Consider the following 51,254-nt stretch of genomic DNA (forward strand, 5'->3'; position numbering starts at 1 on the left):
CCAATGACCAATGACCAATGACCAATGACCAATGACCAATGACTAATGACTAATGACTAATGACTAATGACTAATGACTAATGACTAATGACTAATGACGCTAGAATAGGTCTTAAAGTGAAAATTCATTAATTCTAAATGTTTACCATTGACTTAAGCATCAGAAATACTGCTTTCCCCATATCAGTACAACGTAAGTCTACTGAAGATGCCGAGGCTGTTTACCAGCTAATTTTGGCGGCAATGCGTTCTGGAAATCCTGATATTGTGGAACTCAAGTGCGAAGGCAAAACAGAGAAAAAAATTGCTGTCCGTGCTAGTGAAATTTCGGGAGTCCAGATTATCCAAAAAGATAGTGCGGCTACTAGCAGTGGTAAACCACCTGGCTTTGCTGCTTTTACTGCTGAATAACACAAGGTATAAACATGACAGCAGTAGGCATTGAAGTTAATGATTTAAACTTCTTTTGGCCTAATGGGGAGCAAGTGATCAAATCTTGCTCTCTTCAAGTACCTAAAGGTGAGTTTTGGATGCTTCTGGGGACAAATGGCAGTGGTAAATCTACGCTTCTGAGATTAATAGCGGGTTTATTAGCTCCTCAATCTGGGGAAGTTAATATCTCACCTGCTGTTGGTTTTGTATTCCAAAATCCTGATCATCAATTGGTAATGCCAACGGTTGGTGCTGATGTGGCTTTTGGGTTGGTGGCAGAAAAGTTACAACCTGCAATGGTGAAGGCTAGGGTTGAGGAAGCTTTGGGGGCGGTAAATTTATTGTCTTTACAGCGACGACCTATTTACGCGCTTTCTGGTGGACAAAAACAACGGGTAGCTATTGCTGGAGCGATCGCTCGTCATTGTGATGTTTTATTATTAGATGAACCTACTGCTTTACTAGATCCAGATAGTCAACTCGATTTAGTGGCTAGTGTCCGTAATCTCGTTAAGAGTCGTGGCATTACGGCATTATGGGTAACTCATCGCTTAGAAGAGTTAAATTACTGTGATGGTGCTTTTTTATTGGAAAAGGGTTGTTTAGTTGATTCCGGTGAAGCGGAACGTCTCAAACAGCGATTAATTCAAGTACATCAATAGTCAGGAGGTAGGGGCGCAGGGCCTGCGCCCAGTCAGGAGTTCAGGATGAAGAAGGAATAAGTAATGGGACGGAATTAATTATACTAAACACGGTTGAGACATGGACTTTAGCACTGCTCATTGGTGTCAACTTAACGTAAAACCCATAGCCCGCCTGGGAATGAATTCCCAGTCTAATAGCAAAAGTTGTCTTTTGATGACTAAAAATCCCCAGTTTACTTTAGTAAACTTTACTTATTAGCCCGGAAATTCATTTCTGGGTGGGTGTGGAAGCCAACAAATAAGCCATCTGTAGCCTAAGTTGACACCAATGAAGCTCTTGCTTTACCCCTACGTTTAGAATCAAATTATTAAGCCGTGTTGAGTATACACAATTGATTTTTCTGTTCCCTGTTCCCTGTTCCCTCTCTCAACGAGTGAATTTAATTTTGTCCGACTATTTATTTAATTAATTAATTAATTATGAATGAAGCTTTATTTAGTATTGAAAATCTCCGTGTAGCTTATCCTCGACGTGGTGAAGAGGTGGAAAGCTGGGCGGTTGATGATGTATCTTTTATTCTTCAGCCTGGAGAAAAAATGGGATTGGTGGGAGAGTCCGGTTGTGGAAAATCTACCATTGGACGGGCAATAATGCGTTTATTGCCTAATTTCAGTCGCACGGAAGGATTAGTTAAATTCCAGGGGCAATCTGTATTAGATTTAACACCAGCCCAAATGCAAAAATTTCGTGGTGAAGCAGTGGCTTTGATTTTTCAAGATCCCATGACTCGCCTTGACCCGTTGATGACAATTGGCAATCATTGTATTGAAACTTTACAAGCTCATGCACCGGAGTTATCCAAACAGCAAGCGAAAGAAAAGGCTTTAGCGACTTTGGAAAAGGTGAAAATTCCTGCTAGTCGTTGGAGTCAATATCCCCATGAGTTTAGTGGGGGAATGCGTCAACGGGTAGCTATTGCTTTGGCTTTGCTGTTGAGTCCTAAGTTAATTGTGGCGGATGAACCAACTACAAGTTTAGATGTGACTGTTTCTGCTCAAATTCTCCAAGAATTAACGCGATTGTGTGGGGAAGAAAACATGGGATTATTATTGATTTCCCATGATTTAGCAATGGTGGGGGAATATTGCGATCGCATTGGGGTAATGTATCAGGGTAAAATGGTAGAAATGGGGAAAACGGAAACTGTATTTGCTCACCCTCAACATGAATATACTCAATCGTTATTAAAAGCAGCTTTACATATTCAACAACAAGAGGAAACGGAGAACGAAGAACAGAGAATAGAAAAGGTAAATCCCATTCTCAAAATTACAGAACTCAAACAGTATTATACTATAGAACCGAATTTTATTGAAAGAATATTTAAAGAAGAATGTCAAATAGTTAAAGCCGTAGATGACATTAATTTAGAATTGTATTCTGGGGAGATTTTGGGATTAGTAGGAGAGTCTGGTTGTGGGAAAAGTACACTTTCGAGAACTATCTTACAATTGATCAGTCCCACATCAGGAAAAGTTGAATTTTTAGGACAGGAATTAACTAGTTTATCCCGTCAAGAAATCCGTTCTTCGCGCAGACAAATTCAAATGATATTTCAAGATCCTCATGCTTGTTTAAATCCAGCTATGACCGTAGGACAAAGTATCACAGATCCTTTATTAATTCATAATTTAGCTAATGCTGAAAAAGCCAAAGAACGGGTTTTATGGATGTTAGAAAAAGTTGGTTTAACTCCAGCAGAATCATATTATCATCGTTATCCTGCTGATTTATCCGGAGGACAACAACAACGGGTAGCTATAGCCCGGGCTTTAATAACTCGTCCAAAACTGATAATATGTGATGAACCGGTGAGTATGTTAGATGCAAGTGTACAAACACAAGTTCTTGATTTGATGTTACAATTAAAAGCAGAATTTGATTTAACCTACTTGTTTATTACCCATGATTTATGGTTAGCACGGTTTTTATGCGATCGCATTGCGGTTATGAATAGTGGTAAAATAGTGGAAATAGGAGAGACTAAACAAATTTTTGCCCATCCCCAACACCCTTATACCCAAACCCTCCTAGCTGCTGCACCTTTATTAGCAAAAGCCTAACACTTATGAAGCTCATTTCATACTCACTATTTGTCAAATCGCATATATTTATCTATTTGACAAGAAGAGGTTTAAAGAGAGGTTGGTACGTAAACTTTACAACTTTTCCAACACCCTTGAAAATTTTAATTTATCTGTGTTAACCAATTACGAAAACTGCGATGATAAAGACTATAATTGATTCCTGTGCTTGTTGATTCTAAATGCAGAAATTCTCGCCATTTATCTAAAATTACCTTAACATCATATTCATCTACATCTAATCTTGCGGCTATTGTTTCCACAGATATTGGTGCTGCTTCTATCAACATAGTTAATACCAGAGAAGCCATTTTCTGTTGTTTATTAGTCATTAAATTCATTTTATCTAAATGCTGTTGATAATAAGTTTGTAAATGATCACTATCAACCTGATGATTACCAGCAGTTAAAATTTCCTTAACATACATAAAATTACTTTCTTCCTCAGTAATTTGTGTTAATAATTGATGATCAATATTGTGAGTATTCAAATAATTTTGCCGATATTTTTGAATATCAAGACGATTTTGTTCCGGGTAATTTGACAAATCTAAAGATTCCCAAGGTGTTTCAATTAATAAACCTGATTTATCTTTTACAAATGGACGACGACTGAGAATAAAATACACCTTTTCAGGAAGATAACGAGGTAAATAAAATATATTTGTACCTCTTGTTTGCTGATTCATGTTAATTTTATCACAGGCATCTATAACAATGATCAATCGTTGTTCTAAATTTAGTTTATCGCTGACTTGTTGTAATAAAGAAGACAAAAAACTACTATTTTCCGTAGTAGCATCAGGAAAATTAGATGGAAAACTTTTAATACCTTGATATTGAGCAATTTCTCGTAATTGAGTACAAATATTAGTCAAAAATTCAGCAGGATGACTTTTACCAGCTAGTTCCACATTGTAATAAAGGACTCCTGGATTTTGGCTAACATAATGAGCAAGGATAGAACTTTTGCCAATACCAGGTTCACCGATTATGGTAAAATAGCCTCGGTGACACTTATGGAGAAAGTTGTCAATAGCAGTGAAGACAAAATCACGACCGACAAAATCACGATTTTTTTCGGTAATTATTTGTCTAAATTCCGGGATATATCTAGGAATATCTGTGATAATTTTCACTTGATTTTAAGTTGCTTCCAATCGCAAAAAATGTACCCGTCCTGATTCCTCCTTTGCTATAATAGTAAAACCATCTGGAGAAAATGTACAAGAACTAATAGGACTATCAACAAGGAAAGTATTGATTTCCTGACCTGTTCGCAAATTCCACAGTTTGAGGGTATTATCCCGGGAAGCGGAAATGGCTTTTTCCCCGTCTGGACTAATTGCTAAGGTTGTTACCCAGTCCTTATGACCAATAAAAGTACGGATTTTATGACCTGGTTGCAAATTCCACAGTTTGAGGGTTTTGTCCCGGGAAGCGGAAATGGCTTTTTTACCGTCTGGACTAATTGCTAAGGTCGTTACCCAGTCCTTATGACCAATAAAGGTATAGATTTCTTTACCTGTGTCTAAATCCCACAGTTTGAGAGTATGATCATCTGAGCCGGAAATGACAGTTTTTCCGTCATGACTCATCACTAATGCTTTGATAGGACGAGTATGACCTTCAAAGCTAAAAATTACCTGATTTGTTTGTAAATCCCAAAGCTTTAGAGTACAATCATCAGCAGCAGAAACGGCTTTTTTGCCATCTGGAGTGAGAATTACTACTCTTACCGAATTATTATGGCCTCTATCTGAAGATTTTTTACTGCTGTCCAAATCCCAAAGCTTTAGAGTATAATCATCGGAGGCGGAAATAGCTCTTTCCCTGTCTGGAGTGATAGCAACCCCTCTAACTTTGTCACTATGACCTCTGAGGGTAAGAATTTCTTTACCTTTGTCTAAATCCCACAACTTCAGATTATGATCATCTGAACCAGAAACAGCAATTTTCCCATCTGGGGTCATGGATATAGCCCCTATAGAGCCTTTGTGACCTGTGAGGGTGCGAATTACTTCACCTGTTTGCAAGTTCCATAATTTTATGGTATGATCTAGTGAACCAGAAATGGCCTTTTTTCCATTAGAGGTAATTGCTATGGCTCTTACCCAGCCTGTGTGACCTTCTAGAGTACGAATTTCTTCACCATTCTGCAAGTTCCACAATTTTAAGTTATTATCACGAGAACCAGAAATAGCTATTTTTCCATTGGGAGTAATTGCTACGGCTCTAACTGCATCTTTGTGGCCTTTCAAAGTGTGAATGCAAGTAGCTTTTTTGTTATCTAAATCTAAATGCCAGAACTTGAGGGTATGATCATCTGAACCAGAAATGGCCATTTTTCCGTCTGGAGTGATTGCTACGGCTGTTACCCAGGAGTCATGACCTTCTAAGGATAACACAGGTTTACCCGTTTCTGCATTCCACAATTTTAAAGTTTTATTACGAGAACCAGAAATGACTGTTTTCCCGTCTGGGGTAATTGCTACGGCTGTTATCCAGTCGTCATTTTCCCAATTATGAATTATCTTACCAGATTGCAAATCCCAGAGTTTCAAACTGTTATCTGAAGCACCAGAAACTGCCTTTTTACCATCTTCAGTGATAGATACTGAATTTACCCACTTTTCATGACCTGTGAAATTAGCCAATAAATTGCCATTTCTGAGACTGGCCGTAATTGGGCGCAACCAAACATTATGACTCTTAGATGCACTTTTTAAGAGATTCTTAATTGGTTGCTGAGGGAAACACTGTAATGTTCCCCATAATTGCGCTGCTAATTGGTTTTTGTCCTGCTTCAAAATATGGCTTGATAACTGAAGCGCACGTCTGACTAATTCCAGATTTGTGATTTCTTCTGGTTTAAGTCTATTGCTATTGTTTAGATCATCAATTAAAGTATAATCCATAATTAAAGATTCTATGCTCAAATCAGGATGTTGAATCTTGAGAAAAATAAAATCAAAATCCATGAGAGTATTATAGTATTGATCTGCATCTGCTATTAATACCCTCGCAGGAAATTCAGATAAATATAACTTGACAAATTCTAAATCTTTCGATTTTAATTTTGAGGCAATTTTACCCATATTATGCCATCTCCCTTAATAGATAATCAGCTATACTTTTTTTAACTTCTTTAAGGATTTTCCGTCCAGGATTTAACTCATCTTTGTCTTTTAAAAAATCCAAAAAGCTGCGGTGATAAATACTATATTGATAGTATTTTTTGTCGTCTTCTAAACTTTCTTTTTTGGTTAAATATTCCACCCAATCATTTAATACTACTCGTACTTCATACTCGTCTTGATCAAGAATTTCCGCAATCAACTTTGGAGAAACAATACCTATATCTACCAAGACATACAATATCTTGACTTTTATTTGATTAGCTTCTTCTTCCATTCCCATTCCTGACCAGTGAACTTGATAATAATCCTGAAGTCCTTCCGGTAATCTTTCTAGTTGCAAATCCCTATATTCACCCTTAGCAATTCCTGGTAAAATATAGCGCAAATACATGAAATTATTTTCACTTTTAGCTGCTACTATATCCACAAAGTGAACTTGATTAATATTGTGATCTTGAATCCATTGTCTCAGATTTTCTCCATATTCTTTATCCTTTTCTATGAATAAAGGAATATATTTTCTGACATCATCATTACTCAACTGAGTATATTGATCATTTCTCAAATCTAACTCATCTCTAGGAGTATCTGGAGATAAACTTAAACGTTTTGTTTCCAGATTATAGGGTCTTCTAGTTAATAAAAAATAGACTCCCTTTGGCAGATTTTGTGGTAGACTTAATAGATTATCACGTCCCTCTTGTTTTACCTCATCTAAAGCATCAATAACAATAATTAATGGGTCGTTGTTTTGAGTTAATTTCTCACTAACTTTTTGAATTAAGGCACTCAAATTATCGTTATCTGCATTTTGTAATGAATAACGATTAATCAATTGTTTACGAATACTGGCTAAAAACTGTTCTGGTGTATTCCGTCCATCTGCAAAAATGTTAAAATAACAAGGAAACCGATAGTCTTTAATCAATTTGGCTGCAATGGCACTTTTTCCCATACCAGCATCTCCAACTATGGTAAAATAACCCCTGTCCTTGTTCCTGAAAAATTCTCGAACTTTCTCAAATACAAACTCACGACCGGAAAATAAGCGAGTTTTTTCGGAAATTGTGGCTTTAAACTCTTTAGGGTAAACATCTAAGTCCCAGTCTGGATAGGGTAAATACTTATCAGATTTTGTGCGTTTAGCCACAGAAACAAAAATTTGACCAAATTGCTCTAATTCTGATGATATGTTAGTATTTGCTTGGATTATACTTTTGTTTAAATCAATATTTTCACTCAGGAAATTGCGAATACTAGTTACAAATTCAAAGGGAGAATTATTACTGTAAGCACGCCAAAAATCATCCTTAACTGTTTTTTGTTGTAACAGCTTCAAGATAGCTTCATGCTTGTAAACGCCATACTCTACAAGAGTATAAGCGTAAACTGTATCAACCTCATCCGGGATTTGTGTAGGATTTAGGTTTAATTTTTGTAGGACTTTGATAACGGTCTCATTTTTCTGAGCTTGTGTAATAATCAGTTGACGAGCTTGGGGCGCGTATTCAATAAGCTGGGAGACAACCGCGCTAAATTCTATTATCATAAGTTATGACCGCCGAGAATTCGCTGTTATACTTAGAGGCTGCTTTCAAAGTATTCATCATTGTCTTTTTAGACACCCTCTCAGCATTATTATTGCTGGTTGCCATAAATTATGTCAAGATGCACAGCAAATTTGAGACACCAAATCCCTGAATGATATCAGGGTAAATATTTTTACAAATAGCCAAAGTAATAAATGTCTAAAAATCCCCCTTCCAATTCTTATAAAAATAAAACCTATTCCGCAGATAAATGGCAAGAGAGAATAGGACAAGTAGCATATCGCTTTAATCGTCAATATCAAAATCAGAAATTTGTAGTCCCTGATGAAGTTCAAGAAATGCCAATATATAAAGAATGGATTAATGGCAGATTAAGCGAGAGAATAGTTTCACCATTTTGGGAAATTGCTCAACCTCAAAAAAACGAACATTGTTTAGATATTGGTTGCGGTGTCAGCTTTTTAATCTATCCCTGGAGAGATTGGCAAGCATTCTTTTATGGGCAAGAAATTAGTAATATAGCAAGAGATGGTCTTAACTCTCGTGGTTCACAATTAAATTCAAAATTATTCAAAGGTGTGGAATTGGGACCATCCCACCATTTAAATTATCCTGAAGATCAATTTGATTTAATAATTGCCACAGGCTTTAGTTGTTATTTTCCCCTAGAATATTGGCAAGCCGTTTTAGTCGAAGTCAAACGAGTATTAAAACCAGGGGGACACTTTGTATTTGATATTCTTAATTCAGAACAGCCTTTAGCAGAAGATTGGGCTGTGTTAGAAACTTATTTGGGTGCAGAGGTGTTTCTCGAAACTGCTACAGAGTGGGAAAAAACCATAAAAGCTGGAGGTGCTAAAATAGCTAAAAGACAATTAGGAGAATTATTCGAGTTGTACAAAGTCCGGTTTTAAGATAAAATTATCGAATAAATGGCCTCTTAACGCTGTATTATTTGGAAAGATTTTATCAAGAATTTTGCCCAAATAGCCGCAATGATGATCCGCCATGCCCTAGAATCTGATTTACCCGCCATTGTCGCCATTTACAACGCTGCTGTTCCTAGCCGCATGGCTACTGCTGATTTAGAACCTGTGTCTGTGGAAAGTCGTTTGGCTTGGTTTCAAGGACGAGTCCCCTCAAAGTTCCCCCTGTGGGTAATGGAAACGGAGGGTGTAATTGCTGGATGGTTGAGTTTTCAATCATTCTACGGTAGACCAGCTTACTATGCCACAGCGGAAATTAGTATTTATATTTCCCCAGATTTTCAAGGACGTGGTTTAGGAAAACAACTTTTAGAAAAAGCCATTCAGGAAAGTCCTAACTTAGGTTTAAAGACTTTAGTGAGTTTTATTTTCGCGCACAATCAACCCAGTTTAAAGTTATTTGCTTGGTTTGGTTTTCAAGCTTGGGGAAATTTACCGAAAATTGCTGATTTAGACGGAGTGGAACGGGATTTAATGATTTTGGGTTTGCGGGTGATGTAGGCATGAATTATGCTCAATTTGTTGATAATCATTAGGTGTATCAATATCAATTGCCCCCAAAGGAAAGGGAATACTAAAAACTTCATTATGGTGGTTTCTAATTAATTTCTTTGCGCCTATATCTTCACTTAAATTTGCTAATTCTGAAAAAAAACTCTGATTAAATAAAACGGGTACACCTAATGTATTTGCATATTCACAAGCAATAATAGGTTTCTTTGTATTATGGTATTTTGAGACTAAATTATTGATAATTTCAGCCGAAAGAAACGGCTGGTCACAAACAGTAATAACTACTGCATTTATATTTTTATAATCAGTGATAATTGATGAAATTCCTCGACGAATTGAAGAACTCATTCCTAAATGCCAATCTGGATTTTCAACTATTTTAATATCAGATTCGCTAATTTGAGAACGGATATTTTCTGCATTTGCTCCCAATACTACTACTATAGGTTTGCACACCGAAGCAACTGCATTTTCAATTGTATGCCTTAGTAAGCTACTTCCTTGATAGGGTAAGAGTTGTTTCGGTCTACCCATGCGAGTTGATGCCCCTGCGGCTAAAATAATTATAGCAATATTTGATTTAGTCATTGTTCAATTTTAATTTCTTGCATCTGATTTCGAGAGTAAATTGGTTCATTGCGATCTTTTAAAAAACCACCATTACGACTTTTAAGTATAGCTTGAATTTCTGTAATTATAGATAATGCTATTGTTTCTGGTGTATCTGCACCAATATCTAAACCCACAGGAGTATATAACTTTTGTAATAGTTCTGGTGTTTGTTCTATTCCTTCAGTTAGTAAATCATTTAATAATCTTGCAGTTCGCTGTTTTGATCCTAAACAACCTAAATATTTCAAATTAGATGGTATTAGCAATTTCAAAATTTCTAAATCATCAAAATAATTATGATTCATGACCACAGCAATAGTATTTTCTTTGATAGATATATGTTGATGAACAATTTCCCGATGAGTTAGAATCACGTTATTAGCCATCATAAAACGTTCTTTGGTTGCTTCAATAGCCCGACAATCAATAATAGTAACTTGCCAACCTAAAGCTTTAGCAAACTCTGCAACTGGTACAGCATCACGACCTGCACCAAAAATAATTAGGTGTGGGGGAGGCTGAATGAATTCAATAAAAACATTAACTTCACCTAATAAAAGTTGATATTTATGAAAACTTGAATATTGATTTTTTAATGCCGATTTAACATCTTTAATTAAGGATTGAGTTAAACTAGATTCAGCAATGTTAGTATTTATATTCCCGTCAGAATTGAGAATTAATCGCGCTCCTAACTGGACATTAATATTACCCTCAACACTAAAAATAGTGGCAATAATTCCTGGTTTTTGATTGTTAAAACATTGATGAATAAAAGTTAATGGATTAAGTGAATCATCTTGATAAAGACACTCAATCAAAACATCTACCAGACCATTACAACCCAAACCAAATCCCCAAATAATATCTTCATCAGCATTGGTGTCATAAGTAACCAGTTTTGGCTGACCATCTGTGATTAAGCGAGTATGTTGAAATACATCATTTTCCAGACAACCACCACTGATAGTTCCCACCATTTTACCTGTTGACGTGATCAACATTCGCGCTCCCGGTTGACGATAGCTAGAACCTTGAACATTGACAACAGTTGCGAGAAAAACTGGTTCACTATTGTCTTGACTGTCTAAAAATGCTGTAATAATAGAATTTATCTCTTTCATATTTTTGCAGTATCCTCATTTGGGAAACTGGTTTAATAAATTACGTCAACCACCCATCACTTCCCTTCGGGTAAGTGAGGGCTTGTAAAAGCCTAGTTGACCTTCGTAATCACCTCATCCTCAAAACCACAAATCAAACAAAAATCCGGCGTTGCTGAATCGAGGTATGAAATTTCCAAATTGAACCTTTAAAAATCTTACCTTTGCGTCTTTGCGCCTTTGCGTGAGACTAAAATTCATACCCTTAATCAGCAACGCCAAAAATCCTAAAGCTCTCTCTGCGACTCTGCGCCTCTGCGTGAGAAAAAAAGAAATTGATTCCCACACAGAGGCAAAACACACAGCTAAATCAACTTATCCGGCGTAATTGGTAACTCACGAATCCGTTTACCCGTAGCATGATAAACAGCATTAGCGATCGCTGGTGAAACACCCGTAATGCCAATTTCACCCACACCACGCACCCCAGCAGAATTAAAATTCAGATCAGGTTCACCCACAAAAGAAACTTCAATGCGGGGAATATCTGCATGAGTTGGGTAATGATAGGTAGCCAAATCATAAACCACCGGATAACCGATATTGGGATCAAACTGGCAATCCTCCATTAAAGCGTGACCAATCCCCATAATTACAGCCCCTCGCACTTGAGAAGCGGCAGTTTTAGCATTCATCACCTTGCCAATATTCATCACAGACACCCACCGCGTCACCTGTAAGCGGCCGATTTCTTCATCTAGGCTGATTTCGCAAAAATGTGCGCCCCAGGACTGGAAAGCCCATTTTTTAGCTTCCTCACCTGGTGCAGAAGAACCCGTCGCTTCAAAAGCAGCCCGTTGGGACTGACGCAGACTTGTAAACGCCTCTTGGGCAGTTTTCGCTTGGGCAGTTTTCAGCACCTCCTCACAGGCCGTCATCACTGCTGGTATAAGACTTGCCGTCATTTGCGAACCACCAGCCATACCACCGTTAGGGAATAAAGAATCACCCAATTCCACCCGCACCTTTTCCACTGGTAGCCCTAAAGCATTGGCCGCCGTACTGGCAACAATGGTATAAGCACCCGTACCCATATCATTACCACTGGTGAGAACATGAGCAGTACCATCTGCTAATAATCGGACTTTTACCGAAGCTGAACTTCTTAAACCGGGAAAAGTGGAAGCAGCCATACCCCAGCCGATGAGTTTACCGTCGCGGGATAAAGAACGGGGTTTTTGAGTTCGATTTTCCCAACCAAATTGTTTTGCACCCACCTGTAAGCATTCCGCAAAATGTTTTGCAGAGAAAGGTAAACCCCGGCTTTGATGTTCTTTTGTTTCGTTCTTTAACCGTAATTCTACGGGGTCTATGCCCAATTCCCAGGCTAATTCATCCATTGCGGACTCTAAAGCATACAAACCGGGATTTTCCCCAGGCGCTCGCATAAAGGTAGGTGTACCAATATTCATGACTCCCATTTGTTGGGATGTTCGCAAATTCGGAGTAGCATACATTGCCGGGGTAATACCTGTACAGGGTTCAGCAAAAACATCTACAGGGGAAGTATAAGATTTTGCTGTATGTTCAATTCCCTGCAAACTACCATCAGTTTTAGCAGCTAAACTAATAGTTTGCTCAGTTTGCGAACGGTGTCCCGCATTTGCTGTCATTTGTCGCCGACTGAGAACCACTTTCACCGGACGCTGAAGTTTTCGCGCTGCTGCTGCACAGAGAATAGCGTGTGGCCAGGGAAAGGCTTTAGAACCAAATCCTCCGCCTAAAAATGGCGTAATAATTCTTACCTGTTCTGGAGCAAGTCCAAATAATTCTGAATATGTGCGTTGGCTACCCCCTACCCACTGAGTCGGTTCATAGACTGTCAGGGAGTTGGAATTTTGCCACTGGGCGATAATGGCATGAGGTTCCATGGGTGCGTGGAGTTCCGTCGCTGTTTTGTAGGTAGCGGTAATTTTCGCTGCTGCACCTGCCATTGCATCCGTTGAATTACCAGTAGCAAAACTACCCTTGGCAAATTTCAAGTCTTCCCCAAACATGGAGGGAGCATTTTTTAAGGTAACTTTTTGGGGATCTAAAATTGGTTTTTGGCTAGTATATTCAACTTTAACTAAATGTGCTGCTGCCTTTGCTTGTTCAAAGGTTTCTGCTACTACTAAACCGATAATTTGCCCGGCATAATGAATTGTGTCATCTGCTAAAGGTAGTCGCGCTTCGTAAATTTTGGAGTTAATGAAATTATTACTGGGCTTAGAAATTTTGGGGGCATTTTTATGGGTGAAAATGGCAATTACACCGGGATATTTTTCTGCTGTTTGGGTGTTGACACTTTTTATTTTTCCACTGGCAATACTAGCAGTTATTAAATAACCATGAACTAAATTTGGTATTTGATGTTCGGCGGCATAGGTGGCTATACCTGTTACTTTTGCCTGTCCATCTTTACGATTAATATTGGTTGTAGTTATTTTATTCATGCTATACCTCCTCCTTGAGCCGAAACCGTGAGAGCGCGACGAATTGCCCGTTTTGTTAGTTCAATTTTATAACCGTTATGAGCTAAAGGTTTTGCTCCCTGTAAAGCGATATTTGCCGCTTGGGTAAATGTGGAAATATCTGCCGTTTTACCAATTAAAAACTTTTCTGCTTCTACTGCTTGCCAAGGTTTATGGGCAACGCCACCCAGTGCTAAACGAGCATCTTTGATTTTTTCCCCAGCAATTTCTAAAGCAGCCGCTACAGATATTAAAGCAAAAGAATAGGAAGTGCGATCGCGCAGTTTTAAATAAACTCCTGATTTCGCAAAAGCTAAAGGTGGTAAAATCACAGAAGTAATTAATTCTCCTGGCTGTAAATTACTATCTTTTTCTGGTGTATTTCCTGGCAAGCGATGGAAATCTCCAAAGGGAATTTGTCTTTTACCTTGAGGTCCTTCGACTTCTACCACCGCATCTAAAGCCGCCAATGCCACACACATATCAGAAGGATGAACTGCGACACATTGATCACTTGCAGCGAGTATTGCGTGCATTCGATTTATCCCCGTTGCTGCTGGGCATCCAGTTCCTGGCTCACGTTTATTACAAGCAAAAGCAGTATCGTAATAATAAGGGCAACGAGTTTTTTGTAAGAGATTACCACCGACTGTGGCCATATTGCGAATTTGTTGAGATGCACCAGACAGAATTGCCCTAGTTAACATCGGGTAATCACGGCGAATATCAGTATGATCAGCTACAGCCGTATTTGTCACCAACGCCCCTAACCGCAGACTACCATTAGCCATTTTTTCGATCTTCTGCATCTGTAGGCGGGAGATGTCAATTAGTTGTGATGGCTCGTCCACAAAGGCTTTGAGACGATCAACTAAATTTGTACCGCCACCAATAAACATAGCATTTTGGTCAGCAACGGCTCGGTTGACGGCATCTTTTACCGTGGTAGCGCGAATATAAGTAAAGTTATTCATTATACTGGCACTCCCTGGGATTCACTGGTAATGATATTCGCCATTGGCGAAGGAGGTTTTTGGCCAATTGCTTGTTGAACTGCGGCGACAATTCCGTTATAAGCACTGCACCGACAAAGATTCCCACTTAATCGTTCTTTAATTTCCGCTGTCGAGAGTTGAGCTAATTGGGGAGGAGCTTGTAAATCGGAGGTGACTGCACTAGCACAACCGCGTTTAACTTCCTCCAGTAGTGCCACAGAAGCGCAAATTTGCCCTGGTGTACAGTAACCACACTGAAAGCCATCGTTGTCAATAAAGGCTATTTGCATGGGGTGGAGACTATCACCGCTGGCTAGTCCTTCAATGGTGACAATTTTTTTGCCTTCCTGCATGACTGCCAAAGAAAGACAAGAATATACTCGTTCACCATCAATCAGCACAGTACACGCGCCGCACTGTCCATGATCACAGCCTTTTTTACTACCAACTAATCCTAAACGTTCCCGCAGGGCATCCAGGAGAGTCACACGCGGCTCAATACTGAGGGGGCGTTGCTCACCATTAACATTGAGTGTTATATTCATCTCGCCGTTGCCTCCTAGAGTAGTTTCTTTGGCTGCACTTTCTTGATTCAGCAATGCAGGAACAGTAATAGCCGCCCCGGCTGCGGTGAATGCTTGTCCGAGAAACCCACGTCGGGATGTTTTCCCTGGTTTCTGGTTAGATTGTTCCATAATTGGGAATTGATAACAATATTACTGATGATATAGCAGGAGTCATGATGTAGGAACGCAGAGTCAAAAGAGATCGCACTCAAGGGGGAAATTTTACGTTTATGGAATGAATTAATACTGTCACTTCCACAAACATCCTCTAAAAGGTAGAGAATCTCAAAATCTAAACAGTTCCACCCATACCTTCGATAAATGTATCAATAAATAACTGGATTTTTTCGGAAACGCGCTCAATAGTTTTTTTCCGTTCTAAAATTTTGGGCTTAAAATTTAGTGAACTGACTATTTCTTGTTCTCTTGGTAAACGGTTAGCAAAGGCATAGTTATTTATTAGCTTTGATAACTCTTCATGTTCAATATTTTCGGTGGTACAAAGTTCGGTAAAGGCTTTTGCTTTTTCGGTTATCCAGTATTCTTCAAAGGCATTCATCACATTTTCATCGGGCTGGAGTTGCGACAGATTATTGGCGATGAATACTTCAATTAAGGCGCGTTTGTTGCGTAATTGGACTTCACCTGCCATAATATCAAGGATTTCTTTTTGGAGTTTTTGAGTTGCGGCTGGATCTGTTTTGCTCATCCTTCTCAACAAATCGAGAATATACGCCACATTAATCTCATCTCGATGAATTAAACTCAGTTCAAAGTCTACATCATCAAGAATCGAAGTTCTTTCGCTGGTGCGTTCTCTTTTTACTTTTTCATGGATATCGAGATATTTACTTTTATAGTCTTCAAAGTTTTGCGCTTCCAGACTTAGATCGGTTTCTTCAAAGTCAGCGAAGGTAGTCAGAACATTTTTAAGGCGGAGTAGTTCCCGAAATTTAGTAACGAAGGTTAATTGGGCTTCTTCATCGGGTAAGGTATCTACACTTTTGATCGTCGGAGTGATGGCTAATAGCTCGCTGGCGGCTTGGTTGAATTGGGTTACATAGTCCTCATAAGGCTGGACTATTACTGTGTCTTGAGCATCCTTATTTGAGAATAGGGCGATCGCTTCATCAGTGGCTTTTTTAAGATTCCGAAAACAAACAATATTGCCCTGAGATTTTTTATCGTTGAGAATCCGATTAGTGCGAGAAAAGGCTTGAATCAGTCCGTGAAACTGGAGATTTTTATCAACATATAGGGTATTTAATCTAGGACTATCAAACCCTGTTAAGAACATATTCACCACCAGCAGAATGTCAATTTCGCCGTTTTTCACACGCTGGGAAATATCCTGTCATTTAGTTGTTTAATCAGGTTCTTGGTATTAGTGGTACTGTCTACGCTACCTTTGGCAAATTCATTAAATTCTTTGGCAGTTTGGTAATCTAGGTCTTTACGGTCAACTACAAATACAACTTTATAAGTAATAAAATCATTATTGATAATATCCATGACATTAATAAATTTTACGCCTTTTCCATATTGTTCTTTGGTGGCGTTAATTCCGTTTTTAAATAATAATAATTCCTCCAACTTTTTGACTTCCCATTCCCCTTTAAACTCTTTAAATCTCAACTTAGGCACACTCATATCTATTCTCCACCCCAAACTGTAATAAAGCTCAAGTTCTAATAAAAATTCTTGGAAATTATTAATTAAACTACCAAATTTAGATTGTAACACCTGCGATATCCGCCCAGAAATGAATTTCAGGGCTAATAACCAAAGTAAACTAAAGTTTACTAAAAAATTTTCAGGTTATTTAGTCATCTTTAGATGACTTTTGCTATGAGACTGGGAATTCATTCCCAGACGGGTTAAAGGTTTTACGTTAAGTTCACACCAATGAAACCCCTACATAAATCAAATCAGATTGCTATAGTTGTCTACATCAACATTAGAACCTTTCAATATACCAATTAGCGAACTGCTTGCAGCAGCGCTTCGCTATCGCGTAATTGGCAAAATTTCATCATTGCTAGTTTCTGGTAACAATTCTCTCTGTTTAACTAATAAATCATGGGTGGCTCGTTTTCTTTGCTCCTCCAACAAGATTTTTTCCACAGCTTTCTGTACTAATAGCTGCATATCAGGCATTTCCAAAAGTTGTTTTCCCAACTCATCAGGTAACTCAATTTTAACTTGCATAAAATCCTCCCTTAAAACGGCGGTTTAATCCCTAATTCATCACAGAATAATTTAATTTTTTTAATTTTAGCATCCGTGACTTGTGATGAACTCGGAAAGCATTAATTGAATCCTAAGTAAGCGCAATTGCAATACTTCTCGTGCTAGTAGTTGTTTTGAGCGTCTAGGGGGATATTTGACTATCCCTTTTAAGTTAAATCTTAGAGAATCTGCGTGTCTTCAGACCGCAGAGTGTCAAGAAAACCGGAGATTTGTAGGGGTAAAGCAAGAGCTTCATTGGTGTCAACTTAACGTAAAACATCTATCCCGCAAAGAACTCAACTCGTCTCATTCCCCTGCTCTGACTGGGAATGAATTCTAGAAGGCTCTGCCTTCAATGATATTAGAGGCAGAGCCTCATCAACTGCATTCCTAGTCAGAGACTAGGAACGAGATGTGGTAGGGATTTGAGATTAAGTTGACACCTATGAAGCTCTTGCTTTACCCCTACCCATAAAATCAAGTAATTAAGCCGTGTTGAGTATAAGTTATGAGGTATTCAAAGGGTTAAGTTCCTTTTGAGACCACGATAATGTTACCACTACAAACAATCTAATTGAGATTTTTGTGAGCGATCGCTCATTTACCTGTCAAAATAAATTTGATTGACATAAAAGTCTTTTCGTTAGGGTTAGGAGTCAAGTTACAGTAATCATCACACCTGCACTTTCATTCCCTAATCTATCCACAGCACAGACTGCATAAGTTCCCGGTGGAACTGTCGCAAAGGTAGTACCAGCGGATAAAATGCGTTGAATTATCCAATTATTGTTATTTTGCGAATATAGAGTCCAAGAACGCACAGGTTGATTACCTCCTGCTTCCCAATTTAATTTTCCATCCATAAACTTGAGGTTTTTGGGAGGTGGTGGCGTGATGGAACTTTGCCATGACATAGTGGGAACTAAGGCAGGTGTGGGATAATCGGTTTTAAATTGGTCAGCAATGCCTTGACGATTTTCTTGAATGCCAGTCATGCTGAAAAAGATATTACCCAAGGATAAATTACCTGCTAAATTCCGAGAAATCTGAATCTGCTTGGCAATTTCGCTGTTTTTCCATTCCTTCCCATCTAATTGTCCGAGATTGTTACCTGCATAGACATGACGCTGTTTGGTATTAATTTCTGTCCACCATTTCAGCAAAGTTTGATAACCTTGTTTAGTTTGGTCAGTCCGCCAGTAAAGTTGAGGAGCAATATAATCTATCCAGCCTTGCTGTAACCATTTTTTAGAATCTGCATAGAGAACATTATAGGCATCTAACCCGACAATTCCCGCAGGTTCTCCAGAACGATAAATACCAAAAGGACTAATTCCAAATTTCACATGAGGTTTGGTGGCTTTGATTCCTTGGGAAAGTCGCAATACCATTTGATTGACGTTTTCCCGTCGCCAATCTTCTAAACTCAGTTTACCGCCACTGGCTTTATAAGCTCCGTAGGTTTTATCATCGGGAAAAGGTTTACCAGATATGGGGTAGGGGTAAAAATAATCATCTAAATGAATCGCATCTAAATCATAACGGCGGACAACATCAATAATGACGTTGTATGCTCTGTCTTGAACGATTTTTGCACCGGGGTCCATCCATAGTTGACTACCCCATTGATAAACAACTTCGGGATTTGTCACGGCAATGTGGGGACGAACGTTAGGAACTTGACTGTTAGCTCTAGCGCGGTAAGGGTTAAACCAGGCGTGTAATTCAATATTGCGTTGATGACATTGGGCGATCGCAAATTCCAAAGGATCATAAAATGGACTTGGTGCTTTTCCCTGGGTTCCCGTAATCCAAGCACTCCAAGGTTCTAACTCAGAAGCATATACAGCATCACCTTCCGGTCTGACTTGCAAAACTAAAGCGTTGAAATTCAAAGCTTGTAACTGTTTAATAATCGCCACCAATTCCGCTTTTTGCTGTTCCACAGACAGTCCTGGCTTAGAAGGCCAATCACTATTCCACACAGTCGCAACCCAAGCACCTCGAAATTCTCGCCGATGATTTACTTTAACAGTATTGGAGGTTGTCGGTTTAGGTATGGTTGGGGGAACAACAATATAATCAGAAGGAATTTTTTCCGCTTTTCCCAAATACACTAAAGCCTGATAAACCATCACTGCCACATCTGCACGAGTAGCGGCTGTTTTATAATTTAGTATTTTGACGTTGGGATAATTCACCACCCAACCAGCACGGGTCGCCAAACCTATTTGATTAATTCCATAGTAAGGAATTAAAGATCCATCTTGATAAATTTCTGCCAGTTTACTCACTAAATCCAGGTCAACTTGACCAGCAATTCCCAAACCATTGACCATTGCGACTAAAGCATCACCCTTAGCAATACTTTCATCTACCCCAAAACGTTTATTTGGATAACCTGTTAAAAATCCACTTTCATAAACTTTCTTAATCGCATTTATCGCCCAATGTGTATCAGGAACATCTCCAAAAGGGATATATGCACGTTTAACTGGTTGGGAAAAAACTGAAGCGATAATGGCAGCAAATTCAGCGCGAGTTACAGGGTTATTGGGGCGACAAGTTCCATCAGGATAACCGCTGATAATTCGCCGTGCTGCTAAAGCTTCTATAAATGGTCGGGACCAATGATTTTGAATATCGGAGAATGTTATGGGAGTAGATACCATATTTAAGGAGATAGTTACATCTTCTGTTAATTTAGCAATTTTTAAGTCATAACTGCTAATTTTCTAGCAATGCAGTCAGACATATAAGTTTTTTAAATCTCTCTTCTGCAAAAAAATCACATTTCTATGTTTATTGAGAATATACCCGGTTAATTCTCAAGATTATTGAGAATGAAATCAATAAGCCAACGATTTTACTAGGGTATTGACATCTCGAAATTTTATGCTATTGTCAAGGTATATAATTTGCAAGTTTCTATATCTAAAAATTAACCTTCCTTCCGCAACGCTAATTTTTACAGTGCGTCATTCTTAAATTGGTTGCAATTAAATTAATCGCCTTTTTGAAATTTTAAAATATACGTAGGTGGGTTGGCAAAAGAATACATTAAATCAGCCTCGATTAATATAGATCCCCGACTTCTTAAAGAAGTCGGGGATCTGTTTGTATTTAAGTTAATAGGCAAAAGTGACAAAATTGCAGCAATTATGTCCCTTTTTTTGGCTATTTTTAGTCCGTAATTGTCTGTTTTTTAGTGATATTTTCAACCTAAAAGGGCAAATTTACGGATATTTGTGCGGAAAATGCTGTTATAATCAAGCTATTGAAAGTGACATAATTGTTTCAATTATGTCACTTTTATTTTGTCTAAATCTCTAGACAGAGGTTTTTATTTTGAATAGGATGTAATGGGGCAATAAAGAATAACAACCCTAATAAATTAATTCACCTACAGACCTCTGAGGCAAATTAACATGAATAATCATCGTCTTGAAATCAATGACCTAATTGATAGTGCTGTTAATAATGCAGTAGCGCGTCGTGACGAAGCTTTAGCATCTGTATCTAACGAAGAAGCTAAAAACGTTTCTGGTGGTATAGCTCTTACCACAAGCGGTGCGAGACTCATCAAACCCATTTGGTTCGGAATAATCATCCGTGATCCTATAAATGTAATCTAGCTTGTCAACATTGTGGTTCTCGCGCTGGACATACCAGGACAAATGAACTTTCTACAGCAGAAGCTCTTAACTTAGTCCAGCAAATGGCCGAAGTAGGAATTACAGAAGTTACTATTATTGGAGGTGAAGCATTTCTTCGTCCCGATTGGTTAGAAATTGCCCAAGCAATCACTAAAGCTGGTATGATTTGTGGTATGACCACCGGGGGTTATGGTATCACCTTAGAGACAGCCCACCGCATGAAAGCAGCAGGGATTCAAGTAGTTTCTGTGTCCGTTGATGGTTTAGAAGCTACCCATGACCGAATTCGGGGTAAACAAGGCTCATGGAAATGGGCATTTCAGACCATGAGTAACCTCAAAGAAGCGGGTATTCCCTTTGGTTGTAATACTCAAATTAATCGGCTCTCAGCCCCAGAATTTCCCCAAATTTACGAACATCTCCGCGACGCGGGTATTTTCGCTTGGCAAATTCAATTAACCGTACCTATGGGGAATGCAGCGGATAATAGCGAGATTTTATTACAACCTTATGAACTTTTGGATGTATATCCAATGATTGCTCGTGTTGCAAAACGAGCCAAGCAGGAAGGTGTACAGGTGCAACCGGGAAATAATATTGGCTACTACGGACCCTATGAGCGATTATTGCGCGGGGGGGATGCGTGGTCATTTTGGCAGGGATGTAGCGCCGGACTCTCGGCTTTAGGTATTGAAGCGGACGGTGCTATCAAAGGTTGCCCATCTTTACCGACAACAGCTTATACAGGAGGTAATATCCGCGACCATTCACTGCGAACAATTATTGAAGAAACAGAGGAACTGAGATTTAATCTTGGTGCTGGTACTCCCAAGGGAACAGAACACCTATGGGGTTTCTGCAAAACTTGTGAATTTGCGGAACTTTGTCGTGGTGGTTGTAGTTGGACAGCCCATGTTTTCTTTGATAAAAGAGGTAATAATCCTTACTGTCATCATCGTGCATTAACTCAAGAAAAAAATGGTATCAGAGAGCGTGTTTTTATCCAACGTCAAGCTAATGGAAATCCCTTTGATAATGGCGAATTTGCACTAATTGAGGAATCTATTAATACCCCTTGGATAGAAAATGACCCACTCCATTTTACTGCTGAGTTAATTCAATGGCCAAAAGAGTGGGAAAAAGAAGCAGAGTTAGGCAAATCTTTAGTTAATTCCCACTAAAATTCTGTTGAGAATCATGAACAATATTTCCGCCGATTCTATCACTTTAGAAGATTCAAATACCTTCGTAAAATCTGAAACTGATTCAGATATTTTACAACCTTTATTACCTCGTTTGAGTTGGGATAATCAGATTACTTATTTGCGACTTATTTTTAGGGCTAAAAGAGCCTTAGACCGAATTGAGAAAGAAGCGGGTATTGTCAGGAGTGAAAACTGATTAAATTTACAGCACCTTAATTTTACCACAAACCTGAATCTTGAGATTTTCAGGTTTATTTCTATAACCATCCTAAACAAGACATGAATACCTCCTTTTCTCTACCTCTGAGTCCTCTGTGTCCTCTGTGGTTCGTTCCAAAAAATCCCTTCACAAACCAGGGAGAATAGCTATATCTATAATTCAGATTATATAACTTTTATTCAGTAACTAATAAGTAGGTTGGCGTTAAAAATTGTCGTTGGGGCAAGGGAACAGGGAACAGGGAACAGGGAACAGGAAGAGAGTTTTGGGCGATTTTACTTTTCTTCACATACCTTTAAATTTTTCAGTTCACCTACTTAATTTGAGGTAAGATAAATAATCATCTGCCATTAATTCATGACCAATATTATTAATAAACGGGCTGATTTTGATAGTCCATGGAAAGAAATTCTCACCGCATATTTTCCCCAAGCAATGCAATTCTTTTTTCCCGAAACCTACGCATTAATTAACTGGGAACGTCCTTATGAATTTCTGGATAAAGAATTTCAACAAATTACCCGTGAAGCCGAACAAGGAAAGAGATATGCTGATCAATTAGTCAAAGTTTGGCAAATTCAGGGTGAACAATTGTGGTTATTAGTCCATGTAGAAATTCAGGGAAAAAAAGAAGATAATTTCGGTCAACGGATATTTACCTACAATTATCGCATTTTTGACAGTTTTGGTCAACCCGCAATCAGCTTGGCGATTTTATGTGACACAAACCGTGAATGGCGACCGAGTAATTACGGTTACAATTATCCCCAGACAAAGTTAAATTTTGAATTTGGTAGCATTAAACTGTTAGATTATGAACAACGGTGGCAAGAGTTAGAAAATAGTAAGAATCCTTTTGCTACAGTGGTTATGGCGCATTTGAAAACCCAGCAAACGCGCTCATATCCCCAAAAACGCAAAATCTGGAAATTCAGTTTAATTCGCAGGTTATACGATTTAGGCTTACAAGAGCAAGATATTCGTAACCTGTATCGCTTTATAGACTGGGTGATGATTTTACCAAAACCATTGGAAAATCAATTGTGGTCGGAGTATAAAAAATTCGAGCAGGAGCGAACTATGAGATATATTACCACTGGTGAGCGCATAGGTTACGAGCGGGGAATAGAAGAAGGTAGACAGGAAGGTAGACAGGAAGGTAGACAGGAAGGTAGACAGGAAGGAGAACGGTTGGTTATTTTAAAACTGCTTAAAAGGCGATTGGGTGAATTATCACCGGAAACAACACAGCGGATTCAATCTCTTTCTGTTAATCAGTTGGAAAATTTAAGCGAGGCTTTACTAGATTTTAGCAGTATGGCGGATTTACTTAATTGGTTGCAATTAAATTAATCCTCTTGTTGAAATCTTCAAATATATGTAAGGTAGATTAGCAATAAAGTACATGAAATAAGTCTTGATTAAGATAGATGCCTGACTTCTTAAATAAGTCGGGCATTTGTTTGTATTTAAGTTAATAGGCAAAAGGGACAAAATTGCAGCAATTATGTCCCTTTTTTTGGCTATTTTTAGTCCGTAATTGTCTGTTTTTTAGTGATATTTTCAACCTAAAAAGGCAAATTTACGGATTTTTGTGCGTGAAATGCTGTTATCATCAAGCTATTGAAGGTGACAAAACTGAAACAATTATGTCACTTTTATTTTGTCTAAGTCTCTAGACAGAGGTTTTTATTTTTAATAAGATGTAGTCGGGAAATGAAAAAAGTACAACATTTCCGGTTTTTTAGATTTTTTGACTTTTTAAAACCAAGGAGAATACCAAAATGGCTAATATTCAAATTGCTGATTTAGCACAAGTTGAAAACCAGTTTGATGAATTATCTGATTTAGATTTGGAGGCTATTATTGGAGGTTGGTATGTAAGTTTATTCTGGGGTTTAATTGAATTTGGCTCTGGCTCAAAGTGTTAATTTGTAGGGTGCGTTAGGACGAGTCCGTAACACACCAACTGCATCAAACCAACGCTATTTCCTCGTTCCCAGTCTCCGACTGGGAATGCTACCTAGAGGCTCTGCCTCTATGACTTAGTATCAATAAAGGCAGAGCCTTCTGTAATTCATTCCCATACAGAGTATGGGAACGAGAACATTTTTAATTTTTGTGATGAAATCACTCGAAATTCACATTAATCTCTGTTTGATTAACCTGTTTTTTAATCCAACTTAATAGTAAATCGCTGACAATTTGCTGTCGCAATTTATCATTCAATTCCGGCTGAATAATCTCCTCAACAAAAATTAAATGTACCCCTTTAGAAGTAATTATCGGTTTAATTACCTGTGGGGGTTTCGCACCAAAGACAGCAGCAGATATTTCTGGCTTTAAATCCCGACGATTTAATACTCCTAAATATCCCCCTTTACGACGTAATTCTACATCTTGAATATATTGGTGAGCTACATCATAAAAACTCATTTCTCCTTCTTTGACTGCATAAAAAAGTTCTATTGCTAGATCTTCATCATTAAATACAACTTCATACATGACCACACCAGCATAATTTAGCTGATTTTCAAAGAAGAAAGGTTCGATTTGATCAGAAAATAAATGCTTGCTTAACTTACCAGTAACCACACTAGTATAGACTATATCTTCAAAATCATCTATAGATAAACTATGTTTTTCTAACCATTTCCAAGTGTCATTAGCACTGGTCATATCATTAGTTAATCGCAGAAAATCCGCTGCTTTTTGTAATTCTTCAACTTCTACTTTTATCCCCGCTTCTTCCGCAGCATTTATAATCACTTTTCGGCTGACAATTTGCTCAACTAACTCAGGTATTTTACAGGATAATTTAATTTGTTGTAAAATATCTGATTGGGTAATGGTGATAGGTTCGGACATGATTTGCTCCTTAAATACATAAATTATACCCCACCCTAACCCTCCCCTTGCTAAGGGGAGGGGACAATTCGATGAATTTTTTCTCGTTCCCAGTCTCTGACTGGGAATGCTACTTAGAGGCTCTGCCTCCATGATTTAGTATTAATGAAGGCAGAGCCTTCCGTAATTCATTCCCATACAGAGTATGGGAACGAGGGGAAAGACTAAAGGGAGGGGACTGAATTAATTGTTTCCCCTCTTAACAAGGCTACGGTGTACACACAAGTCTTCTAGAGTTGCCCCACAACGTTTAGATCCCCCCAACCCCCCTTAAAAAGGGGGGCTAAATTCTTCAAAGTCCCCCTTTTTAAGGGGGATTTAGGGGGATCGGATAACGTTTAGCATCCTGTCTAGAGATCTGTGTACACCGTAGCTTAACAAGGGAGGACTAAGGGGGGTAATTCGATAAATTTTCTACAATTTCACTCCTCCTTGTTGCAATTTTTTAAACGGGTCAAGTAGAAAATCAATAATTCGTCGCTGACGGACAATTACCTCAGCGGTTGCTGTATCCCCTGGACGCAAAGGAATACATTTATTAGCAGAGGGAATACAACTTTTTTTGAGAGAAATTTCTAAGTTATAAGCGGCTACTTTGCCATTAGCTGTATCTATCTCTATCGTATTAGGAGAAATTTTAATTAACTCTCCTGAGATAATACCATAATCCTGAAACGGATAAGCATCAAATTTGAGCTTTACTGGTAATCCTAACCGCAAAAAACCACTATCTGTAGTTGCCATTTGCGCTCGAATTATTAAGGGTGAATTATCTTGAGCAATTTCGGCAACCATTGTCCCTACTTGCACAACTGAACCGGGTTTTTGAATTGGTAGTTGAAATAATATCCCATTCACAGAAGCTTTAATTTCTCGCTGTCCCAACTGAAATTTTAAGGCATCAATTTGGCGTTTAGTTTGAGAAATATCTGATTTGAGAGAACTAATATCTGTGTCTAAACTTTTCTGCTGTTCAGCAATTTTTAACACCGCTGACTGACCAGAAAGGGTTAAAGTTTGATAGCTTCTTTGCTGTTCTCCCAGTCGCAATTTAGCCTGTTCAATATCGGCATGAGCTTGGCGCAAATTTCGCTCATAACTACTTTGTTGTTCTGCTAAACGTAACTTAGCTTGTTGAATATCTGACTGACTTTGTGCATATAATTTTTGCTTTTCCTTAGCGATATCTTGCTTGTCTACTAAATTAATTTCTGGAATTACTCCCTGTTGTCTGAGTTGACTATAGCGTTTTACTTCTCGCTGACTACTTAATAAACTACTCTCTGCTAATTGATTAGTAGTTTGACTATTAGTTAGGGTTTGTCGCGCTTGATTAAGTTGAGATAATCTTTCTTCTTTCTGGAATTGATAGGCATTTTTTAGGGTATTAATATTCTGTTGCGCTTGATCAATTTGTGCTTGTTTCTCTAATTGTTGAGATTGATTTTGTTGTTGTTGGGTTGCTAAGGAGACAATTAACTGATTTTTAGAGGATTTTAACTGAGAAAGTCGGTTTAATTGTCCTTCTAATTTATCTTGAACTTGACGTAATTCTGATTTGACTAATGCCGATTCTAATAATAATAGAGTTTGTCCGGCTTTGACTGTTTCACCTTCTTTAACTTGAATTTCTGCAACTGTTCCCCCTACAGCGGCATCTAATTTCACGGTTTTATCTTTAGGTTCAATACGTCCTCTTCCTGTACCAGTTTCATCTACTTTAGATAGTAAAGACCAAGGTAAAACTATGGAGACAATGAAGACTAAAAGATATAATAGTCCCCGCGTCCAAACCTGGGGTAAACTATCAAGTGATTCTTTAGTAATTTCCGACCAATCTTCATTGGTAATTTCTGGTAATTCTGGTGATAAGATATCATCAGATTTTGTGATATTCCCATTTAATGTACTTGTCATAATGCACCTTTTTCTTAGTATGAATTTATGGTAGGTTGGGTTGAGGAACGAAACCCAACTATAATCATTATTAAATCATTGTTGGGTTTCGCTATGGCTCAACCCAACCTACGTTATTGTTTGTAATTGCTGTTGATTTAGATTCTCATGAATTTGTCATAATGCACCTTTTTCTTAGTATGAATTTATGGTAGGTTGGGTTGAGGAACGAAACCCAACTATAATCATTATTAAATTATTGTTGGGTTTCGCTATGGCTCAACCCAACCTACGTTAGTGTTTGTAATTGCTGTTGATTTAGATAGAAATAATGTCCTTTTTTAGCCATTAATTCCTCATGACTGCCACTTTCAATTAACACACCTCTATCTAGTACCAAAATTAAATCAGCATTTCGCACGGTGGAAAGACGATGGGCAATTACTAAAGTAGTTTTTCCTTTGAGAATTGTGTTAAAATTCTGTTGAATTATCCTTTCTGATTCAGTATCTAAATGAGAAGTTGCCTCATCTAAAACCAATAATTTCGGATTACCTAATAATGCTCTAGCAATGGCTATTCTCTGTCTTTGTCCACCAGATAATAAACCTCCACCTTCACCAATTTGGCTTTCATAACCCATTGGTAATTTTTTGATAAATTCATCAGCACCAGCCATTTCTGCTGCTGCAATTACTTTTGATAAAGGTATTCCTGGATGTCCTAAACTGATATTTTCTCGAATTGTTCCACCAAATAAAAATGTGTCTTGGTCAACTACACCAATTTGTTGTCGAAAAGAACGCAAGGAAAGACTGGTAATATCTTGTCCGTCAATTAAAACTTTACCATCTGTGGGGGGATACAAGCCCACAACTAATTTAGAAATGGTGGTTTTTCCTGAGCCACTGCGTCCCACTAAGGCTACCATTTGTCCAGGTTTGATTTCAAAACTGAGGTTTTCTAATATATTAATATCGCTTTCTGGATGATAGCGAAATGTGACGTTTTCAAAGCGAATATGCCCCTGAATTGCTGGTAAATTCTGCCGTGATTGATTTTGTAAGTCTTCTTCTGGTTCTGTGTCTAAAACATCGTTAATTCTTTCTACTGCAATCACAACTTCCTGCAATTCATTCCATAAGACAATTAACCGTTGGAAGGGATTAATAATATTACCCAGCAGCATATTAAATGCTACTAGTTGTCCCACTGTTAACTGATTATGAATTACCAAATATGCCCCAAACCATAATAAAGCTGTGGTAGCTATTGCTTCAATTGTGTTACTAAAAATTTGTAAACGATTGCCGATAACTTGCCCGGAAAAGTTGGTTTTTACCTCTTTATTTAATAACTCTTCCCAATGCCATCTTACTGTTTGTTCTACTGCTGTAGCTTTGACAGTTCTCACACCAGTTAAAGCTTCTATTAAATAACTACTTTCCTTGGCAACTGCATTGAATATTTCTCTGGAAATCCTTTGTAAAAAGGGTGTGGCAATTAAGGCTAATAAGGCAAAGGGTGGGACAATTATTAAAGCTAATAATGCCATTTTCCAACTGTACCAAAACATCAAGCCTACATAGATAAAGACAGTGAATAAATCTAGGAGAATTGATAATGCTTCACCCGATAAAAAGCGTTGAATTTTGCGGTTTTCCTGCACGCGAGAAATAATATCCCCCACATAACGAGTCTCGAAAAAACTCAGGGGTAAACGCAATGTATGACGAATAAAACCGACAATTAATGCTAAATCTATCCGATTAGCTATATGATCTAAAAGATATTGCCTTAAACCAGTCATAGCCACCCGAAAAAGGCTAAAAATCAACAATCCTATTCCTACTGCTGTCAGGGTCAGTTCTGACCGTTGTACCACTACCCGATCTAAAATTAATTGGGTAAATAGGGGGGTAATTAAGCCAAATATCTGGATGAATATGGAAGCGATAAATACTTCCAACATGACTACAGAATGGGGTTTTATTAACTCAAAAAATTGCCAAAAAGGTGTAGATGTCTCTTTCGTTTCTTTGAGCATTGCTGTCGGTTGTAACAACAATGTATAACCAGTCCAGTCGTTGTTAAATTCCTCATGGGTGAGGGTGCGTTGACCAATAGCAGGGTCTGCCACAATTACATATTTAGCGGTAATTTCGTAGACCACTATGTAATGTTTGCCTTCCCAGTGAACAATAGCAGGTAATTTTTGCTTTCCTAACTGCTTTAAACTAGCTTTGACAGGTCTAGTGGCAAAACCTAGACTTTCTGCTGCTGTTAATAACCCTCGCAAGGATGCACCATTGCGGTCTACATTGGCAATATCACGCAAGCGATTTACACTAAAACGTTTCCCCCAATACCTGGACACCATGACTAAACAAGCTGCTCCGCAGTCAGAACCACTCTGTTGGGCAAAGAATGGATAGCGCCCCATTACCTTTTGCCATAAATGCCCCACCCGTTCTCTGGGACTGGGAAAATAGGCTTTACTAATTTTTGATTCTGAGGTCAAATAGGGGGTTGAATCTGAATTGTCGTTCTCTGGAGAGCTTGGTTTTATGGGTGTATAATCTGTGTTTCTCAGGAGTGAGTATGCTTTCTCCCATAAATGTTCTCGAATTTGGGGATACTTGGCTATTAATGGCAATAGTAACTTTTCTGGCAAGAAGCATAACTGTAAATTTGCTGAAGCTCTGGCTGCATAAGGCTCAAATTTAGATTGGGGAAACAAGGTAAATTCACCGAAAAATGCCCCAGGTTCTAGGGTAGTAATTAATTCGTCTTTATCATCTAATAGTCTGACTTTGCCCGTAATGATAATGTAAATGCCCGGTTCAACATTCTTTCCTGTCCAGAATTTGCCGACTTTAGGGTTGATAGATTGAAGTTCGGGAAGATAGTGATAAAATTCTTCTGCGGTTAGTGAATACCCCAATGTATTGTTGATTTGTTGCAGAGATACTAATTGAGCGGATATATTGTGCGCCATAAATGTCTGCATCTTTTACTGCTTTGTGAAAATTAATAGGTATAATTTCTGAGGAATCGGTGGTATTTGCTTTTTTGAGGTCAGCAATTGATATTTTGGGTTCTGTAGCTGATTTTGGGCTATTTTGTCCATCATGACTGGGTTTCGGTCGAGTGGATAAGCCCATTTGTTTGAGAAGTCGCTTAAAGTGGCGATCGCTCACTTCAAAGCCAAATTCTTCGCACAGATGTTTCTGTAACCAATTTAATGTCCAGTGTTGAGAGCCATAACCATAATCACGAGGATTACTGTAAAATAATTCTTTTAATCGTTGTAAGTATTCATTACTAACTAATTTAGGGCGACCAATCGGACAATCTTGCCATTGATGCGCCATTCCCTGACGAGCTATGTGTATCCAATGTCTAGCGGTTGCGGGACAACACCCCAAAAGTTGACAAATTTCTGCTTGAGTTATCCCTTGGTCCGCTAACAACATAATTTGAATCCGTTGCCGCTGGGATTGAGAGCGATGTTCTTGTAATGATTTTAACAGCATTTGTCGCTGAAAATCTGTTAACAAGTTACTTGAAGAATTGCTCCCCGCTTTATTACTACTTGTCCATTGATATGTATACATAAATGGTTCAATCTCGTAAAAATCAAACTCCGCAAGCATCCTAGTTCCCTCTTAATGAGAACTTGGTCTTATGTCTTAGTGTAACTGATACATTATAATACTAATGCTATCTTAATAGAACCCACCTTCCGCTTGTTGCTGACAATGGATTTTAATACCATTTTTGGTAATTCATAGCGGCTCTTGTGTCTTTTTTCTACTGAGAATCTCATGTATTAATAAGCTAAGGATTTTACTAGGGTATTGACATCTGGAAATTTTATGCTATTGTCAAGATATACAATCTGGAAGTTTTCATATCTAAAAATTAGCGTTGCGGAAGGAAAGAATTTTTTGCACGCAGAGACGCAGAGGCGCAAAGAGTATAAAGTTTTATTTTCTGAATTTTATTGACTATGTTTTGTGATATAGTAATCACGACTTGACAAGTAATACCAGTTAACGTCAGTAACCCAGCCTTAAAGGGACTGGGCTTGCAAGAGTAATCAAGCAAGCCGTACTGACCAGACCACCCTGAGTTTACTCTCATGGTAGCCGTTATTTGAGTCACGACACCCTGGAATGCGAAGCCAGTTCCCTGCTCTGTCGCTTGTGATTAAACAGTTCTAAGGTCACTGGAACAGTGTTGCAAGCTTAACAAGCTCTTATAACAGGTCGAGGCTAACATTACCCCAGAAATGGGAGTTGGTTTCCAGATTCCAATCAAAAATCTGGTTTCAATTTTAATATCCACAGCGGTTAAAACCGCTCGTGTCGTTTCCCTCTCAGGGAGCCAAGCCACGCTCGTTTCCCACTTACCGGGTATTCTTATGAATAATCGTCAGTTGCTAGAAGTTAGCGAGTATGTATGTTTGGGGTTATCAGTATTAGGAACAATAGTAGCGACAGCGACGCAACAGGTGGTTTATGCGGTTATTCCCCTGAGTTTAAGTGTAGCTTTAAATTTAGTTAATCGTCCTAAGTTTAATTATTCCCAATCACAAATTGAGCAATTACAAACAAGTTTGCAAAATATCCCTGAAGAATTTTACCAAGTTGAAAAAACCATGAATACCTCTAATCAACGTTTAGAACAAATCGAAGATTGGAGACAACAACTCAGCCAAATTATTGACCAAACTATTGAAAGTGCTATTAATGAACGTTTGGGAAAACTTGAAGTTTACAAACAGGAAATTAGTCAAGTTATTGACCAGGAAGTTCAAATATCAATGCAAATTGTCAATAATCGGTTACAGCAATTAGATATTTCTCTAGAAAGTTTAAATTCTACTGTTGATAAAGATGAATATTTGAGAAATATTGCAGAATTGAAAACTGAATTATCACAAATTAATCAACAGCTACAAGTCTTTAATTCTCGATTTGCAGAAATTGAAACTTCTATCAAAAATGGCAATGAAAGCAATCAACAGCAATTAGCAGAATTACGTGACAGTCAAGAAAATCAAAGTCAGGAATTTACTCAGATTCATCAACAAATCGAAGTTGTTAATTCTCGATTTGCAGAAATTGATAATTCAACCCAGAAATTGCATCAGACAATTTTAGAACAAAACCAATCAATAGGTGAGATTAAAGAAACTCAAAAAAGTGAAATTTCCAAAAATAATGACATCCTTGATTCTATTAACCAACGGTTGACAGATGGATTAACAGAATTAGATAGTTTATTTACAGCTTTTGTACAACCGTTACAGGTTGAAAATAAATCAAATTCGCAAACAAATTCAATACCGGAAACAGCAAGTCAAGAAAGAGAAGGAATTCCCACAATTAATAACTTAAATCCTATTAGCAATTCTATTAACAAATCGTTGAAAATATTAGATGTATTGACGGAATTAAATACTTGGTTTAACCCGTCACAGTTAGCAAATGAATCAAGTATAAAAGAATCAGATAATTATCAAGAAACACTAGAAGTAATTCCTACCACATCTTCATCAAATGACAATACCGAAAAATTAGTATTTATTGGTACTCTTAAAGGACATAAAAATAAAGTTCTCTCTGTCGCTTTTAGTCCAGATGGGAGATTTTTAGCAAGTGGTAGTGATGATACAATAATTAAATTGTGGGATTTAGCAACTCAGCAACATCGCACCTTTGAAGGACATGGGGAATATTCTTGGTCTAGAGGGATTAATTCTCTAGCTTTTAGTCCAGATGGTAAATTTTTAGTAAGTGGCAGTGATGATACAATAATTAAATTATGGGATGTAAATCTAGGAATAGAAGTTTTCACTTTTACAGGACATGAAGAAAGAGTTAATGCTGTCTCATTTAGTCCCTTGGGAAAAATTTTAGCGAGTGGAAGTAAAGACAAAACAGTTAAACTGTGGTCATTAGAAACAGGAAAAGAAGTTTACTCTTTCAAAAGTCATACCGATGATGTTTTATCTGTAACTTTTAGTCCCGACGGTAAACTATTAGCTAGTAGTGCAGGTGGTAATGATAAAACTATCAAGATTTTACAATTAGCTGAAAATAAAGTGAAAACATTAACAGGACATTCTGATTGGTTTGGAGGGATTACTTCTCTAGCATTTAGTCCCGACGGAAAAACTTTAATTAGTGGTAGTCAAGACAAAACTATTAAACTTTGGAATCTAGAAACTAGTCAAGAAATTAAAACCTTATCAGGACATTCTGATCATATTTGTTCCGTTGCATATAGTCCCAATGGACAAAATTTTGCGAGCGCTAGTAAAGATAAAACAGTGAAATTATGGTCAGTCGCTAGTGGAGAAGAAATTTCTAGTGTCAAATGTACTGATTCTGTAATTTACTCAATTGCTTTCAGTCCAGATGGTAAAATATTAGCTGCTGGAAGTGGAGATACAACCATTACTCTGTTTCCCATAGCATAAATTTGATTCTACAGGTAGGGTAAAGCCTGAGCTAAACCCTTACACCTCTAGGTTTTGAGCGTTGCTAATAGCCATATTGAAGTAGAAAAAAGGAAAATTAAAAATCTTCACCTTTGCGCCTTTGCGCCTTTGCGTGAGACTAATTCATACATTCATTCACCAACGCCATAATCAATAAAACCGGGGAAATCTGCAATAGTAAGGATTATTTAAATGCTGCTATATTTAAGAATTGAAAATTTTGCCTTAATTGATCATCTGGAATTAGATTTTGGTGTAGGTTTAAATGTATTAACAGGGGAAACCGGCGCAGGAAAATCAATCATATTAGATGCCATTGATGCCGTTTTGGGTGGTAAAGTCTCTAGTCGGGTGATTAGAACTGGCACAAATCGCGCTATCGTGGAGGCGACTTTTAGCGTTACTCCGCCCCTAGCAGCTTGGTTGAGTGAACAAGAAATTGATTTAACCGATGATCATGCTGTGATTATTAGTCGGGAAATTGCCACCACTACTAGTAATATCCGCAGTAGATCAAGAGTAAATGGAGTGCTGGTAAATCGCCCCTTAATGGCAGGATTACGAGACAGTTTAGTAGAAATTACGGCACAAGGACAAACAGTACAGGTGGGACAATCTGCCCAAGTTCGAGATTGGTTAGATTTATATGGTGGTGATGCTTTGTTGCACAAACGCCAAAATGTTGCCGCTGCTTTTATTCTATATCAACAAGCCCGACAAGCACTGGAAAAACGCCGGACATCAGAACGGGAACGGCTGCAACAATTGGATTTACTCACCTATCAAGTGCAAGAATTGGGTGCGGCTAATCTTGATGATGCCCAGGAAATGGAACAATTAAATCAAGAACGGGACCGCCTGAATCATGTTGTGGATTTACAACAAATGAGTTACAAAGTTTATCAGGCTTTGTATCAAGATGATCAGGAAACTCGCACTGCTGCTGATTTATTAGCCGATGGAGAGATGACATTAACTCACATGGTGGAGTATGATCCTCAATTACAATCTCTCTTGGAATTGGTGCGAGATGCAGTGGCAGCGGTAATGGAAGTGGGGAGACAAATTAGTATTTATGGAGAAGGGTTAGAAGCAGATCCGCAACGGTTGGAAGAGGTGGATGAACGGATACGGGAATTAAAACAAATTTGTCGCAAATATGGACCTACTTTAACGGAAGCGATCGCTTATTATGAACGTATTCAAACTGAATTAGCTGAATTAAATAATAGCGAACAATCTATCGAAACTTTAGAACAACAAGAACAATTATCTTTACAAGCACTCCAGCAAGTTAGCCACCAATTAACCCAATTACGTCGTCAAACTGCGGCTAATTTAGAATCTCGGTTATTAGCTGAACTCAAGCCGTTAGCAATGGATAAGGTGAAATTTCAAGTAGAAATCGTCCCCATTTCTCCCGCAGCTACAGGTGCAGATAAAATTACCTTTATGTTTAGTCCTAACCCCGGTGAACCTATCCAACCATTAACAGAAATTGCTTCTGGTGGAGAAATGAGCCGTTTTTTACTAGCTTTAAAAGCTTGTTTCAATCAAGGAAATGAAGTAGGAACAATGATATTTGATGAAATTGATGTGGGGGTTTCTGGTAGGGTTGCCCAAGCCATAGCAGAGAAATTGCACCAACTTAGTCAAGGACATCAAGTATTATGTGTCACCCATCAGCCTCTAGTTGCAGCAATGGCAGATCGTCATTTTCGCGTTGATAAATTAGTAATTAATAAAGCTAGAAATAGTAATGATGAACAGCGAACTGTTGTGAGAGTAACAAGTTTGGATAATTTAACTACCCGACGGGAAGAATTAGCACAGTTAGCCGGTGGTAAATCAGCAAATGAAGCAATTTCTTTTGCTGAATCTTTATTATTACAAGCTGCTGATCATCGGGAAAAGGGAAAATAGATGGTGAAATTGTCAGAAGTGGCTAACGCCACGCTTCGCTATCAGGATGTCCAGGATGTTTTATGAGATAATAGGAATAAAGACACTGTGAACACACAATAAATTATATTTTCCAAGAATATTACTATGTATCAAACTGATCCGCCCCGTTCTCCCCAAGAAGTGTTACCAACAACTAACCACAGAGGACACAGAGGACACAGAGAAAAAATATCAGTTATCTTTGTGTGGGAAGGGAGTATTTTTCTCGTTCATCTAATTAATTATGTCAGAATTAGGGCAGCTTTCATCAGCAAATAAAATCCTGTAAATCCTTTAATCTTGGATATCCTGATTCTGACAATTTAATTTTATAATCCTAATTATCAATTGTTAATTACTTTTCCCAAAAGCGAAAATTGAAAGTTGCAGAGTCCCGACGGAAGCGCCGAGTAGGTTTTCTTTTGCGTCTTTTTGCACTTCTTTCACTCGGCTGTTCTGGATTTATTTCTTCCACAATCTCCTCTGATAATTGTGTTTGTAACGCCTCCTCACTTCTCCACCAACCAATAATCCAACCACCACCAACTCCAGCGATCGCACCGAATATAATACTCATAGGGGCTGAATAACCGAGGAAAAGGCAGCCCATCATAAAAAACAACCAATATTTTAATCCAGCATCAATGCCATCATTAGATGCGACAGTAGCAGGTTCAGGATTATTATCATTGGCAAATGTGAACCACCCCAAGGTGACACCACCCATAATGGCTATGAATAGACTGAGAGGAACTGAAGCATTAGCAATTCTGGAGATAATAAATAAAAATAATCCAAATAACAATTGAGAAAGAAAGTTAGGAGAGGAAGAGAAAATATCGCCTAGTAGATTATTTTTTGGTGCCATAATGCTAGAAATCAGGAGAAAGAATAATTATATCTCGTTTAGAGACTTCCAAATAAAAAAATGTCCCAAAACTGATGCAGAAATTCTCTCTCTGTGTACTCTGTGCCTCTGTGGTTCGTTTCTTAGGATAATTTATTTCTTGGAAGTCTCTTATCTCGTTTATCTCGTTCCCAGTCTCTGACTGGGAATGCTATCACAGAGGCTCTGCCTCTACTATTTGAATGAGAATGCTATCATAGACATTTTGCCTTTACTATGATTGAAGGCAGAGCCTTTAGAGTTCATTCCCATACAGAGTATGGGAACGAGAGAAGCACAATGCTAAACCCTAAGTTAACTAGACAAAAATTAAATCAGTTTTGATAATTGCGTGTCTAGCGGTTGAGTTGTATCCACAACTGTTATATAAGGTTGTTCGAGATTTGTAAATGGTTCAGACTGCTTGATTTGCGATGCTAATAAATCAGCGGTTGCGTCAGCAATATCACCAGTACGGTTCAGGAGTCGTTCTTTGATAACTTCTAGGGGTGCGGTACAGTTGACAATATGCACAGGTAATTGATGCTGTGTAGCTTGGGAAATAACTGTCTCCCGTAAATCCTGGCGATCATATTTGGCATCTAAAATCACAGACCAACCTTGATTAGCCAGTATAATTCCTAATGCTAATAATCGGCTATAGGTTTTTTGGGTCATTTCTGGTGTGTATATTTCATCACCACCTTTTTCTAGGAGGGGAATTCCTGCTAAATGCTTACGCACAGCATCAGAACGGAGATGAACTGCGTTGAGTTTCCGCGCCAAATATTTAGCTGTGGTACTTTTACCAGCACCAGATAATCCTGACATTAAAATCAGTCTTCCCTGTTGGGGTTTGGTATATTCCCAGGCTTGACGATAATATGCAGATGCGGTTTTTGCAGATTCTTCTTTTACCGCAGCCGGGATGTTAGGATCATCTAATAAGAAAGAACTTACCTTAGCTCGCACATAGGCTTGACGGCTTAAATATAAAGGTAATAGCTGTAAACCTTCCCAATCTCCAGTTTGCTCTACGTAGGTATTTAAAAAGGCATTTCCTAAGTCTTTCCGTCCTCTGGCTTCAATATCCATGACTGTAAATGCCACGTCATACATGACATCCACAAAGCGGAAAGGCTCATTGAATTCTATACAATCAAATAGCATAATTCTGTCATGCCAAAGAGCGATATTTCTGAGGTGCAAATCGCCGTGACATTCACGAATATAGTTATTGTCAATTCTGCTTTTAAATAGTTCTGGATGTTGGAGAAAGAAGTTGTCTGTATATTGTTTTGTTTCTTCAAATTGTTCTTTTGTTTGTGGTCCACCAATATATTTTTCAGCTTGTTGATAATTCTCATCAATTGCTAATCGGACTTGGGAGACTTCTCCAAAACTGCGAATATAATCGTTTGTCTCGGTGTTTGCATGATATTGAGCTACAACTCGTCCCAATTCTTCTAAGTGACTTTCTGACAAATTTCCACTGGCAAAAAGTTCACTAAATAGGGTTTCTTGGGGAAATTGACGCATCTTTACTGCATATTCTACGGCTTCTCCTGTGCCACCTAAATGGTATTGTTCACCTACTAAGGTTGCGGGGAGAACTTCTAAATATAATTCACCTGCACCTCTTTGATTTAGTCGCAGTTCTTCTTGACAAAAATAATGCCGTTTTTCTAAGGTGGAAAAGTCTAAAAAACCAAAGTTGGCTGGTTTTTTGAGTTTGTAAGCATAATCCCCGGTGAGGAGGACATAGGAAATATGAGTTTGAATTAGTTGAATTGGTTCTGTTACGGGATGAGGATAAAATCCTGGTTGTAACATTTGTAAGATTAAATTCGGGAGATTGGTTTCTGTCATTTTTATTGGTAATTGGTAATTGGTAATTGGTGATTGGTAATTGGTGATTGGTAATGGGAAAATTTCTGGACTGTTCCCTGTTCCCTGTTCCCCGTTCCCTACTATAAATAATTTTTCCACAAAAAAACCAGGGCTAACCCTGGTTCTCTTCTTTATTACAGCAGGTTGCGTACACAATCTAAATTGAAACCTATACACAAAGCCAGTTTTACCCCTGACTCTTGACTGGGCGCAGGCCCTGCGCCCCTACTTCCTGACTCCTGCTGTATTACCTGAATTTTAGCCTTTAGCGCCAGCAAAAAAACTTAGGTGATAAGGTGTGCCTTTGGCTGGGTGGATCTGAAGTTCGCGGATTACGGTTGTACCAGTCCACTCCAATTCAGGAATGCTGAGTTCGATTTCGGTTTTGTTGGGGGTAACTTGCTTGAGCAGGCGTTCTACAACTTTAGCGTCAAGAACTAGAGCAATTGATTCAATTCCTTTGTGACCATACAAGTTGGCGGGAATTAAGCCTGAACGGCGCAAAGCTCTGGGTTTGCTACCTTCGGGACGGGGTTTAGATTCGAGTGCGATCGCCATATAATTTGTTAATTTGTTAATTGTTAGTTATTCGTTGTCTGTTGTCTGTTGTCAGTTATTTTGCTACTAACCAATGACCAATGACCAATGACCAATGACCAATGACCAATGACCAATGACTAAACAGGTGTACCGTTGGGTTGTAACAGTGCGCGTTTGGGACCGTGAATCGGGTCTTCGACAATGATAGTTTGATCACGACTTGCTCCCAAGGAAACAATTGCGATCGGCACTTTCATTAATTCTGCTAAGAATTTCAGATAGTCCAGTGCTTTTTGTGGTAACTCTTCCAGGGTACGACAGTGACTTGTTGAAACTTGCCACCCCGGTACAGTTTTGTAGATGGGACGACAACGAGCGAACTGACGAGCGCTGGTGGGGAAGTCTTCGCAGCGTTCACCATCAATTTCATAAGCCACACAAACATTGATTTCCTCTAGTTCATCGAGAACATCCAGTTTAGTGAGTGCCATGCAATCCATGCCGTTAATACGGACTGCATAACGCCCGATAACCGCATCAAACCAACCACAGCGACGTTTACGCCCTGTAGTTGTGCCAAATTCTGCACCGCGATCGCCTAGCAAGTCCCCAATTTCGCCATTTAGTTCTGTGGGGAATGGACCTTCTCCCACTCTTGTAGTATAGGCTTTGGATACACCAATTACCCGATCTATCATTGTCGGACCTAATCCACTACCAACGCAAGCCCCACCAGCGACTGGGTTGGAGGATGTGACGTAGGGATAAGTTCCATGATCCAGATCAAGCAATGTCCCTTGTGCGCCTTCAAACAAAATATTTCGTCGCCGTAAAACTGCATCGTAGATTTTCAATGATGTATCAACGACAAAAGGACGCAAGCGTTCTGCATAACCTAAATACTCCTCAATCACTGCTTGTGGATTCAAGGGTGGTAGATTATACAGCTTTTCTAAAATGGTATTTTTATAGTTTATCGTCCGTTCTAACTGCTCAGGCAGTCCATCGGTGTCCATGAGGTCTAACATCCTGATGCCTGTACGTTCCGATTTATCCGCGTAGGTGGGACCAATGCCTCTACCTGTTGTCCCGATTTTATGATTTCCCCGGACTTCCTCGGATGCCTTGTCAATCATGCGATGATAGGGCATGGTGACATGAGCCGTCTGAGATATCAACAGATTAGCCGTAGAAATATTTAATTGTTCTAGTTGTTCGAGTTCTTTGATCAAAACCTGTGGATCTATGACTGTGCCACAGCCAATGATACATTCGGTTTTTGGATACAAAATACCAGAGGGGATTAAGTGCAGCTTAAACGTCTGACCTTGGACTACGATTGTATGCCCAGCGTTAACTCCCCCTTGATAACGTACCACCACGTCTGCGGAGCGGCTGAGTAAGTCAGTTATTTTACCTTTTCCTTCATCGCCCCACTGGGCACCTATGACAATGACGTTAGCCAAGAGATTATATTAAAGGGTAAAGTTTCCACAAATTACAATTATTAGCAGATTTCATATCTTTTGTCAAGAAATTTGTCATAAATTCAATGAGTAAGCACAAAAAGGAGACAACAAAAGATGTTTTTCGGTTTCTCTCGAACTGTGACATACTGAATACTTTTAACCGCGACACTCCCTGACATCTGAGATATCGTGAATGTCCAGTACAACATTACCAACTGAGTTGATGAAGGTGCATTGGTGTCAACTTAAGCTCAAATCCCTACCACATCTCGTTCCTAGTCTCTGACTAGGAATGCAGTTGATGAGGCTCTGCCTCTAATATTATTGAAGGCAGAGCCTTTTAGAATTCATTCCCAGTCAGAGACTGGGAATGAGATGAAAAATTTCCGGGTTATTTAGAGAAATCCACAAAAAAGATGATCCTAGTGCTTACGCATTGACAAAGTTTTCTAAATATGTAATGTGGATTTTATCTCTTGTAGGGTGCGTCAGACCCAATAATTTAGTGAGGGACTTCCAAGAAATAAATTATCCTGATTAACGAACCACGGAGGCGCAGAGGACACAGAGGAATAAGGGTTTGAGAGATTTTTGCGTTAGGTGGTTTATCGGTTGTCAAGAGATTGCTTCCTTTCACTCGCAATGACAACTCATGCGGCACAGGTTTATTAGAGACTTCCAATCAAAAAAATATCCCAAAATTTCTTGTGGTGCGGGACGAATTGCCCGCTAATCATCAAGGACGGGCAAGGATGCCCATCCCACAAAATTGGATCATTTTTTTTGCGGAGTTCTCTTAGTCATCTTCAGATGACTTTTGCTATTAGACTGGGAATTCATTCCCAGGCGGGCTAAAGGTTTTAGCACATCTTTAGTTGGTTTTTAGATGGGAGTGGGGGGGCTCGAACCCCCACGACCTTTTACGGTCAACGGATTTTCATTCTCTTGTAGTTTTCACTACTACTTAGGTGCTAAAGCAATCATAAGTTTTGAGAATTGGACTCTCCCTTTACCCTCGGCTTTACGTTAGGGTAGCTCCCGTCGAGTCTCTGCACCTTCCCAGTCAAATATTTTTCTGGGCTTGGCTCAGGATTGCCATATCTATAAATAGATTTAGGTTTCCCTGAGTTTGAGAGCTGCCACTTGAAAGATTTCTCTATCAAGGCTCAATTCCTTTAAGTCCGTAGCGTCTACCATTCCGCCACACTCCCGTAAGGTTGTTTACTGTTTTGAGGCAGTATTTACCCTCTTGTCTGTTATACCACTAATTGCTTTTTTTTGGCAAGTAGATTTTAAAATTTTATTTGCTAACGCTAATATTTGACATTTAGCACCGAAACAAAATATTAAACTAGCCAGTTAGTTTACGCTTAATGGCTGAAGACGATCATATCATAAGTTTCGATTTTTGGGCAATTGGTTTTCAAAGAAGATGGAAAATAACAGAATTACCGACTTCCTCAAACCAGCCATTGGGCATATCATAAGAAGTGAATGCACCAAATATAGTTCAAATTGCGGTAAGAAATATGGTTGTAGCACTACTGTATCTGAGTTTGGCGGGCGCTTATTTGCTGGTAATACCCATTGCTGTATTTTTCTACTTGAGTTTAAGATGGTATACCTGTGGTTCTGTGGAACGGGTGTTTATGTACTTTTTAGTGTTCTTTTTCTTTCCGGGGTTGCTAGTTCTCTCCCCGTTTGTGAATTTGAACCCCCGTCCTCGAAAAATTGCTTAAATTAAAATTGGTAGGTCATAATTCTCATGCGACGTATTGACGCAATTGGTATTGGCTTCGGCGTTTTTGTGGCTGGTGGCTTGGCTTATGTGGGTTTGCAAGGGGTGGGTTTAGATAGTCAGAATGCTGGTATCTGGAGTCAAGTTTTCTTGATGGCTGGCTTAATTGGCTGGTTATGCACCTATATTTTCCGAGCGATAGGGAATAAAATGACCTACCATCAACAACGGGAAGCTTATGAAACGGCTTTTTTGCAAAAGCGGCTTGATGAACTCTCTCCTGAAGAGTTAGCTAAACTGCAAGCGAAGATTGAAGAGGAAAAAGAATCTCAGGTTTAGAGTTATGATTGTTCAGTTGTCAGTTGTTGATTGTAACTACTGACTACTGACCACTGACTACTGACTAGGCAAAATGACTGCTATTTCTCATTGCTTTGAAAATTTAAGACGGAATCAAGAGTGTGCGTTGATTCCTTTTATTACGGCTGGTGATCCGGATTTAGAAACTACTGCTCAGGCTTTGCAGGTTCTGGATAATTCTGGGGCGGATATTATTGAGTTGGGTGTACCCTATTCTGATCCTTTGGCTGATGGTCCGGTGATTCAGGCTGCGGCTACTCGCGCTTTGGAGAGGGGAACGACTTTAGAGCAGGTATTGGAGATGCTCAAGGGGATTAGTCCGAGTTTGCGATCGCCTATTATTTTATTTACCTATTACAATCCGATTTTACATCGAGGCGTTGATAAGTTTTTGAGGCAAATTAAAGATGCTGGGGTAGCAGGTTTAGTTGTGCCGGATTTGCCATTAGAAGAGTCCGCAGGGCTAATTAAACCAGCAGCAGAGATGGGGATAGATTTAACCTTATTGGTAGCTCCTACGAGTTCTCCCGAAAGAATAGAGGCGATCGCCCGTGCGTCTCAAGGATTTATCTATTTAGTCAGTGTTACTGGTGTCACGGGAATGCGAACCCAACTGCAAACGCGGGTTGGTGAACTGCTGCAACAAATCCGTCATGTTACAGATAAACCTATCGGTGTGGGGTTTGGAATTTCTGAGCCTGAGCAAGCAGGACAGGTAAAAGCATGGGGGGCGGATGCGGCAATTGTCGGTAGCGCTATGGTGAAGCGACTGGCAGAAGGCACACCAGAGCAGGGATTAGATGCGATCGCTCAATTTTGCCAAAGTCTCAAAACAGCCATCAGAAACCCCTCTTAATCAAAGAGAGCAATTGCCAAACAGTGTATTTTTTTGTTATTTTTTAGTGGACAATTTGACTGTAATCGTCTTAAATAATAACAGCATATCTTAGGATAGACAAAAAACTAACTGATACACTGGTTAATCTTGAATTTTCTTATAATATCAAAGTAGGCAAAAAATTATGCGTGTGAGAGTGCATCAGTCACAACTGAGTTACTATTCAGTAATATTTGGGGGGTAACAGCAATGAGCGAAAGTATGGCATTTATTGGCGGAGTCGCAGTAGCTGGGTTAGCGGCTTTAGTCTTGCTGAAAGGGACAAATACCCCGATATCATCGAACTTTGCTGTCAGTCCCCAAATGCCTGGGACAGTCATGGCACCCCAGGTAATGCAGTATCCCCCTAATTACGGGCAACCTGTCTATTCTAACCAGCCCCCAACCGCTCCTAATTCTGATCAGCGGCTAGAAATGGAAAAGCTGAAAATGAATATGCAAATAGAGAAATTGAAAACTGACAATGAACAACTAAAGTTACAAAACCAACAATTCCAGGTACAAGCTCAAAGTTTTACGCAACAGCAGTGGCAATTAGCACAACAAGCTAATCAACAAAAAATGGCCACTTTACAACAACCTGAGCAAAATAATTGGTGGTCTTCACCTATGCTTTGGGCTGTGGGTGGTGCTACCTTGACTATTGGTGGTGGTGTTGTTGTCGCCGGTGTCTTATCTTTATTTGCACCAAAACAGCGTCCTACTCGTACTGTTCAGGTGATTCATCCCTACAATGGATCAACACAATCTTTAAATCCTGTGCGTCGTGCTGAGTTTTTACCATCTTCTCCCATGGAATCTAGAAGGATCGAAACCGCAGAATACGACGAAATGCACTAAACCGTTGTGCTGAATAGTTCAGACATTGAGAAAGTAAAAACCAAACATCAGAATCCAATTAGTGGGGTTTTAACATTAGTAGCAATTGTTTTCATAAAACCTCGCGGTAAGTGGGAAACTCAGTGGCTTTAGCCCTGAGAGTCCCAACCTTGCATTTCCACCAACTCCATACACAAATCATTAATTTGCTCCAAATCAGGACGATGTGGTAAACTAGATTGCTCATAAAAAGCATCCATTTGAGCAACCAAATCTTCCGCCATTTTCATCAACTCTTCATAACTATAATTACCCCGCAGAATAGCCTTTAAATCATCAATATCACCAGCTAAATTTCTATCTACAGTTACTTCTCCCCGCTGCAAAATTTCCAATCCACTGCGTAGTAATCTAATACAGTGCATTCCATGTTTTAAATCATAACCTGATTTTTTTTCCATTTCGGCTCTTGCAGGGTTTCTATTTTCCTGCCAAGATATATAAGCCTTCCATTCTCGCAACGCAATTTGATAACTTTGACTTTTTTGTAAAAGGCGAATAAAATCCTTACGTCCATGAGTTAAATTTTGAGTATATGTTAAAGTTTCATCAGCTAAAGTGTATTGTTTTAAAACACCTTTAAAATCAATATCCGCAGTCAGCAATTTATATAACTGTTCAGATTCTTCCAAAAATTCAATTTTCCCCCTAATTAAAAGATAAAGATACTCCAAAAAAGCATTTAACTCATCTTTGCTTAAAGGAACTTCATCCATAATATTAAAATCGGCAGGAATAGGTTTTTTCGTGGGTGGATTTAATAACCATTTACGATGAGTTTCCATCTTCTTGATTTGAGCAAAAGCATAACCAGAATAAGTGTGTTTTACCTTTTTACTCAAAAACAACCTGCGATGATTAATTAAATGTTGTCCGACATTTGTTAAAAAAGGATAATTCGTTAACCACAGCAATTCTAAAACATTGGGATTTGCACCAGCCAATAAATGTAGAACTTTCCTTAATTCATAAATAACTGTATCTTTATTACCATCTATAAACGGGAATATCCCTGGTTCATCCCATCCTGAATCCTTTTGCTCAATACTATCAAAACCTAAATAATAGCGTTTAGGAGCAATAAATACACCACGATAATCATAATCTGATTCAGGACGATTTAAACCATAACCATGACTACCAGCTAAACCCACAAAAATAGTTCTTTGTTCAACTTCTATCCTTTTCATCTAAACCTCCAGGAGACCCCCACCAAAACTGTACTCAGTTTTGTGATGGGAGGAATGGAGGGTTAACTGTGAAACGTCCCTTGAGTAATTTTGTGCGCCAGCACAAACAACAAAGGGGACAGTTGAGCAATTAACAAATCTTTGATTTTCCATATTCGTAACTGTCTTTGTGAATTGATTTACTGGATTAATTAGGTCTAGTACAAAACGGCGTAAATAAACCAACCATTCTAAATCCTCCAAAAGCCTATACTGTCTTCATTTTGACTTTTGACTTTTGACTTTTGACTTCCGCCTTGCGGTACTAGTGGTCTTTTTTCAGTGTCTAAAACAAATACTTTGGACATAATATTTTGCTCCGAAGAGCCTCCCATTTCTGGGGTCATGTTAGCTTTGACAATGTTAGAGGTCGGTAACTATCTTAAAAGCACTGGTTTAACCCTTAAGCCTGTTTAACTTTTAAGTTCTAGAGCAGGGAACTAGCTACGCATCCCCTGGTAGGTCTTTAACTCTTACCTCTAACGTAGTTCAGTTAAGAACTGAGTCCAACTAGGCTTTTACAAGCCCTCACTTACCCGAAGGGAAGTGATGGGTGGTTGACCTTTATCTAATAAAAATTAGGCGTTGCTGATTTTAGGGATGAAAATAATTTTGCATAGGTTCAAGACTTTTGTAGAGACGTTCCATGGAACGTCTCTACCTCCAAAAATCATACGCCAATTCAGCAACGCCAAAAATACCGTTGTTTCTTATGAGCCGGGATTTCTCCGTACTAGGATGCTTCAACACATAAATGTTTTCTTGTTCTTACTCAGAATTTAATTGTAACATACCACAGGGATTAAAATCCCTCGTGTCGCTTATATCTCAGGGAACCAATCCGCTGAGTTTTACGCTTACCGCGAGGTCTTATAAAATTATATTTTCTAAAAGGTTGACTGATTAGCTATCAATCAGGTAATATATTAGATTGTCTGTCTAACTCCTGCTCGGATCAGGTAGACATACTTCAAAGGCTGGCAAAAGCTATAAATAGCGTCTCTACGGGAGATTATAGCCAGCTACCTGTACGGCAACCTCAAGGACAATTTAATGACCTACGCGATTATTGAAACTGGCGGTAAGCAAATGAAAGTAGAAGCAGGTCGCTTTTACGACATTGAATTACTAACCGCTGAACCAGATGAAAAAGTTACCATCAACGCAGTATTACTTGTACACCACGAAGGCGCAGTTTCCATTGGACAACCTTTAGTAGAAGGTGCGACAGTGGAAGGGACAATTATGCGACATTTCAGAGGTCGCAAAGTCCTGGTGTATAAGATGAAACCTAAAAAGAAAACCCGCAAAAAACGGGGACATCGCCAGGAAATTACCAGATTTTTGATTAATTCTATCAATCTTAACGGTGAAGTTTTAGCTTACGAAGAAGCCCCAACGATGGCGGAAAGTCCCGTCATTAATGCTGATTTCGTGGAAGAAACCGCAGAAGAATCATAAATAAGGTTAAGTTGCTAGTTAAGGAATAGGCAAGAGGTGAGCAAGAGTAATTTAATTGCCAATCATTAATCATCTTTTTCCTAGCCTAAACTAGATAACTAGCTGGGATAAATAAAGTAAATAGAAAAGAGGAAATCATGGCTCATAAGAAGGGAACGGGTAGTACGCGAAACGGTCGTGACTCTAATGCTCAACGACTAGGTGTAAAGCGTTACGGTGGACAAACTGTACGCGCAGGTAATATTCTCGTCCGTCAACGTGGTACTAAGGTTCACCCTGGTAATAATGTTGGTATCGGTAGTGATGATACTTTGTTCGCTTTAGTTGATGGTGTAGTTACCTTTGAAAGAAGAGGTAAAAGCCAGAAGAAAGTTAGCGTTTATCCAGTAGCGGTAGAACTTGTAGAAGCTGTAGCCAGCTAGTTATTTATTAGTTATTGGCCATTAGTTATATCCAAAACGGCTTAATTATTTGATTCTCCGGGTAGGGGTAAAGCAAAAGCTGATATGTGTCAACTTAACGTAAAACCTCTATCCCGCAAAGAACTCAAGTCATCTCATTCCCAGTCAGAGACTGGGAATGAATTCTAGAAGGCTCTGCCTTCAATAATATTAGAGGCAGAGCCTCATCAACTGCATTCCTAGTCAGAGACTAGGAACGAGATGTGGTAGGGATTTGATCTTAAGTTGACACCCATGAAGCTCTTGCTTTACCCCTACAAATCTAGGGTTTTCGTGATTTCGCAAAAGTCCATGTCCCAACCGTTTTGAGTATATTAATTAGTGACTAATGACTAATTCTAAATGTAGTAATTGATAAGTGCGCCCAATCCTAAACCCAGCAGTGAGCAAAAAGATATATAGCCAAAAGCTAGTGCTGGTTTTAAACCAACTGATTGAAAGTCTATTTTAGCTAAAATAGTGGCGCAGATAATAAGTAAAGTATCAAGAAATACCCGAAACCAGGCAATCATTAGAAAAAATAGGAAAGCTGCTAAGATAGCCACCAAAAAAGTCCTAGCGTTTGACTTGAAGAAAATATGAGAATAATCATCGAGTTTTAACCAAGGGTTGGTGACAGAAATTAGTGACAGCAGGATGGTTAGCACAGTTATCAGCCGTACATACCAAGGGGCTTTTTCTTCAAATATCACCCAGCCTAATGTACTGTAACTCAGCAATACAAGTGTTAGAGAAAACCAAGGAATCTTTTTCAACATTGACATATAGCAAAAGTCAGGAGGTAGGGGCGCAGGTCCTGCGCCCAGTTAGAAGTCAGGAGGACGGAAAAAGGAAATTTCTCCCCTAGTTCGTATAAACTTGGCGGTTGCTATGACTTTAAAAGTTCTGTACCCCACTCAGTTACAAATCGTTATATACTGGTATTTTCAATATCAGTTGCATTCATTATTTCACAGATTTACTGAACCTATAAGGTTTCTAAAAGTTGAACTTCACTCCTGATTCCCATGTCGAGAGAATAAATATCAACATTTAGTTAAATCGTTCATAAATATTTGTAAACTGTTAACAGTTGAGTAGCCATCTGGCACATCATTAAGGATTGATCATGAGACAACTTGTTATCGTCGAGCGCGTATGCCTAATTGGTCATATCGTTTCTATGGTATTTGGACTGGTGGGAATACTGATTGTTATTCCCAATGCTGAACAAATTATCAGCTTATCAGAGTTTGGACAAAGCGTCATGCAGTGGAGCATGGCGGGCGGCGGTGTGGTATATATGATTTTGGGGGCGGTGGGAGTGTTCCTCTATGCTTACCGGACTTTAGGTTTGGGACGCGTTTTAGGATTTTTAATCCCATCTGTATTAATTTCTTTGGCTAGTGAATTATTAGGAACTAGCACTGGCTTTCCTTTTGGTCACTACAGCTATCTGAGTGGTTTGGGGTATAAAATTTCTGGTTTGGTACCTTTCACAATTCCCCTTTCATGGTTTTATGTGGGATGTGTTTCTTATGTGTTGGCGCGGGCGGGTTTAGACGTAGATAAAAAACCCACTTTGTTCCGTCACGTTGGAGCAATTGTTTTGGGGGCTTTACTGCTCACTTCTTGGGATTTTGTGCTTGACCCAGCTATGAGTCAAACTTCTCTTCCCTTCTGGTATTGGCAACAACCTGGGGCTTTCTTTGGAATGCCTTACCAGAACTTTGCAGGTTGGATGGGTACTGGGTCGTTATTTATGACTGTAGCGGCTTTGTTATGGAGCAAAAACCCGATTAAATTGGACAATTACCAATTGAATGTCCCTTTATTAGTTTATTTGGGTAATTTTGGTTTTGCGACAGTGATGAGTTTGGCGGCTGGGTTTTCTATCCCGGTATTGCTAGGTGTGGCGCTAGGTGTAGCTCCTGCTGTACTACTGTGGTTTAAGGGTTCTAATGCACCTGCAACGGTGAATATTGAAGCATCTGCTAAGGAAGTTGCTGTTGCTAATGTGAAAGTTGCTTTCAAATAAGAATAGGGAAGAGGGAATAAGAAAAGCAATTTTTGTAATTTCCTCTTCCCCAATTGCGTCAGGAGTCAGGAGTTAGAAGGAAGAAGAAAGAATTATCTAAAGTGCCTGATTTTTTATTGTTTATTTTTGCCGATTATTAATTTTGAACTTCTCTGAAAATATTTATTTGTCAAGGGTTCTTTTTAGGAACTACGGTCAGAAACGGTAAGTTCTACCGAGATTGTCTGTGGAGCGGGCAAACAAGATTGGAAGTCATTCTAAGACCGCGATGAAGCAGGAAATAAACACTAAGATTATCGCTGTCCAGATGTGTCTAGACTTTGGTAATTTTGGGTAAGTTTTATAGAACGGTTTAGATTTATTAATCAAGTGCTAAGTAGTGAGACAGAATTAATTACACAATGTCATTGCGTTAGCGCAGCGTGGCGTTAGCCATATGGAACGAAGTGAAATGAAGCAATTCCAAGAGTTGTGATTGCTTCCCTTCGCTCGCAATGACTGTAAATATTTTTGTCCAATTACTTATATAGGGTTTGCTGAAAAAGTTGTCTGTGAGGGCGGGGAAACCCCGCCCCTACTTTACGATTTGCTGACTGGATTTCACAAAGAGTGCGTACCCCTCCCTATATTAATTTTGATCACGAGGGGCATTGAAAGCTTCCCAAGCTGCTTTAGCAGCATTTTGGAATCTCTCACCTAAATCTGTGATATCTTTATGCAGTAAGTTCCAATTATGGTCTAATTCTTCTTGAATTCTTGCCCAAGAATATTCTAAGCGATCGCGTTCAATGAGTTTATCTCTTTCAATAGCTTCCCGCACCTGACGCACAGCATTCAAATAGGTTTCACGGGTAATAGTACCGGCAGATTCAGCTTCAGCTTGGGCGCGTTTTTTAATTGCTTCCAATAGTGCTGTAGTTTCCTGCTTAACTTCGTCTGTTTCACCATTTTGGCTAGTTTGCAGGGTAATTTCGACGATTTCTATAGATTCAATATTGTTAGTAGTCATGGTTGCCACATCCTGTTGGTAAAGTTTACTTGTGGATGAAAATTGCACCTGTAATCATCATAATTTGGTCATCAGTTAATTGGGGATTTATCAATATACTTATGACCAAAGATAGATTATTAACGACTAATAAGTTGCCGTTCTAATTGTAGTAAAGCTTCTACTCTTGCTTCAGTTGCTGGGTGACTAGAGAAAAGATTTCCCAAAAACTGACCGGAAATGGGATGAATAATTAATAATGGTTCAAAGGCTGGGTTAGCATTCAAAGGCATTTGTCTAGCTGTGGATTCTAACCGTTGTAACGCTCTAGCTAATGCGCGAGGATTACCTGTTAATTTTGCTGCTCCAGCACTTAACGGGTGACAAGGCGGCTAAAGAGCTTGTTTCATAAGGGATAGAGCCTGAAAGCCCCGTTGAAAAAAGAGGCGTTTATGAGGCTTGAGATTGATTAAATTCAGAGCTAAATCAGCCCATAATTCCATACCATAAATCCATAGTTGTCCGTAGAGAGCAAAGCTAAAATCACTTTGACGTGGGTACTTGTCCTGATGTTGTTGAATACGTCCGGCATAAGTCTCTATACCTAATTTTTTCATCCGTTGACCGTGCATAGTGGCTAAACTATAAGCAATGACAATCAATAATACTAA

General features: G+C 38.8%; 42 protein-coding genes and 3 pseudogenes. 20 read left to right on the forward strand and 25 right to left on the reverse strand.

What is annotated here, in order from left to right; translation table 11 throughout:
* The first annotated feature begins 138 nt into the window (after window positions 1–138).
* The 3 genes from AN486_RS10090 (at window position 139) to AN486_RS10100 (ending at window position 3,200) form a co-directional block, all read left to right on the forward strand.
* Window positions 139–411: a hypothetical protein gene (locus AN486_RS10090; protein ID WP_039204363.1), complete on the forward strand. Its 273-nt coding sequence runs from the start codon at window positions 139–141 to the stop codon at window positions 409–411.
* Between the two features lie 14 nt (window positions 412–425).
* The gene (locus tag AN486_RS10095) at window positions 426–1,094 is read left to right on the forward strand and encodes an ABC transporter ATP-binding protein (RefSeq protein ID WP_039204361.1); all 669 of its coding nucleotides are present in this window, start codon (window positions 426–428) and stop codon (window positions 1,092–1,094) included.
* Window positions 1,095–1,556: 462 nt separating this feature from the next.
* On the forward strand, window positions 1,557–3,200 hold the full coding sequence (locus AN486_RS10100; RefSeq protein WP_290600439.1) for an ABC transporter ATP-binding protein: 1,644 nt from the start codon (window positions 1,557–1,559) through the stop codon (window positions 3,198–3,200).
* A 125-nt stretch (window positions 3,201–3,325) separates the two neighbouring features.
* Here the strand turns inward: AN486_RS10100 and AN486_RS10105 are convergent, their stop codons facing one another.
* From AN486_RS10105 to AN486_RS10115, 3 genes are read right to left on the reverse strand one after another with little or no spacing between them, the layout of a single operon-like run.
* On the reverse strand, window positions 3,326–4,360 hold the full coding sequence (locus tag AN486_RS10105) for an ATP-binding protein (protein ID WP_290600441.1): 1,035 nt from the start codon (window positions 4,358–4,360) through the stop codon (window positions 3,326–3,328).
* Between the two features lie 6 nt (window positions 4,361–4,366).
* The gene (locus tag AN486_RS10110) at window positions 4,367–6,319 is read right to left on the reverse strand and encodes a WD40 repeat domain-containing protein (protein ID WP_290600443.1); all 1,953 of its coding nucleotides are present in this window, start codon (window positions 6,317–6,319) and stop codon (window positions 4,367–4,369) included.
* A gap of 1 nt (window position 6,320) precedes the next feature.
* Window positions 6,321–7,910 carry an NACHT domain-containing protein gene (locus AN486_RS10115; protein WP_290600445.1) on the reverse strand — a complete coding sequence of 530 codons (1,590 nt, stop codon included), beginning with the start codon at window positions 7,908–7,910 and terminating at the stop codon, window positions 6,321–6,323.
* 195 nt (window positions 7,911–8,105) lie between these two features.
* Between AN486_RS10115 and AN486_RS10120 the strand changes: the two genes are divergently transcribed.
* Window positions 8,106–8,825 carry a class I SAM-dependent methyltransferase gene (locus AN486_RS10120; protein ID WP_290600447.1) on the forward strand — a complete coding sequence of 240 codons (720 nt, stop codon included), beginning with the start codon at window positions 8,106–8,108 and terminating at the stop codon, window positions 8,823–8,825.
* 81 nt (window positions 8,826–8,906) lie between these two features.
* Window positions 8,907–9,398 carry a GNAT family N-acetyltransferase gene (locus AN486_RS10125; protein ID WP_039204590.1) on the forward strand — a complete coding sequence of 164 codons (492 nt, stop codon included), beginning with the start codon at window positions 8,907–8,909 and terminating at the stop codon, window positions 9,396–9,398.
* On the opposite strand, the gene AN486_RS10130 is transcribed toward AN486_RS10125, so the two are convergent.
* The 9 genes from AN486_RS10130 to AN486_RS10170 all read right to left on the reverse strand — a co-directional run bounded on the left by AN486_RS10130 (window position 9,369) and on the right by AN486_RS10170 (window position 20,100).
* On the reverse strand, window positions 9,369–9,998 hold the full coding sequence (locus AN486_RS10130; RefSeq protein ID WP_053540788.1) for an NTP transferase domain-containing protein: 630 nt from the start codon (window positions 9,996–9,998) through the stop codon (window positions 9,369–9,371). The genes AN486_RS10125 and AN486_RS10130 overlap by 30 nt on opposite strands.
* Window positions 9,995–11,146 (reverse strand): XdhC family protein, encoded by a 1,152-nt coding sequence (locus AN486_RS10135; protein ID WP_290600450.1) that lies wholly within the window; start codon window positions 11,144–11,146, stop codon window positions 9,995–9,997. The genes AN486_RS10130 and AN486_RS10135 overlap by 4 nt, the downstream gene beginning before the upstream one ends.
* A gap of 344 nt (window positions 11,147–11,490) precedes the next feature.
* Window positions 11,491–13,620 (reverse strand): xanthine dehydrogenase family protein molybdopterin-binding subunit, encoded by a 2,130-nt coding sequence (locus AN486_RS10140; RefSeq protein ID WP_290600452.1) that lies wholly within the window; start codon window positions 13,618–13,620, stop codon window positions 11,491–11,493.
* Window positions 13,617–14,612, reverse strand: coding sequence for a xanthine dehydrogenase family protein subunit M (locus AN486_RS10145; protein ID WP_027403177.1), 996 nt, complete (start codon window positions 14,610–14,612; stop codon window positions 13,617–13,619). Before AN486_RS10145 ends, AN486_RS10140 begins: the two co-directional genes overlap by 4 nt.
* Window positions 14,612–15,328: a 2Fe-2S iron-sulfur cluster-binding protein gene (locus tag AN486_RS10150; RefSeq protein WP_053540792.1), complete on the reverse strand. Its 717-nt coding sequence runs from the start codon at window positions 15,326–15,328 to the stop codon at window positions 14,612–14,614. The genes AN486_RS10145 and AN486_RS10150 overlap by 1 nt, the downstream gene beginning before the upstream one ends.
* 163 nt (window positions 15,329–15,491) lie before the next feature.
* On the reverse strand, window positions 15,492–16,535 hold the full coding sequence (locus tag AN486_RS10155; RefSeq protein WP_199924326.1) for a hypothetical protein: 1,044 nt from the start codon (window positions 16,533–16,535) through the stop codon (window positions 15,492–15,494).
* On the reverse strand, window positions 16,532–16,942 hold the full coding sequence (locus tag AN486_RS10160; protein ID WP_053540794.1) for a DEAD/DEAH box helicase family protein: 411 nt from the start codon (window positions 16,940–16,942) through the stop codon (window positions 16,532–16,534). Before AN486_RS10160 ends, AN486_RS10155 begins: the two co-directional genes overlap by 4 nt.
* Before the next feature lie 264 nt (window positions 16,943–17,206).
* On the reverse strand, window positions 17,207–17,407 hold the full coding sequence (locus tag AN486_RS10165; protein ID WP_053540795.1) for a hypothetical protein: 201 nt from the start codon (window positions 17,405–17,407) through the stop codon (window positions 17,207–17,209).
* Window positions 17,408–18,084: 677 nt separating this feature from the next.
* Window positions 18,085–20,100: a family 10 glycosylhydrolase gene (locus tag AN486_RS10170; RefSeq protein ID WP_290600456.1), complete on the reverse strand. Its 2,016-nt coding sequence runs from the start codon at window positions 20,098–20,100 to the stop codon at window positions 18,085–18,087.
* A 756-nt stretch (window positions 20,101–20,856) separates the two neighbouring features.
* Between AN486_RS10170 and AN486_RS10175 the strand changes: the two genes are divergently transcribed.
* The 5 genes and pseudogenes from AN486_RS10175 to AN486_RS10195 all read left to right on the forward strand — a co-directional run bounded on the left by AN486_RS10175 (window position 20,857) and on the right by AN486_RS10195 (window position 24,440).
* Complete coding sequence (locus tag AN486_RS10175; RefSeq protein ID WP_290600457.1) at window positions 20,857–21,063, forward strand: hypothetical protein; 207 nt, start codon at window positions 20,857–20,859, stop codon at window positions 21,061–21,063.
* Window positions 21,051–22,265 (forward strand): annotated as a pseudogene (locus AN486_RS10180) (nif11-class peptide radical SAM maturase 3); the annotation flags it as partial. The gene AN486_RS10175 and the pseudogene AN486_RS10180, both read left to right, overlap by 13 nt.
* Before the next feature lie 16 nt (window positions 22,266–22,281).
* Window positions 22,282–22,485 (forward strand): hypothetical protein, encoded by a 204-nt coding sequence (locus tag AN486_RS10185; RefSeq protein ID WP_053540801.1) that lies wholly within the window; start codon window positions 22,282–22,284, stop codon window positions 22,483–22,485.
* 381 nt (window positions 22,486–22,866) lie between these two features.
* On the forward strand, window positions 22,867–23,862 hold the full coding sequence (locus AN486_RS10190; protein ID WP_053540802.1) for a DUF4351 domain-containing protein: 996 nt from the start codon (window positions 22,867–22,869) through the stop codon (window positions 23,860–23,862).
* 431 nt (window positions 23,863–24,293) lie between these two features.
* Window positions 24,294–24,440 (forward strand): bacteriocin, encoded by a 147-nt coding sequence (locus AN486_RS10195; protein ID WP_199924327.1) that lies wholly within the window; start codon window positions 24,294–24,296, stop codon window positions 24,438–24,440.
* 199 nt (window positions 24,441–24,639) lie between these two features.
* Here the strand turns inward: AN486_RS10195 and AN486_RS10200 are convergent, their stop codons facing one another.
* The 4 genes from AN486_RS10200 to AN486_RS10215 all read right to left on the reverse strand — a co-directional run bounded on the left by AN486_RS10200 (window position 24,640) and on the right by AN486_RS10215 (window position 30,968).
* Window positions 24,640–25,377 carry a peptidylprolyl isomerase gene (locus AN486_RS10200; protein ID WP_053541385.1) on the reverse strand — a complete coding sequence of 246 codons (738 nt, stop codon included), beginning with the start codon at window positions 25,375–25,377 and terminating at the stop codon, window positions 24,640–24,642.
* 453 nt (window positions 25,378–25,830) lie between these two features.
* A complete protein-coding gene (locus AN486_RS10205; protein WP_053540803.1) occupies window positions 25,831–27,333 on the reverse strand; it encodes an HlyD family efflux transporter periplasmic adaptor subunit in 1,503 nt (500 codons plus the stop codon).
* A 268-nt stretch (window positions 27,334–27,601) separates the two neighbouring features.
* Window positions 27,602–30,256, reverse strand: a complete 2,655-nt coding sequence (locus AN486_RS10210) for a peptidase domain-containing ABC transporter (RefSeq protein WP_290600462.1) — start codon at window positions 30,254–30,256, stop codon at window positions 27,602–27,604.
* A complete protein-coding gene (locus AN486_RS10215; RefSeq protein ID WP_367142432.1) occupies window positions 30,189–30,968 on the reverse strand; it encodes a transposase in 780 nt (259 codons plus the stop codon). The genes AN486_RS10210 and AN486_RS10215 overlap by 68 nt, the downstream gene beginning before the upstream one ends.
* 770 nt (window positions 30,969–31,738) lie before the next feature.
* Here AN486_RS10215 and AN486_RS10220 point away from each other — a divergent pair.
* The 3 genes from AN486_RS10220 to AN486_RS10230 all read left to right on the forward strand — a co-directional run bounded on the left by AN486_RS10220 (window position 31,739) and on the right by AN486_RS10230 (window position 36,046).
* A complete protein-coding gene (locus AN486_RS10220) occupies window positions 31,739–33,802 on the forward strand; it encodes a WD40 repeat domain-containing protein (RefSeq protein WP_290600464.1) in 2,064 nt (687 codons plus the stop codon).
* A 213-nt stretch (window positions 33,803–34,015) separates the two neighbouring features.
* The gene (recN, locus tag AN486_RS10225; RefSeq protein ID WP_290600466.1) at window positions 34,016–35,746 is read left to right on the forward strand and encodes a DNA repair protein RecN; all 1,731 of its coding nucleotides are present in this window, start codon (window positions 34,016–34,018) and stop codon (window positions 35,744–35,746) included.
* A 126-nt stretch (window positions 35,747–35,872) separates the two neighbouring features.
* Window positions 35,873–36,046: a hypothetical protein gene (locus AN486_RS10230; RefSeq protein WP_290600468.1), complete on the forward strand. Its 174-nt coding sequence runs from the start codon at window positions 35,873–35,875 to the stop codon at window positions 36,044–36,046.
* A gap of 76 nt (window positions 36,047–36,122) precedes the next feature.
* Here the strand turns inward: AN486_RS10230 and AN486_RS10235 are convergent, their stop codons facing one another.
* The 4 genes from AN486_RS10235 to AN486_RS10250 form a co-directional block, all read right to left on the reverse strand.
* The gene (locus AN486_RS10235; RefSeq protein ID WP_290600470.1) at window positions 36,123–36,635 is read right to left on the reverse strand and encodes a hypothetical protein; all 513 of its coding nucleotides are present in this window, start codon (window positions 36,633–36,635) and stop codon (window positions 36,123–36,125) included.
* Between the two features lie 348 nt (window positions 36,636–36,983).
* Window positions 36,984–38,522 carry an AAA family ATPase gene (locus AN486_RS10240; RefSeq protein ID WP_290600483.1) on the reverse strand — a complete coding sequence of 513 codons (1,539 nt, stop codon included), beginning with the start codon at window positions 38,520–38,522 and terminating at the stop codon, window positions 36,984–36,986.
* A gap of 279 nt (window positions 38,523–38,801) precedes the next feature.
* Window positions 38,802–39,101 (reverse strand): 50S ribosomal protein L25, encoded by a 300-nt coding sequence (gene rplY / locus AN486_RS10245; RefSeq protein ID WP_039204609.1) that lies wholly within the window; start codon window positions 39,099–39,101, stop codon window positions 38,802–38,804.
* Window positions 39,102–39,220: 119 nt separating this feature from the next.
* On the reverse strand, window positions 39,221–40,549 hold the full coding sequence (locus AN486_RS10250) for an adenylosuccinate synthase (RefSeq protein WP_027403163.1): 1,329 nt from the start codon (window positions 40,547–40,549) through the stop codon (window positions 39,221–39,223).
* Window positions 40,550–42,081: 1,532 nt separating this feature from the next.
* On the opposite strand from AN486_RS10250, the gene ndhL reads away from it, so the two are divergent.
* From ndhL to AN486_RS10270, 4 genes are all read left to right on the forward strand, one after another.
* Window positions 42,082–42,291 (forward strand): NAD(P)H-quinone oxidoreductase subunit L, encoded by a 210-nt coding sequence (gene ndhL, locus AN486_RS10255; protein ID WP_080683924.1) that lies wholly within the window; start codon window positions 42,082–42,084, stop codon window positions 42,289–42,291.
* 26 nt (window positions 42,292–42,317) lie between these two features.
* Window positions 42,318–42,629, forward strand: a complete 312-nt coding sequence (locus AN486_RS10260) for a DUF3007 family protein (RefSeq protein ID WP_027403162.1) — start codon at window positions 42,318–42,320, stop codon at window positions 42,627–42,629.
* Window positions 42,630–42,702: 73 nt separating this feature from the next.
* On the forward strand, window positions 42,703–43,506 hold the full coding sequence (gene trpA, locus AN486_RS10265; protein WP_290600476.1) for a tryptophan synthase subunit alpha: 804 nt from the start codon (window positions 42,703–42,705) through the stop codon (window positions 43,504–43,506).
* Window positions 43,507–43,737: 231 nt separating this feature from the next.
* Window positions 43,738–44,388, forward strand: coding sequence for a heterocyst differentiation related protein (locus tag AN486_RS10270; protein ID WP_072033624.1), 651 nt, complete (start codon window positions 43,738–43,740; stop codon window positions 44,386–44,388).
* Window positions 44,389–44,516: 128 nt separating this feature from the next.
* Here the strand turns inward: AN486_RS10270 and AN486_RS10275 are convergent, their stop codons facing one another.
* Window positions 44,517–45,617 (reverse strand): nucleotidyltransferase domain-containing protein, encoded by a 1,101-nt coding sequence (locus tag AN486_RS10275; protein WP_053540809.1) that lies wholly within the window; start codon window positions 45,615–45,617, stop codon window positions 44,517–44,519.
* Window positions 45,618–46,709: 1,092 nt separating this feature from the next.
* On the opposite strand from AN486_RS10275, the gene rplU reads away from it, so the two are divergent.
* Window positions 46,710–47,117 (forward strand): 50S ribosomal protein L21, encoded by a 408-nt coding sequence (gene rplU / locus AN486_RS10280; protein WP_027403158.1) that lies wholly within the window; start codon window positions 46,710–46,712, stop codon window positions 47,115–47,117.
* 137 nt (window positions 47,118–47,254) lie between these two features.
* Window positions 47,255–47,539: a 50S ribosomal protein L27 gene (gene rpmA, locus AN486_RS10285; protein ID WP_027403157.1), complete on the forward strand. Its 285-nt coding sequence runs from the start codon at window positions 47,255–47,257 to the stop codon at window positions 47,537–47,539.
* A gap of 377 nt (window positions 47,540–47,916) precedes the next feature.
* Here rpmA and AN486_RS10290 read toward each other — a convergent pair whose 3' ends face one another.
* A complete protein-coding gene (locus AN486_RS10290; protein ID WP_027403156.1) occupies window positions 47,917–48,342 on the reverse strand; it encodes a hypothetical protein in 426 nt (141 codons plus the stop codon).
* Window positions 48,343–48,686: 344 nt separating this feature from the next.
* Between AN486_RS10290 and cruF the strand changes: the two genes are divergently transcribed.
* Window positions 48,687–49,595 (forward strand): gamma-carotene 1'-hydroxylase CruF, encoded by a 909-nt coding sequence (cruF, locus tag AN486_RS10295; protein ID WP_053540810.1) that lies wholly within the window; start codon window positions 48,687–48,689, stop codon window positions 49,593–49,595.
* A gap of 628 nt (window positions 49,596–50,223) precedes the next feature.
* Here cruF and AN486_RS10300 read toward each other — a convergent pair.
* From AN486_RS10300 to AN486_RS10310, 3 genes and pseudogenes are all read right to left on the reverse strand, one after another.
* Window positions 50,224–50,604 (reverse strand): hypothetical protein, encoded by a 381-nt coding sequence (locus tag AN486_RS10300; RefSeq protein ID WP_053540811.1) that lies wholly within the window; start codon window positions 50,602–50,604, stop codon window positions 50,224–50,226.
* Window positions 50,605–50,723: 119 nt separating this feature from the next.
* Window positions 50,724–50,954, reverse strand: a pseudogene (locus tag AN486_RS10305) (protease HtpX); the annotation flags it as partial.
* 21 nt (window positions 50,955–50,975) lie between these two features.
* Window positions 50,976–51,254: pseudogene (locus AN486_RS10310) on the reverse strand (IS4 family transposase); the annotation flags it as partial.

This window comes from Anabaena sp. AL93 (assembly GCF_001672085.1).
In the GTDB taxonomy this organism is placed as follows: domain Bacteria; phylum Cyanobacteriota; class Cyanobacteriia; order Cyanobacteriales; family Nostocaceae; genus Dolichospermum; species Dolichospermum heterosporum.

Bases quoted from the DNA above. Each gene is read 5' to 3' on its own strand.
- AN486_RS10090 (WP_039204363.1), top strand. From the start codon at position 139: ATGTTTACCATTGACTTAAGCATCAGAAATACTGCTTTCCCCATATCA.
- AN486_RS10095 (WP_039204361.1), top strand. From the start codon at position 426: ATGACAGCAGTAGGCATTGAAGTTAATGATTTAAACTTCTTTTGGCCT.
- AN486_RS10100 (WP_290600439.1), top strand. From the start codon at position 1,557: ATGAATGAAGCTTTATTTAGTATTGAAAATCTCCGTGTAGCTTATCCT.
- AN486_RS10110 (WP_290600443.1), bottom strand. From the start codon at position 6,319: ATGGGTAAAATTGCCTCAAAATTAAAATCGAAAGATTTAGAATTTGTC.
- AN486_RS10115 (WP_290600445.1), bottom strand. From the start codon at position 7,910: ATGATAATAGAATTTAGCGCGGTTGTCTCCCAGCTTATTGAATACGCG.
- AN486_RS10120 (WP_290600447.1), top strand. From the start codon at position 8,106: ATGTCTAAAAATCCCCCTTCCAATTCTTATAAAAATAAAACCTATTCC.
- AN486_RS10125 (WP_039204590.1), top strand. From the start codon at position 8,907: ATGATGATCCGCCATGCCCTAGAATCTGATTTACCCGCCATTGTCGCC.
- AN486_RS10130 (WP_053540788.1), bottom strand. From the start codon at position 9,998: ATGACTAAATCAAATATTGCTATAATTATTTTAGCCGCAGGGGCATCA.
- AN486_RS10135 (WP_290600450.1), bottom strand. From the start codon at position 11,146: ATGAAAGAGATAAATTCTATTATTACAGCATTTTTAGACAGTCAAGAC.
- AN486_RS10140 (WP_290600452.1), bottom strand. From the start codon at position 13,620: ATGAATAAAATAACTACAACCAATATTAATCGTAAAGATGGACAGGCA.
- AN486_RS10145 (WP_027403177.1), bottom strand. From the start codon at position 14,612: ATGAATAACTTTACTTATATTCGCGCTACCACGGTAAAAGATGCCGTC.
- AN486_RS10150 (WP_053540792.1), bottom strand. From the start codon at position 15,328: ATGGAACAATCTAACCAGAAACCAGGGAAAACATCCCGACGTGGGTTT.
- AN486_RS10165 (WP_053540795.1), bottom strand. From the start codon at position 17,407: ATGCAAGTTAAAATTGAGTTACCTGATGAGTTGGGAAAACAACTTTTG.
- AN486_RS10170 (WP_290600456.1), bottom strand. From the start codon at position 20,100: ATGGTATCTACTCCCATAACATTCTCCGATATTCAAAATCATTGGTCC.
- AN486_RS10175 (WP_290600457.1), top strand. From the start codon at position 20,857: ATGAATAATCATCGTCTTGAAATCAATGACCTAATTGATAGTGCTGTT.
- AN486_RS10185 (WP_053540801.1), top strand. From the start codon at position 22,282: ATGAACAATATTTCCGCCGATTCTATCACTTTAGAAGATTCAAATACC.
- AN486_RS10190 (WP_053540802.1), top strand. From the start codon at position 22,867: ATGACCAATATTATTAATAAACGGGCTGATTTTGATAGTCCATGGAAA.
- AN486_RS10195 (WP_199924327.1), top strand. From the start codon at position 24,294: ATGGCTAATATTCAAATTGCTGATTTAGCACAAGTTGAAAACCAGTTT.
- AN486_RS10200 (WP_053541385.1), bottom strand. From the start codon at position 25,377: ATGTCCGAACCTATCACCATTACCCAATCAGATATTTTACAACAAATT.
- AN486_RS10205 (WP_053540803.1), bottom strand. From the start codon at position 27,333: ATGACAAGTACATTAAATGGGAATATCACAAAATCTGATGATATCTTA.
- AN486_RS10215 (WP_367142432.1), bottom strand. From the start codon at position 30,968: ATGCTTGCGGAGTTTGATTTTTACGAGATTGAACCATTTATGTATACA.
- AN486_RS10220 (WP_290600464.1), top strand. From the start codon at position 31,739: ATGAATAATCGTCAGTTGCTAGAAGTTAGCGAGTATGTATGTTTGGGG.
- recN (WP_290600466.1), top strand. From the start codon at position 34,016: ATGCTGCTATATTTAAGAATTGAAAATTTTGCCTTAATTGATCATCTG.
- AN486_RS10230 (WP_290600468.1), top strand. From the start codon at position 35,873: ATGTATCAAACTGATCCGCCCCGTTCTCCCCAAGAAGTGTTACCAACA.
- AN486_RS10235 (WP_290600470.1), bottom strand. From the start codon at position 36,635: ATGGCACCAAAAAATAATCTACTAGGCGATATTTTCTCTTCCTCTCCT.
- AN486_RS10240 (WP_290600483.1), bottom strand. From the start codon at position 38,522: ATGACAGAAACCAATCTCCCGAATTTAATCTTACAAATGTTACAACCA.
- rplY (WP_039204609.1), bottom strand. From the start codon at position 39,101: ATGGCGATCGCACTCGAATCTAAACCCCGTCCCGAAGGTAGCAAACCC.
- ndhL (WP_080683924.1), top strand. From the start codon at position 42,082: ATGGTTGTAGCACTACTGTATCTGAGTTTGGCGGGCGCTTATTTGCTG.
- AN486_RS10260 (WP_027403162.1), top strand. From the start codon at position 42,318: ATGCGACGTATTGACGCAATTGGTATTGGCTTCGGCGTTTTTGTGGCT.
- trpA (WP_290600476.1), top strand. From the start codon at position 42,703: ATGACTGCTATTTCTCATTGCTTTGAAAATTTAAGACGGAATCAAGAG.
- AN486_RS10270 (WP_072033624.1), top strand. From the start codon at position 43,738: ATGAGCGAAAGTATGGCATTTATTGGCGGAGTCGCAGTAGCTGGGTTA.
- AN486_RS10275 (WP_053540809.1), bottom strand. From the start codon at position 45,617: ATGAAAAGGATAGAAGTTGAACAAAGAACTATTTTTGTGGGTTTAGCT.
- rplU (WP_027403158.1), top strand. From the start codon at position 46,710: ATGACCTACGCGATTATTGAAACTGGCGGTAAGCAAATGAAAGTAGAA.
- rpmA (WP_027403157.1), top strand. From the start codon at position 47,255: ATGGCTCATAAGAAGGGAACGGGTAGTACGCGAAACGGTCGTGACTCT.
- AN486_RS10290 (WP_027403156.1), bottom strand. From the start codon at position 48,342: ATGTCAATGTTGAAAAAGATTCCTTGGTTTTCTCTAACACTTGTATTG.
- cruF (WP_053540810.1), top strand. From the start codon at position 48,687: ATGAGACAACTTGTTATCGTCGAGCGCGTATGCCTAATTGGTCATATC.
- AN486_RS10300 (WP_053540811.1), bottom strand. From the start codon at position 50,604: ATGACTACTAACAATATTGAATCTATAGAAATCGTCGAAATTACCCTG.